The organism is Dongia sp. (assembly GCF_041918875.1).
Taxonomy (GTDB): Bacteria; Pseudomonadota; Alphaproteobacteria; order Dongiales; family Dongiaceae; genus Dongia.
Window position 1 is genome coordinate 109522 of record NZ_JAYRUV010000010.1, and the last position, 57208, is coordinate 166729.

A 57208-nucleotide genomic window follows, 5' to 3' on the forward strand; every position below is an offset into this window, starting at 1 on the left:
CGGTCCGGGGTGCAAGCTCCAGCCACCAATATCCGCCGCCCGATCCGAGCAAACGATAGTCGGTGACGGCCCTTTGGGCACCCTTCTCGTCCTCGCCCACCACCACCATGCGCCAGCCGCCGGCGCGGGTGGTGAGCTTCTTCAAGCTGGCCGAGACGGTGCCCTGCTTTTCCGGGGGCGGCGCCGTGGTGACGGCCCAGTAGGTCTTGCCGATCCTGCCTTCCTGAAAGAGCTTGCCCAGGCGCGAGAGGCCCTTGTGCTGGCGTCCCAGGGCGAGGCATCCGGAAGTATCGCGGTCGAGGCGATGGGCAAGCGCCGGCGCCTTGGGCAGGCCGAAGCGCAAATGCTCGAAATCGCGTTCGAGATTGGGCCCACCTCCCCGCGAATTGGTACTGGGTCCCGCATGGACGGGCAGGCCCGCCGGCTTGTCGATCACCAGCATCAGGGCATCGCGGTAAAGCAGGCGGGCCTGGATTTCCTGCGGTGTCATGCCGGTTTGGCGTCAGCCGCCGCATCCGGCAGGGCGGGTTCCACCAGCGCGCTCAACGCCCATGCGCGGAAGGCGGCGATGCGGGCGAGGTCGATTTCGTCGGGACGGCAGACCAGCGTATAGGTGCGCCCCGTCATAATGCTGATGTCGAAAGGGGCCACGAGCTGGCCGTTCGCCACTTCCTCGGCGCAGAGGCGCGGGTCGACTTCGGTGACGCCGCCGCTGGAAATGGCCGCCTGCACCGCCTGGTCGGCGGTTTCGACGACGATGCCGCGTTCGACCGGGACACCGGCAAAACCCACCTGGCGCGCCAGCATGCGCCAATCGTGCCAGGAATCGTTGCCCTGGCGGATGTGGAGCAAGGGCGCCTTGGCGATCATCGTCTTCACATCGGGCCAGGCGGCCTTCTTGGCCAGGTCGGGCGCGCAGAGGGGGCTCGATCGTTCGCGCATCAGCACGTCGGCGATGAGCCCGTCGGCCTCGATCTCGCCGAAGAGGATGGCAAGGTCATGGCCGGAATTGCGGAAATCCGGATTGACCGGCGGCGTCTCGATGCGGATTTCAAGATCCGGATTGGCGCGCTGAAATTCCGGCAGGCGCGGCAGCAGAATGCGCCTTGCGAAAGTGGGCGGCACGGCGAGGCTCAAGGGCGGCTTCTTCGACTGGCGGCGGAAGGAGCCGATGATGGCGTCCATGCGGTCGAAAGAGTCGGTGAGGACGGGGAGGAGGCGTTTGCCTTCCTCGGTCAGTTCCAGCTGCGCTTTCCTGAGAATGAGAGGCACGCCAAGGATATCTTCGAGATTCTTCACCTGGCGGCTGACGGCGCTCTGGGTTACCAGCAATTCGTCGGCGGCCTTGGTAAAGCTTAAGAAACGCGCCACGGCCTCGAAGGCACGCAAGGCATTCAGGGGCGGCAATTGGCGTCTGTTCTTGTTTCGGTTCGTACTCATCGGCTTCGTCCGCTTGATCCCAGGCTGCGTTGCGGCGCGCAATCTAACAGCGTCGCAGAAAAAACGCGCTAGGGATGTGCTGGGGATCCAATTGACCGAATGGACGGAGTTCCGCTGGCGAGAACCAGGGAGTCCAATTGCGCGTCATGAGCGCATGCGCTCGCGTCATACGATGAAAACAAGTCAACAAATTTCACTTTTGTGCAACGCTGCGATTGACCTTGGCAGCCGAATGCCTAATCTTGGCGCCGCGCGGAATCCTGGCCAGCATAAAGGCCGAGCCCACGAAAATGCCCCGATGAGAAGGGCGCTTGGGGTGTGAGGCGGATGGCGCGACATCAACACGGGGGCCATCTATCGTGTCAGCTGCTGTAGCTGTCGAAGCTAAAAACGTAGTCAAGATTTTCGGGACCGGCGGCGCGGAAGTTCGAGCGCTCGACAATGTCTCGGTCACCATCCGCCAAAACGAGTTCTTCACACTTCTGGGGCCATCGGGCTGCGGCAAAACGACTTTGCTGCGCATGATCGCCGGCTTCGAGATGCCGAGCGACGGCTCCATCCTGCTGGAAGGCGAGGAGGTGGCGCATCTGCCGCCCTATAAGCGGCATGTGAACACGGTGTTCCAGTCCTATGCCCTGTTCCCGCACATGACGGTGGCGCAGAACATCGCCTTCGGCCTGGAAATGCTGGGCAAGCCCAAGGCGGAAGTGCAGGCGACGGTCGGCGCCATGCTGAGGCTTGTGCGCATGGAGGAACTGAAGGACCGGCGCACCAGCCAGATTTCCGGCGGTCAGCAGCAGCGCGTCGCCCTGGCGCGGGCCCTGGCGCCCAGACCTAAGGTGCTGCTGCTCGACGAACCCCTGTCGGCGCTCGATCTCAAGCTCCGCAAGGAGATGCAGATCGAATTGAAGCGCATGCAGACGGAAACCGGCATCACCTTCATCTTCGTGACGCACGACCAGGAAGAAGCCCTCACCATGTCGGACCGCATCGCGGTCATGTCGAAGGGCAAGATTCTGCAGATCGGGTCGCCCACTGAAATCTACGAACATCCGACCGTGCGCTTCGTTGCCGATTTCATCGGCGAGACCAACTTCATCGAAGCCGAGGTGACGCAGCGTATCGGCGGCGACGGCCAGATCAAGCTGCCCTCCGGGGTCGTGATCAGCCATCCGGTCGCGGAGAATGTCGGTGTCGGCGCCACCGTGACGCTGGCGATCCGCCCCGAGCGCATCGACCTGGTACGCCCGGGCACGGAGGCGCATCTGAGCGGCAGCATCGCCAACATCGTCTATTTCGGTACCGATACGACCTACCATATGCAGATCGACGGCTCCAACCAGCAGGTCACGGCGCGGGTGCAGAACCGCCGCGGGCACCAGGACATGCTGCAGGTCGGCGATCCGGTGGGCCTGCGCATCGCCCCCGAAGCCATGCAGATCCTGAAGGACTGAGCCATCATGGCCAATGGGAAAGCCGCTCAGAATCCGGCCGTGCTCGCCGCCGCGGCGGCGGACCGGCGCGAGACGCGGGGCCGCTGGCTGCTCTCGGCGCCGGCCTTGCTCATCCTGCTCTTCGCCGCGATCGGCCCGCTCGTCATCGTCGTGGTCTATTCCTTCCTGACCAAGGGCGGCTATGGCGGCGTCGAATGGAAATTCTCGACCGATGCCTGGCTCAGCGTCGTTTTCCAGAAGGACATCTTCACCGACGAAGTGACGCTGGCCGATGCGCATCTCTCCATCCTGTGGCGCTCGGTTCGGCTCTCCTTCCTCAGCACCATCCTGGCGCTGGTCTTCGGATTCCCCACCGCCTATTTCATCGCCACGCGGCCGGAACGCACGCGCGATCTGTGGCTGTTCCTCATCACCATCCCGTTCTGGACCAATCTTCTCATCCGCACCTTCGCGGTTATGGAAGTGATCCGCAACGAAGGCATCGTCAATTCGATCCTGCTGGGCCTGGGGATCATCGACGCGCCGATCCAGATCCTGTTCACCGACGGCGCGGTCATGATGGGGCTGCTCTACGTCTATCTGCCCCTCATGGTGCTGCCGCTTTACGCCAGCATGGAGCGTATCGATTTCCGCCTGGTCGAAGCCGGTTACGATCTTTACGCCACGCGCTGGCGCGTGCTGCGCCATGTCATCTTCCCGCTGGTCAAGCCCGGCGTCATCGCCGGATCGATCCTGGTCTTCATTCCGTCGCTGGGCGCCTATGTGACGCCGCGCGTGCTGGGCGGCGGACGCAACCTGATGCTGGGCAACCTCATCGACATGCAGTTCGGACAGGCGCGCAACTGGCCGCTGGGGGCCGCCCTTTCCATCACCCTGATGGCCATCGTCATGATCGCTCTGCTGTTCTACGTGAAGAATGCCTCGAAGACGGAGGCGCGTCATGGCTGAGACAAAAAAGACGCCGGGAAAGCTCAAGCGCGGCCGCGGCTTCGACGTCAAGCAGCAGACGGGCTTCACCACCATCGCCATGCTCTGCTTCCTGATGCTCTATGCGCCGATCCTGACTTTGGTCGTCTATTCCTTCAATGCGGGCACGTCGGTCGCCATCTGGGAAGGTTTCTCGTGGCGCTGGTATGAATCGGCCTGGGCCAACGGACAGGTGAAGGACGCCTCCGTCCGCTCGCTCACCATCGCCGCCTTCGCCGCCATCGTCTCGACGCTGGCCGCCACGCTGGCGGCGCTGGCGACGACGCGGACCAAGCCCTTTCCGGGCCTCACCTTCATCTATGCCTTCATCAACCAGCCGCTGATGGTGCCGGAAATCGTGACCGGCGTCGCCTTGCTGATCTTCTTCGCGGCGATCAAGAATGCGACCGGCTATACCGGCCTTGGCTATCTGCTGATCGCCCACACGGCGTTCTGCATTCCGTTCGCCTATCTGCCGATCCGGGCCCGGCTCGAAAACATGGATCTGTCGCTGGAGCGCGCCGCCGCCGATCTCTATGCGACGCCCTTCCAGACGTTCCGCCGCGTCACCCTGCCGCTGCTGTGGCCGGGGATCCTCGCCGGCGGCATGCTGGCCTTCGTCATTTCGCTTGACGATGTCGTGATCACGGAACTGGTGAAATCAGGCGGACAAGACACCCTGCCCACCTATATGCTGGGCCAGTTGCGGCGTATCGTAACACCGGAAATGAATGCCATCTCGTCGATGTTCCTGGCGATATCGGTCCTGATGGTGACGATCTTCTTCCTGCTCAACAGGAAGAAAGCATGACCGATCGGCGGGTCGCCCCGGCCCGATTGCCGGGAAGGGACGCCCGGCGGAATAAAACGTTCGGTTGGGACTGAAAAATGCCCTCGGGTTAAGGGGCGGTGCAGCAGCAAGTTGGAGGTTCAAGTGACATATCTACCGGCATTCAAGAGTACGGCAATCGCCCTGACGCTCATGCTGGCGCTCAGCGCCTGCGGCGAGAAGAAGGAAGAAGCGGCATCGGAAGGTGCGGCGTCCACGGCAACCAGCGAGGCCGCCTCGACCGCCACCAGTGAGGCCGCCACCAGCGAGGCGGCCACCAGTGAGGCGGCTCCGGCGACCTCGGAAGCGGCGGCGGTTCCGGCCGGCGGCGAACTCAACATCTACAATTGGGGCAACTACACGAACCCCAAGCTGATCGAGAAGTTCGAGAAGGAATTCAACGTCAAGGTGACCGTCACCGACTATGATTCGAACGATGTCGCGCTGGCCAAGGTGAAGGCCGGCGGCCATGGTTTCGACATCGTCGTGCCGAGCCACAATTTCGTGCCGATCTTCATCCAGGAAGGCCTCCTGGAGGAGACCAAGCCGAACAGCATGCCGAACTTCAAGAACATGGATCCGAAATGGGTCGATGTCGATTTCGACAAGGGCCGCAACTACACGGTTCCCTGGCAGTGGGGCACCACCGGCATCACGGTCAACACCAAGGCCTATCAGGGTGACGTGAACACCTGGGCGATCCTGTTCGACACCCCGGCCGAGCTCAAGGGCAAGACCAACGTCGTGCCGGAAATGAGCGACGTCATCGCCGCCGCCCTTTCCTACAAGGGCTTCGACCCGATCTGCAACGGCAACAAGGACCAGCTCAAGGAAGTCCGCGACCTGCTGATGAAGGCCAAGCCCGACTGGATCTCGATGGATTACGGCAATGTCGAGAAGTACGCCAAGGAAGATCTGATGGCGGGCCTCAACTGGAACGGCGCCTCGATGCGCGCGCGTCTCCAGAACGACAAGATCGTCTATGGCTATCCGAAGGAAGGCATCGCCGTCTGGATGGATAACGTCTCGGTCATCAAGGGCGCCAAGAACGTCGAGAACGCGAAGAAGTTCCAGAACTTCATCATGGATCCCGAGAACGCCGCCTTGATCTCGGACTTCGCCAAATACGCCAACGGCATCAGCGGTTCCGAGAAGTTCCTCGACCCGGCCTTTGCCACGGCGCCGGAGATCGTCCTGCCGGAAGGCCAGAAGACCTTCATCATGCCGGCCTGCCCGCCGGAGGTGACGGAGCTTCACACCGCCATCTGGACCGAACTGACGAAGTAAGCTGGCCACACTGGCTGCGGATGGTGCCGACTTTCCGGTTCGGAAAGTCGGTGCCGGACGCAGCCAGTTTTTTGTTTTTTGTCCGTCACCCCCGGGCCCAGCGTTGATTGCAATGGCCGGGGATCTAGTGCGACCGGGCGCGGTAATCTTCAGTCGCTAACTGATTCCCGGCCATTGCAATCAACGCTGGGCCCGGGGATGACGACAATGAGATACGGCGACGGAATCATGATAACCGGATTGTCGCAAAGCCCCTCCATCCCCCGCGAAGGTTGGGACCGGGCGCCCTATAACCGCTGGTCGTTCCAGCATGTGCGCGAAATCCTGCCGACCGCCGAGGTATGGCGCGGGGCGGGGCCGGCCAGCGAATTGCCGCGCAAGCCGAGACGCCTCGACGAGATACGCTTTCAGGGCGAAAACGGCGAGCGCAGCGTCGGCCAGTTCCTCGACGAAACCTATACCGACGGGTTCATCGTGCTGCATCGGGGCGCCGTCGCGTTCGAGCGCTATATGAACGGCATGAACGAGCGCACGCTGCATCTTTCGCAGTCGGTCGGCAAGTCGCTCATCGGCATCCTGGTCGGCATCTATCAGGCGCGGGGCTGGATCGATGTCGATTCTCCGATCACGCGCTATCTGCCTGAACTCGCGGCCACGGCCTATGCCGGTGCCAAGGTGCAGCATGTGCTGGACATGACCAGCGGCGTCGCTTTCGACGAAACCTATACCGATCCCTTTTCCGACATCGCCAAGATCGATGTCGCATGCCAGTGGCGGCCGCGGCCCGATGACGGGCGCGACTGGCCGGCGACGGTCTGGGATGTGGTGCTGGGCCTCAAGGCGCGCGAGGCCGAACATGGCGCGCGCTTTTCCTATCGCTCGATCGAGACGGATGTGCTGGCCTTCGCGCTGGAGCGAATCTCCGGGCGGCGCCTGCCCGAAATCGTCAGCCGCGATCTGTGGCAACCCCTGGGTGCCGAAGAAAGCGCCAATTACACGGTCGATGCGGCCGGCTATGCGCTGGCCGATGGCGGCTTCAATGCAACCTTGCGCGACTATGCGCGCTTTGGCGAGATGCTGACCCAGGACGGGCTCTTCGATGGGCGGCAGATCGTGCCATCGGCCTGGGTGCGCCGCTGCCGCCGGGGCGACCATGACAAGTTCGCCGGCGATTACCGCATCGCGACGCCGCTTGGCGCCTATGCCCAGCAATTCTGGCTGGAGGATCACCGCACGCCGGTACTGCTCTGCCGCGGGGTCTTCGGGCAGCTTATCTATTCCGACCCGGCTTACGGATTCACCGCGGTGAAGCTCTCCTCCTGGCCGGACTTCCGCAACAACAAGCTGCTGCGCGAGACATTGGCGGCGCTCAATTCCATCAAAAAAGCGCTAAATGCCTGAACATCCGCGCAAACGGAAAAGTAACCAATCGAACGCTAATCTGGGGGTTATCATGAAGAACGACGATCTCATCTATATGAGCGCCAGCGAAGCGGCCGCGCTGTTCCGCAAGCGCAAGCTGTCGCCGGTCGAGTTGATGGCGGCCGTGATCGAGCGGGCCGAGTCCGTCGAGAAGAAGATCAACGCCTTCACCTTCAAGCATTACGACGAGGCGATGGACCTGGCCAAACAGGCCGAAGCCAGGTTCATGAAGAAGGGCGCCAAGGTAGGCGCGCTCGAGGGCCTGCCCATCGCCATCAAGGACGAGAGCTGGATCGCCGGCAAGCCCACCTCCTACGGCTCGCTCACCGCGCAGAATTTCGTGCCCGACAAGACTTCGGCCAACAATGAGCGCATCCTCAATGCCGGCGGCATCGTGCATGCGCGCACCGCCACGCCGGAATTCTCCTGCGCCGCCGTCACGCATTCCAGGCTCTGGGGGGTGACGCGCAATCCTTGGAATCGGCGCTTCACCACCGGCGGCTCGTCGGGCGGGTCGGGCGCATCGCTTGCAGCTGGCACGGCGCCCCTTGCCATGGGTTCGGATATCGGCGGCTCGATCCGCATTCCGGCCGCTGCCTGCGGTGTCGTGGGCTACAAGCCGCCCTATGGCCGCAACCCGGACGATCCGCCCTTCAACCTCGATCCCTATTGCCATACCGGCCCGATGGCCAGGACCGTGGCCGATGCCATCCTGCTGCAGAACGTCATCTCCGGCCCCAGTCCCCACGACATCGCCTCGCTCAGGCCCAAGCTGCGCCTGCCCACCGACTACAAGCCGATCAAGGGCTGGAAGATCGCCTATTCGATGGACCTCAATGTCTACGAGGTCGACAAGGAAGTGGTGGCGAACACCAAGCGGGCCTTGCGCGTGTTCAAGAGCCTCGGCGCCACGGTGGAGGAGGTCGATCTCGGCTGGACTCGCAATGCCATCGATACCGGCATGTGGCATCTCGAGCATCTCTTCGGCACGCAGCTCAACCAGACGGCCAGGAAATACGGCCATCTGATGACGACTTACGCCCGCAACTTCGCCCGGCTGGGTGCCAAATCGACCGCCGACAAATTCTTCAAGTCGATGGAAGGGGCGGTCAGGATGTATGAGACGTTCGGGCCGATGATGGAGAAACACGATCTCTTCATCTGCCCGACAACGGCGCTGCCGGCGGTGAAGGCCGATTTCAACGAGAACAAGGACGAGGTCCGCATCAACGGCAAGATCTCGCCGCTGCCCAAGGTTCTCGCCTGGTGCATGACGACGCCGTTCAACACGCTGTCGCGCTGTCCGGTGCTGGCGGTGCCGACGGGGCATGCGTCGAACGGCGTTCCCACCTCGATCCAGCTCATCGGCCGGACCTATGCGGATGCCGATGTGTTCCGCGCCGGCATGGCGTACGAGACGGCGTTGGGCGGCTGGTACAATACGCGCAAGACCCGTCCGGATCTCTGATCATGCGCACGGTCTATAGCGAGGATCACCGGTTGCACGACGGCAAGCACGAACTGCTCGAAGGGCAGTTCATGAAGGTCCATGAAAGCCCGAGCCGCGCCGATATCGTGATCGGGCGGGTGCGCTCGGCCGGGCTTGGCGAGATCATCGCGCCGCAGGAATTCGGCCTCGAACCCATTCTCAAGGTGCATGACGAGGGGCTGGTCCGCTTCCTGGAGAATGCCTGGGACGATTGGGCGGCGACGGGGCGCACCTTCGACGCATTGCCGCATGTCTGGCCGGTTCCCGGCCTTTCACGTGGAGCCCTGGGCCGGCGTCTCTCGGACTGCATCGACGGCAAGCTCGGCTATTACGCGATCGATGCGGGAACGCCGATCATGTCGGGCACATGGGCCGCCGTGCGCGCCTCGGCCAACGTGGCCTTGACCGCGCAGAAGCTGGTGGCGACCGGCGAGAAGTCGGCCTTCGCCCTCTGCCGGCCGCCGGGGCACCATGCCGGCAGCGATTTCTATGGCGGCTACTGCTTCCTCAACAATGCCGGCATTGCAGCCCAAGCCTTCCGCGACCAGGGCGCCAGGCGCATCGCCATCCTCGATGTCGACTATCATCACGGCAACGGCACGCAACAGATGTTCTATGAACGCGGCGACGTGCTCACCATTTCGCTCCATGCCGACCCGGAGCAGGAGTTTCCCTATTTCATCGGCTATGCCGACGAGATCGGGGCGGGGGCCGGCGAGGGCTATCACATGAACCTGCCGCTGCCCTGGGGGACCGATTGGCAGGGTTATTCGGCGGCGCTGGATCGTGCCATGAAGCGGATCGAACAATATGGCGCCGAGGCCCTGATCGTCTCGCTGGGCCTCGACACGTTCGAACACGATCCGATCTCGCGCTTCAAGCTGGCCGAGGCGGATTACCAGCGCCTGGGCCAGCGCATCGCCTGGGCGGACCTGCCCACCCTGTTCGTGATGGAAGGCGGCTATGCGGTGGAGGCGCTCGGCGTCAACACGGTCAACGTCCTGATGGGGTTCGAGCAACGCTGATGGCCGCACGCTGGATCGGATTTCTCATGCGCCCCGCGATCCTGCTGGTAATCGTCGGGCTGATCCTGCCCAACGTCGCCTTCGCGGCCTTGTCGCTGTTCGGCATTTCGGTGCCGCCCAGGACCCTGCCGATCATCCTCTATCTGCTGGCCGCCACCAGCATCCGCTTCCTGCCCGGTCCGCTTGTGGTGCTGGCCTTCGTGGGCGCGCTGGTCTTCGACATCATGTTCTGCGCGACACAGCTTTTCGGTCTCACCCTGACCGAGGCGATGTTCGCGCTGCGCTTCATCAACGAGCTCGATATCCTCAGTTCGAAACTCTATGTCGTGCTGATCGTCCTTTTGGTGGCGGTCTTTGGCGGCACGTTCTACCTGCTGGTGCGGCAGGCCCCGCGCATGCGCCGCGCGCGCGCCTTGCCGATGCTGCTGCTGGGTGTCGTCGCCCTGCCGGCCGACATCTGGCTCAACACGCCGCGCGATTCGGTCATGTGGGTGAAGGTCGGGACCGAACGGCCGTTCGAATCCGCCATGGAGAAATCGGGCTATCTGCAGCTGGTGAAGCAGCCCAACGGCCGGCACATGCTGGTGGTCATCGTCGAGGCGATGGGGCATTTCGCCGATCCGGCCATGCAGGGCCTGCTGGATGAGGCCATCCGTTCAGCCGATATCGGGAAACGCTATGCCGTGACCAGCGGGACCAACAGTTTCATCGGCGGCACGACCTCGGCCGAGATGCGCGAATTCTGCGCGACGCGCGACAGTTATATGGATTATCTGGGGGCCGGCCGGCCGGACTGCCTGCCATTCGCCATGACGGAAAAAGGATATCTCACCAGCGGGTATCACGGATTTTCGCGCGACATGTTCGAGCGCGACAAATGGTGGCCGCATATCGGCTTCACCGAGCCGCATTTCGGCGAGGACCTGATGCAGCCGGGCGAGAAACGCTGCGGCGACGTCTTTGTCGGCGTATGCGACCCGAAGCTGGTCGTTGACATCGCCGCCCGGCTGAAGGCCGCGACGCAGCCGCAATTCACCTATCTGCTGACATTCAACACGCATGTCCCGATGATCGGCGGTGAAGGGTATGGGCATCTCGATTGCCGGCAGCGCGATCCGCGCCTGCCCGAGCGCGAGGTCTGCTTCATGACCGATGCCTGGATCGAGCTGCTGCGGACGATCGCCGCCGCCTATGCCGACCCCGGCGCCCCCGCAACGGAAATCCTCATCGTCGGCGACCACGCCCCGCCGCTCTGGTATCGGAAGGCGCGCGATCTCTTCACGCCGGGCGAAGTGACCTGGTTCCGCCTAAGTCCCAAGGGCTGAGTCCCAAGGCGCGAGGCGGCGTCTCTCAGTTCGTCTTCAGATAGGCCTGGCCGCCGAGGCGCTCCAGGTAGATGCGGGCGATGTTATATTCCAGGAACTGGCTCATGCCGGTGTCGACGACATGCTGGAAATAGTCGCGCGCCTTCTTCTTGTCGCCTTTGCTCATCGCCGTGGCACCGAGATAAAAGTGCCAGTCGAAATCCTGGTATTTGCGCAGGATTTCGGTGCCGGTGAGTGCCACCTTCTTCAACTCCGCCTCGCTGCTTTCGCCAAGAAGGTAGAGGGCGAGCGGCGCCGGCCATTCGGTGGTCGGCCAGCGTTTCAGCAGCGCGCGCAGCGCTTCCCTCCCTTCCTCCGGCCTGCCGGCTTCGCAGAGCGCGATATAGAGAAGAAGCGGGTCGAACGGCTCGGTCGGGTCGAGCTTGCCCGCCTCGGCATAATCGGCGATGGCGCCCTCAAGATCGCCCATGATGTGGCGGATCGTGCCGCGCAGGGCGATGCGGCCGCCGGACGGCTTGTTGTCGAGCGCGATGGCAAGGTTGGAATCGGCGAGCGCTGCTTCCGCTTCGCCAAGATCGAGACGCAGGATGGCCCGGGCGCTGACGGCCGAGGGCATGTCGGGTTCGATCTCGAGCGCCGTGGCGATATCGTCGAAGGCATCGTCGCTGCGGCCGGCACGCATATAATAATTGGCGCGCTCGACCAGCAGATAGGCGGCGTCGGGGCGCGCCTTGATGGCGGCGTCGTAATCCTCGCCGGCTCCCTCCATGTCGCCAAGCTCGACGCGGGCATTGGCGCGGGTGAGGCGCGCCGAAACATTGCCGGGATCGAGTTTCAGGGCGGCATCGTAGTCGCCCAGCGCACTGCGATAATCGTAATTGCCATAGAGCAGCGAACCGCGCGCGATGCGCAGGCGCGCGCTGTCAGGGAAGCGGCGGATGAGCAGATCGAGATCCGCCTGGGATGCCTTGGCATCGCCCTGCAGCTTGTCGTTGCGGTAACCGCGCAGAAGCGCCCTGGCATAGAGGGCCGGCGCGAAATTGGGATCGGCGCGCAACGCCGCTGAATAATCGACCAGGGCCGCAGCCTGATCCTCGGCCACCTCCAGCCACAGCCCGCGTCGCGTCAGCAGCAAGGGGGAACCCGGCCGCTCCTCCAATGCCTTGGTCAGGTCGGCGATGGCGGGCTTGGGGGTTTCGATATCGTAGCCGCGATCGATCTCCCGATACTGCGCCAGATAGCGATCGATCACCGGATCCTTGGGCAGATAGGGGGCGATCCGCGGCAGGAAGGCCGAAACCGGCACGGCGGTCGGCAGCAGGTCGAGATAATCCGGGGCCCCCGCATCGACGATCTGGGGCTTAAATTCCTCCCAATGCTCGTTCTTGCCGATGACCGTGATGGCCAGCACGCGCGGCCAGTCCTCGCCGGGCTCGGGCTTCGCGGCCAGGATCGGACCGCCGGAATTCCCGGGCAGGGTGGTGCAATCGTGCTGCCAGCCGGTGCTGTCCACCTGGCCCAGCAAGGTGCATTTGGGATCGACCGTCAGCCTGTCATTGTCATGATCGGCGGGCAGGCCCACGGACACCGCCGGGCGGCCCCCGCCATTCTGCACCCATTGACTGGTGGTGACGGGAAGCAGCTTCAGATAGCCGAAACCTTCATCGCCCAGGCAATTGTCAAGCTTCAGCAGCGCCCAATCGTCCCAGCCGGCCTTGAGCCAGGCGGCGCGCCGGTCGGCGGTCGAACCGCTGTCGAAATCGTGGCTTTCGCCCCAGACCACCGGGCGGGCCGGGCTGAGGGCCGCGAAGGAGCGCGCTTCCTTGTATTCGGGGCCCATTTCGCCGCTGCCGGCGAAGAACAGCATCACCTGATCGGCGCTGATGCCCTCGGGTTCCGCGACGACATGGGCGGCGGTCAGCACATGGCAGGGAGAGACGAGAAAGCCGGTGCCGATGGCCGCGCCATTATTGCCCAGATGCAGGACCATGCCGACGGCGCCCATCGGCGATCCGGGTTCGCGCGGGACGGCGATCCGGTCGTCTGCGACCTTGGCCAGGGCCGCCTGTGCGAGAAAGAGGAAACAGGCGAGGGCGGCAAGGAAGCGACCGGGGTGTCGACGGGAGTACATCTAGGGTTCCGATACAGGTCAGTCCAGTTCGGTGAGCATGCTAAGCGTTCGTGGCGAAAATTGGGCCGAAAACTTCGCTTCGTCCCAGTCCCGGCGGGCGGTCCGTCATGCCCGCTTTTCCGCCATGAAATAGCGTCCCGGCTTCACATGTTCGGGCAAGGCCAGGGATTTGAGCGCCGGATGGCCCATCGGCTGATCGCCGACCAGGACGGCGCCGGGCGCCATCAACGCCACGATATCGGGCGCCATGCGCGCGGCGAGGGCCTGGCTGGCGGCGGCATCGCCGCTACCCAGATCGACATGGATGAGGACCGCATCGGCACCGAGCCGGGCCCTGGCCTCTTTCAGCGTCACGGCGAAGTCGCCGAGGAACAGGCGCTCGGGCGCGGGGATGCAATCCGGATGAGCCGCCACCTGCCGGTCGAAGACATAGATGTCGCGCCCCGGGCAGATTTCGCGCAGATGGTCGAAGGTGCGCCCGTTGCCGAGACCAAGTTCCAGGATGCAGCCCCGGAGGCCGGCGGTGCGCGCGGCGGCATCGGCCAAACAGGCGCGCTGCGCTTCGAGGCGGCGGATGAAACTGTCGAGACGGCTCATGGTTTCCGTCGCCCGATCCAAGATAGCGTCATGCCCGGGGATGAGAAAGGACTGGGGATGAGGAAGGAATGGGCATCGGGACGCTATTCACTTCCTGGCCGCCACCGCTTCGCGCAATTGGACGTTCATATGCTCGATACGCTGCGCGAGGACGCGCATCACCTCGATGCCGATCGAGGGGAAGTCGGTCACCATGCGGAAGAAGAGTTCCTTGGTGATTTTGAGAACGGTCACCTGTTCGGTGGCGCGGATGGTCGCGGTGCGGGGGACATCCATCAGGATGCCGATTTCGCCGATGAAGGCGCCGGGCCCGGCGTCGGCGACCTTGAGCGGGCCGCCCGCCGTTTCGACCAGGATGTCGGCGCCGCCGCTCAGGATGATGTAGGCGGCATCGGCCGAATCGCCCTGGTGAAACAGAATGTCGCCCGGCTGGTATAGCGCCCGCTCGCTGGCGAACGCCATCAGCTTGAGCTTGGCCGGCTCGACCTTGGCAAAGAGCGGAATGCGCTTCAGTGCCTCGACATCTTCCTGAATACTCATCGCTTCCATCCCGATAGAACTGCCTGGAAAGCGGCACTTCCTTCAGGAAGCCTAGCTTTCCCGGGCCTTGCCCAGCAACAAATTTACTTTCCGGCCCCGGTTCGGAGCCTCCGCCATCACCCTTCCGGCGCCGCCAGCAGCGCCTGGAACTTCGAATTCGGCCGGTCGAGCTCGGTGGGTTTCCCCGATTCGACGATGCGGCCGCCGGCCATCACGACGACACGGTCGAAATTGCGTCCCAGGGCAGCCGTATGGGTGACGAAGATCAGGGCCGCGTCCTTTAGATCCTGGCGGAGGCCCGCGAGAAGGCGCCGCTGGCTGGCCTCGTCGAACGCGGAGATCGTATTGTTGAGGATGACGAGCTGCGGGCGCTTCGCCAAGGCGCGGACGAGGCCAGCCTTCTGGCGCTGCGCGAAGGACAGTTTCTTGCCCGCCGCCCCGACATTGAAGGTGAGGCCGACGGCAATCACCTGCGGCCGCAGGGCCAGGCCGTCGATCACTTCCGACAGGACGGCGCCGATCTTCTGGGCGGCCTGGGCCTGGCCATAGACCAGTCGGCCGAACAGGATGTTGTCCTGCACGGTCGCGGCGGTGTTGTAGCGCGCGGGGTCGTAGAACTCGATCGAGGCGGAGAGAGATTTCGGCAAGGTTTCGCGGAAAAGCGAGCGTGCCTTCAGGAGCTTGCCTTCGAGCGTATCGTCGATGAGCCCCAAGCGATGCCGCGCCTCGATATAGGGGAAGGTGAGGGCGATCAGGCGGCGCTTATCCTCGGCATTGGCGGCATCGAGCCCGGTGCGCTGCAGCCTCGTGATGAGCTGCTGGAACAGCGGCAGATCTTCGGCCGAGATGAAGCTGAACTGTTCGAAGAAGGGATGGCCCGCCGGCAGGTCGGCGAACAGTTCGACCATGGTCGTGGCGATCTGCTGGCCAAGCGCGATGAGATCGCCGGTAATTCCGGCCGCGGACAGCCCGGCGGAAAGATGCGCGTTGGTGGCCAGGGCTTCCGGCGCGAATGCGGCATCGAGCGCCGTGCCGAACAGCACATTTTCGGCGACCGTCATGTTGCGATTGTAGCGCGCGGGGTCGAAAGGCTCGACCAGGGAAGCCAGCTGCGGTTCGGCCAGGCGTTCGCGCACGGCGGCGCGGGCCTTCAGGAATTCCTCGGCGAGGCCGTTGTGATTTTTCGGATCGATGCGGCCCCGGAGGCCGAACTGGTAGACATCATCCTCGAATTCGACCGCGACCAGGAGCTCGCGCAGGCGCACTTCCAGTGCCGGCCGGTCGGTAACGCCGGCGCCCTCGTAATCGATCCAATCGGCATTGACGTCGTAGGTCGGGTTGCCGGCGCGCCTGGTTTCGTAAAGGCGCCGCTCATGGGCGGCGAGATGGGCGGCGTCATAGGTGGCTTCGCGCATGGGCCGGTGCTTGAGGCCGTAGAGCAGATTCTCCTCGAGCGAGACGGGCAGCAGATAGGTCTCGTCGCCGAGATAGGCAAAACGCCGGCCGGTGATGGTCTCTGGCAGCTCGGCCAGATCGCGCAGGCCATAGCGGATCTTGCCGGAGGTCGGCCGCACCAGCCTTGCCATCAGGCCGGCCAGGGCTTCCTTGCCGCTGTTATTGGCGCCGACGAAGGCGACATGTTCCCCTGGGGCGAGATCGAGCGACACGTCCTCTACCAGCGGCGCGCCGCTTTCGTCGATATAGGTGACGCGCTCGATGGAAAGGGGCGCCGGGTCGATACCGTTTTCGCCATCGAGCTGCTGCAGGCGCGGATCCAGCATGCCGGGCGGGGTGAACTGCTCGATCACCTGATCGTACTTGATCTGCACGTCCTGGCGCTGCTGGTCCCAATCGATCAGTTCCTTGATCGGCGAGGGCAGATCCTTGTAGGCGTTGATGGCGGCAAACAGCGTGCCGACATCGAACTGGCCCTTGAGCGCGAAATAGCCGCCGATGACGAAATAGAGAAACGGCGTCGTCTGGGCCAGCATGTTGTTGATGTATTTGACGAGGAACTTGCGCTTATAGAGTTCGAAGCGGATCTGGAAGATCTTGCCGAGCCGATTGGCGATGTCGGCGCGCTCGAAATTGGATGTGTCGTTGGCGTGAATCTCGATAGCGCCATCCACGCTCTCGGCAATGCGCCCGGCGAGCTGGCGCGCGGTGATCTGGCGCTGCTTGCCCAGCTGCAGGATCTTGACTCGCAGTCTTGGTATCAGAATGAACTGCACCAGCAGCATCGAGATGGTGATGAGGCCCATATAGAAATTCTGGATGAAGACGAAGAAGAGGGCCGTCAGCGCCATGCCGCCAAGATAGGCCGGCGTGATGAAGGCATCGCCGATGAAACCGCCTAGGGGCTCCACCTCGTCCTTGATCATGGTGGCGATTTCCGCCTGCTTCACTTTGCGGAAATGCAGCAGCGGGAACTGGAGGACGCGGTCAAAGAGCTCGAAGCGCAGGCGGCGCAGCATGCGTTCGCCCAGGCGCCCCTTCTCGGTATTGACCAGCTGCTTCATCCAGCCGTTGAGGACGACGAAAAAAAGATAGGAGAAGCAGAGCGCGAACAGATATTCGACCTGGGGCAGGGGAATGCCGTCGAACAGGGTCACCGGACCGCCCAGGAAATCCGGGATGGGCAGTTCGACCTTCAGGAAGCTGGCCGTCTCGCTCGTCTTGAAGGCGTTCCCTTGAATCGCGTCATTGATGATTCGCTTGGGAAGGTCTAGGGAGACGAAGTAGACGAGCAGGCTGATGACGACGATGACCAGGATGACCCGCTGGTCACGTTTGGAATGGCGCCAGATATATTTAAAGAGATTTGGCTCCATAACGCCGGCTTTTCCCCGAAATGTGACCCAACGAACCCCGACCTGAATCGCAATGGAAACGAATTATCCCGACATGTCAATGCCTTGGGCATTGTGGACATTAGCGCGCAGTCACCAAACTTTGCCTTTCGAGCGGCATTTCTCCTGTGCCATACTTCGCCGGCAAGTGCATTGCGTGCCATGGGTTGAGGCGCGCGGCGTTCGGGGGGATCGGGGCGCGTGCAAATGGAAGACGCCATGACAAGGGGCGCCCGCGTCCTAATTTACTCGCATGACACGTTCGGCCTCGGCCATTTGCGCCGCTGCCAGACCATTGCCCATTGGCTGGTCGAGCAGAACAAGGACATGTCGGTCATCATCCTGACCGGCTCGCCCATCATCGGCAGCTTCAACTTCCGCGCCCGTGTCGATTTCGTGCGCATTCCCGGCGTCATCAAGCTGCGTTCGGGCGATTATACCTCGCTTTCGCTCCTCATCGACACCGAAGAGACGCTGGCGCTCAGGGCCTCGATCATCAAGCATACGGCCGAAATATTCGATCCGGACATCTTCATCGTCGACAAGGAACCGCTGGGCCTGCGCGGCGAGGTGACCGAGACGCTGGAAATGCTGAAAGAGCGCGGAACCCATCTGGTCCTGGGTCTTCGCGACATCATGGACGAGCCGGCGGCCCTGGTGCCGGAATGGCGCCGCAAGAATGTGCTGCCGGCGCTCCGCGACCTTTACGACGCCATCTGGATCTACGGCCTGCCGCAGATCTGCGAGCCGTTGGAAGGGATCGACCTTCCCAAATCCGTGCAGCGCAAGATGATCTATACCGGCTATTTGCACCGCTCGCTGCCGCAGGGCCCGGGCCTGCCGGTGCCGCTGCAGAAGATCGAATCGCCCTATCTGCTGGTCACCACCGGCGGCGGCGGCGATGGCGAGGATGTGGTCGACTGGGTCTTGCGCGCCTACGAGAACGACAAACGCCTGCCCTATCCGGCGCTCCTGGTGCTGGGGCCCTTCATGCATTCCGACCGGCAGGCGGAATTCCTGCTGCGCGCGGCCAAGCTCGACATGGTCGAGGCGATCACCTTCGATGCGCAGATGGAGCATGTCATGGCGCGCGCCATCGGCGTCGTCGCCATGGGCGGCTACAATACCTTCTGCGAGATCGTCTCCTTCGACAAGCGCGCCCTCATCGTGCCGCGGACGCGCCCGCGCATGGAACAGTTCATCCGCGCCGCCAAGGCCGAGGAACTGGGCCTTGCCGCCATGCTGGAAGATGACGGTGTCCGCGACTGGAAGAAGATGGCGACGGCACTCCGGCAATTGCCGCAGCAATCGCTTCCCTCGGAAATCGTCGTGCCTGGCCTCCTCGACGGGCTCAACAATGTCAACCGCCTCGCCCAGCATGCCCTCGAACGCGGCCGCCGCCCTGCCTCGCTGCGCCTAGCGCAACGCAAGCGCTGATGCCGGCACACTTTCAATTGTCATGGTCCGCGAAGGCGGACCATCCACGAGTTTGCATTTTCATGATGAAGGCAAGTCGTGGATCCCCCGCCTTCGCGGGGGATGACAATGAGAAATACATGACGGGATGAAGTGACCGGCCGCATCATCTTCCTGCTGAAGGGCTATCCGCGCCTTTCCGAGACCTTCATCGCCCAGGAGATTCTGGGCCTGGAGAGCCGTGGGCTGCCGCTGGAGATATGGAGCCTGCGCTTTCCCACAGACAAGTACCGCCACCCCGTCCATGACGAGATCAAGGCGAAGGTCACCTACCTGCCGGAATATCTCTACCAGGAACCCGGGCGGGTCATGCGGGGGCTGCTCAGGGCCCTGAAATCACCCGGCTTCGGACGCGCCTTCCGGCAGTGGCTGAAGGACTTCATGCGCGATCCCACGCCCAATCGCGGCCGGCGCTTCGGCCAGGCCTGCGTGCTGGTGGCCGAGATGCCGGCCGATGTGGTGCGGCTGCATGCGCATTTCCTGCACACGCCGGCCTCGGTCGCCTATTACGCCCATCTCATCGCTGGCACGCCGTGGTCTTGCTCGGCCCATGCCAAGGATATCTGGACCTCAGCCGACTGGGACAAGCGCGAGAAGCTTGCGAGCCTCGACTGGCTGGTGACCTGCACCGCCAGCGGCCACGCGCATCTTCAATCCTTGAGCGACCGGCCCCAGAAGGTAGCCCTGGTCTATCACGGCCTCGATTTCCGCCGCTTTCCGGAACCGCCGACACATACCCCCGGCAATCCGGTCCAGATTCTCTCGGTCGGGCGCCTCGTGGAGAAGAAGGGGTATCCGACGCTGCTCCAGGCGCTGGCGCTGCTGCCCAAGGATTGCGACTGGCGCCTGACGCATATCGGTGGCGGGCCGCTGGATGGAGAGCTGAAGGCGCTGGCCGAACGGCTCGCAATCGGCGATCGCGTCCTATGGCTGGGCGCCCTGCCGCAGGAGCGGGTGCTCGCGGCCTATCGCGCCGCCGACATCTTCGTGCTGGCAGCCCAGATCGCCGCCGATGGCGACCGCGACGGCCTCCCCAATGTGCTGATGGAAGCGCAAAGCCAGCGTTTGGCCTGCATCGCCACGAACATCTCCGGCATTCCCGAACTCATCAAGGACGGCGAGACCGGCCTGCTGGTGCCGCCGGAAGATGCGGCGGCCCTTGCCGGCGCCATGCGGTCTCTCATCGACGACCCTAGGCGGCGACAGAAACTAGCCAATGCCGGATTCTATCGTTTGCGTACGCTTTTTACGATGGAAACAGGTATCAACGATCTGGCAAGCCGATTCAAATATTAGTGAAATCATTTAGTTAATACAAAAGCCTCTTCTTTCTGCTGCCATTGCGGGATAAGAGAATGAGGAACATATTGACAACTTACGTATTTTGTGGTAAATAAGAATTGCGACAAACTGAGAAGATGCCAAATGGCGAAGGGTGATTCCCAAAAAACACTAGGATTAAAGAATTCACTAGGACCTGAGTTGTTCAGTCACCCGCGTGACGTAGTACGGGTAAAAGAGCTGCTTTACTTGAGCGGTAACTATCCTAGGCAGCCAAGCAACCCACATCCGGATGCCGAGCTCTATCACGGCATCAAAAGCTTCCAAGAAAAGAATGGGCTTAAGCCCGATGCGACGATCGTTCCAGGCGGGCCAACAGACGTCATGATGGCTGCAAGGAGTCCGACCTTCAGATGCATAGTTTGCGGCGGACCACATGGTGGTCTGTATGGAGCCTATTGTTCGGATTGCGGTATCAAAGCAGGTGTGCCTCCGCTCTATTGAGGACCGGGCGACTGTTTGCGTTGATGCCGCATCATCTGCCGTGCAAGAGCTATGGTAAATGTCAGGCAATCGTAGTCGCTATAGCCGAGTAGACGTCCGAGGCTCAAATCGGGATGGGTCGATGGAGAGTCGACAGATATGGATCGCCAATCAAGTAGCCTGCGTAGGTCGGACAAATCGACGTAATGCCCAGATCGGACAAAAAGAGAATAGCGATGATCGAATGAAAAGACCGTGCCGAGTTGCTTGGGAACGATAATTGTCCGTTGCGCGCACGACCCGGAAATGGTCAGGTCGATCATCGCGATTTCTTCCAAGGAGGGGGAAATGTCGTCGGCATCCCCGAACAGAGCGACTGATTTCCAGCCCAACTGGAAGAGCTGCGCCTCTCGGCTTTCGTGCGGCCCAAGGCTTGGGCTCCTCGGATCGAGGAAAACGGACGACAAGAGTTGAGATCGACTGAATCTCGGCAAGGGAAGGGCCGGATCACGCAATGGCATTGAGTAGGAATACGGCAGATCGTTCGAGCGCACTCAAAGCTCCGTTTCTTCGGTCCATTCGTCGGCGCGGTGAAGAGCCGTCTGCGGAAACCTATCCCTTTACGCTGCCCATCTTCAGAAATCCAGAATTCGAACTGATCTTCACCAACGCCGTGACCATTCTGGTTGGCGAGAATGCCACTGGTAAATCGACGTTGCTTGAAGCCCTTGCCGAACTTGCCGGGTTTCATGCAGGGGGCGGTAGTCGCGACTACGCCTATCGGGCGCCCGACGCGGAGCCATCGGGCTTTGCACGGCATCTGCGGGCTTCATGGTTGCCGAAGGTATCGCAGGGCTTCTTCTTCCGGGCCGACAACTACATAAATCTCGCTAGCTATGTTGAAGAACTGGCGGCGGAATGGCCGGCTATGCGGGTGCTCTATGGCGAGCGCCACCTGCATCGACAAAGCCACGGCGAGTCATTTCTTGCTTTATTTGAGCACCGCTTGAGGGGGAGTCGCCAAGCCCTCTATCTTCTTGACGAACCCGAAAGTGCTCTGTCGCCTTCGCGACAGATAAATCTGATGAGATTGATCAACGAGTGGGCCGGATCGGGACGGGTTCAAATTATCCTCGCCACGCATTCGCCGCTGCTGATGGCGTTGCCCGGCTCCACGCTGCTGCATTTGACGGCTTCCGGTATTGCCGAGATCAATTACCGAGCCACGCCACATTTCAGATCCCTCGCCGAATTTTTCTCTGATCCAGACGGATTTGTTGCTGACGCTCTCACCAAGCAACTGGATCGTTAGGCGATGGCACTGCCGACATCACTTTTTCCTGGACCCTTGCCGCGTCCCCCGGCACCATCCGGCGCATGAAAATCGCGTTTTATGCGCCGTTGAAGGCGCCGGATCATCCCGATCCCTCCGGTGACCGGACTGTGGGGCGGCTATTGCTGGCCGCTTTCCGCCGGGCCGGGATCACGCCGGTCCTGGCCAGCCGGTTTCGGGCGCGGCTTTCGGGCGATACCGAAGCCGAGCAACGGCGGCTTGCTGCCAGGGGCCACGGCATCGCCGACAAGCTCATTGCCAAGTACCGGAAACTCCCCAAGGCGGAACGGCCGCGGGTCTGGTTCACCTATCATCTCTATTACAAGGCGGTCGATTGGATCGGGCCGCGCGTGGCCAAGGCACTCGACATTCCCTATATCGCGGCGGAAGCGAGCCATGCGCCCAAACGTGCCACCGGCCCCTTCGCCTTTTCCCACGCGATGGCCGAGGAAGCGATCAAGCAGGCGGCGGCCGTCTTCTGCCTCAACCCTTCGGACAAGGAATGCCTGGGCGGCATCGTCGCCGGCAAGCGGCTCATCGACCTGCCGCCTTTTCTGGACCTCAAGGCGTTCCTCGGCACCGATCCGCATGGGCCCGACCGGGCGCTGGGGCGCTTCAAGCTGTCGCAGCATTACAATCTCGACCCCGACATGCCCTGGCTGCTCACCGTGGCGATGATGAGGAAGGGCGACAAGCTGGCCTCCTATCATGCGCTCGCAGAAGCGCTGCGGCATGTGACGCGGGCCTATCAGCTGATCATCGTCGGCGACGGGCCGGTGCGGGCTGAAATCGAGCATGCTTTCGCCATGGTGAAGAAGCGCACGGCCTGGCTGGGGCAGAAGCCCGCCCATGAGCTGCCGGAAATCTACGCCAGCGCCGATCTCTTCGTCTGGCCGGCGATCAACGAGGCGTTCGGCATGGCGCTCCTGGAGGCACAGGCCTGCGGCACGCCGGTCATCGCCGGGGCTTCGGGCGGGGTGCCGGCGATGGTGGCCGATGGCGAGACCGGCTGGCTGTCTGCGCCGGGCGATACCACGGCCTTTGCCGCCGACGTCGATTTCGCGCTGGAACGGGACCTGGCGCCGGTACGCATGGCCGCCGCCGCCCATGCGCGCAAGTTCCACGATATCGAGGCCGCCGCCGCGACCTTGAAAACGGTCATCGAGAAGGTGGTGGCGTGACCGTGCGCTGCGCCATCCTCCGCCATGCCCCAACGCAGTGGAATGCCGAGAAACGCCTGCAGGGCCGCACCGATATCGGCCTCGGGGCGCAAGGGCGGATCGTCGCGGCCAGTTGGCAGGTGCCGGCGGAATGGCATGGCTGGCGGGTGCTGACCAGTCCGCTTGTCCGCGCGCGCGAGACGGCGGCCATTCTTTTTCCGAACGTCACGGCCGAGATCGAACCGGCCTTGCGCGAGATGAGTTTCGGCGATTGGGAAGGACAGAATCTCGCCGCCTTGCGCGAAATGCCAGGGTCGGACGCGGAAAGCCGCGAGGCGATGGGCCTCGATTTCCGCGCCCCCAACGGCGAAAGCCCGCGCGAGGTGCAGCAGCGCCTGATGCCGTTGCTGGCGCGCCTGGCGGATGAGAAGCGGAACGCGGTGCTGGTCAGCCACAAGGCGGTGCAGCGCGCGCTCTATGCGTTGGCCACCGGCTGGCAGATGCTGGAGAAACCGCCGGCGAAGCTGAAGGACGGCCGCGCGCATCTGTTCGGCCTGGATGCCGGCGGCAATCCCACGGTGGTGGCACTCAATATCGATCTGGCGGGCGTTCATGTCTGAGGCGCCGCGCATTGCCCTTTATGTGCAGCACCTGCTGGGCATCGGCCATCTGCGCCGGGCGGCGGCGCTGGCGCGCGCCTATGCGGAAGCGGGCGCCGAGGTGCTGGTCCTCAGCGGCGGCATCCCCGTGGCCGACATCGAATTCGGGCCGGTCGCGGTGCGGCAATTGCCGCCCTGTCTTGCCGCCGATGCGACCTTCTCGGCCCTTCTCGACGATTCCGGCCATATCATCGACAGCGATTGGAAGGACCGCCGGCGCGCCCTGCTGCTGAAGGAGGCGGCGGCCTTCAAGCCGGATGCGCTGGTGATCGAGATGTATCCCTTCGGACGACGCCAGTTCCGCTTCGAATTGCTGCCGCTGCTTTACTGGGCACAGAATGCCAAGCTGCTGGTCGCAAGCTCGGTCCGCGATATCCTGGTCGATAAGGGGCGCGACGACCGGGTGATGGAAGCGGCCGATCTGGTGCGGCGCTATTTCGACCTGGTGCTGGTCCATGGCGATCCGCGCCTGGTGCCGTTCGAGCGCACCTTTCCGCGCGCCGCGGCGATTGCCGACCGGCTGCATTACACGGGCTATGTGATCGAGAAACCGAAGGCGGTGCCTTCCGCCGATCGCAGCGGCGGCGAGGTGCTGGTCTCGGCCGGCGGCGGGGCCGTGGGATGGCCGCTGTTCGCCGCGGCCCTGGCGGCGCGGCGGCTCTCCGGCCTCAAGGACCGGGTCTGGCGGTTCGTTGCCGGGCGCAATCTGCCCGAGGCCGATTTCGCGGTCCTGCGGAAGGCGGCGGCGATCGATCCCAGCATCGTCGTCGACCGGTTCCGGGCCGATTTCACGGAGTTGCTGGCCAATTGCCATGTCTCGCTCAGCCAGGGCGGCTACAACACGGTCATGGAATTGCTGGCGCTGAAGGTTCCCGCCGTCATCGTGCCCTTTGCCGAGGGACAGGAGAGCGAGCAGCGATTGCGGGCCGAATTGCTGGCCGAGCGCGGGGCGCTCGACATGCTGGACTCGACCAACCTGGACCCCGCCCTGCTCGCGGCCACGCTGACGCGGCGCGCGCAGAAGGGCGCCCTGCCGATCGATCTCGATCTCGACGGCGCAAGGCATTCGGCCCAGATCACCTTGTCGGCCCTGGCCAAGAAGCAGGCGGCGGCCGGCCATGGCTGAGCTGCCGCGGGCCGGCTGGGACGATCTGGCGCGCGAATGCGATCTGTGGCGCAAGTCGCGGGCGCGCCCGACCTTGTGGTGGCGGGACGACGACGCCGTCGCGGTGACGCCGGCCCTGGCGGAATTGCGCCGCCTCGCCGGGGTGCCGCTGGCCCTGGCCGTGATCCCGATGGCGCCGGCTGCACCGCTGGCCGACGATCTTGGGGCCTATATCGGCGATTGGCGGCTTGCCAGCGTGCTGCAGCATGGCGTGGGCCATCTTAACCATGCGGCATCTGGCGACAAGAAATCCGAGTTTCCGGCGACGCGCGACCTTGCCGAGATGGAGCTTGCCCTCCAAATGGGGCGGGGCGTCCTGCGGTCGGCCTTCGGGCCAAGATTCCTGCCGGTCCTGACCCCCCCTTGGAACCGCATTGCCGACGCGGCGCTGCCGCTGCTGCCGCGGCTTGGGCTTCGGGGCCTGACCCGCTTCGACGAACTGCCCTATGGCCGGCGCGGAACCGCAATTCCCGGCATCGTTGAAATCAATACCCAGATCGACGTCATTGATTGGCGCGGCAGCCGGGGCTTCGTGGGCGAAGGGGTGGCCCTGGGCCGGCTGGCGGCGCATCTCGCGGCGCGGCGAAACGGGACGTGCGCTGTGGAAATCCCCACCGGCATCCTCACCCACCATCTCGTTCACGATACCGCCACTTGGCGATTCCTTGAGAACCTGCAAGATTGGCTCGCCCGGCGAGGGGAGCTGGACCTTTTCCTCGATCCTCCATCGTTGTGGCTCCCGTAAGAACGGGTCAGTCGGGGTTAGGGGTTTCGCGTTCCATGCTTGAGTTCCGGTATCCGCTGTCGGCGGTCGTTAAGGATTATCTTCTTGGCATTCTGGGCCTGGCCGCCGCCGTCCTGGTTCTGTCCAAGACCGAATCGGGCAGCGGCATTTTCTGGTTCTTCATCGCCCTTGCCGCCTTCTTCGCGGTCGTCACCGCCAATGCCGCCAATCGGCATGTGACGCGCATCACAGTCAGTGAAGAAGGCATCCGTTCAGGGCCCTGGGCGGGCCGTTTCATCCCCTGGAAGGACCTCAAAGGGTTGAGTTTGCGCTTTTACGCGGTACGATCCGTCTTCGGGCGCAATAAGGGGGGCTGGATGACGCTCAAGCTGAAATCTGAGAACGGGGGCAGCATCAGCGTCGATTCAGACCTGCCGCATTTCCAGAGCCTGGTGACCAAGGCCGCCCATGCCGCCAAGGAAAACGGCGTCCTGGTCGACGCCTATACGGCGCATAACCTGCTGTCGCTGGGCATCGAGGTGCCGGCATGACCGACCTGCTGACAGTACGCAACCTTGCCGTCGAGTTTGCCCTGGAGGGCGGCTCGGTCCAGGCGGTGCGCGGTGCCAGCTTCCGCGTGCCGGCCGGCAAGACGGTGGCGCTGGTGGGCGAATCCGGTTCCGGCAAATCGGTCTGCGCGCAGGCGATCATGGGCCTGCTCCCCAAAGTGGCGCGCATCCGCACGGGTGAGATCCTGTTCGACCGGCGCGCCGGCAGCGGCAACGATTGGGGCCAGAAGGGCGGTATCGTCGACATCGCCAAGCTGGACCGCGACGGTCCGGAAATGCGTTCCATCCGCGGCGGGTCGATATCCATCATCTTCCAGGAGCCGATGACCTCGCTCTCGCCGGTCCACACCGTGGGCCATCAGATCTGCGAGGCGCTGCACCTTCATTCCAAGCTTGGCGACGCGGAAGGGCGCGAGCGCGTCGTCGCCATGTTGCGCGCGGTCGGTTTCCCGGATCCGGAGCGGGCACTCAAGATATATCCGTTCGAGCTTTCCGGGGGCCTTCGCCAGCGCGCGATGATCGCCATGGCGCTGGTGTGCAAGCCGGCACTTCTCATCGCCGACGAACCGACCACGGCGCTCGACGTCACCATCCAGGCGCAGATCCTCAAACTGATGGCCGACCTGCAGTCGGAACTCGGCATGGCCATGCTGATGATCACCCACGATCTGGGGGTCGTCGCCAATATCGCCGACGAAGTCGTCGTGATGTACCAGGGCGAAGTGATGGAATCCGGCCCGGTCGCGGATATTTTCAGCACGCCGGAACACCCCTATCTCAAGGCCCTGCTGAACGCGGTGCCGCGCTTCGGCATGCGCGACGACGAACGATTGGTCCCGATCCGCGAGATCAGGAGCGAGGCCGGCCCGCTCTTTGCCGAAAAGCAGCCCTGGCCGCAGGGTGCCGACGAGGCCGGGCCGCTCCTCAGCGTGAGCGGCGTTTCGAAGGGCTTCACCATCCGCAAGAGCGGCCTGTGGTCGATGCAGGCGCAGAAATCGGTCATGGCTGTCTCGGATGTCAGCTTCGAGGTGCGGCGCGGCGAGTGCCTGGGGCTGGTCGGCGAATCCGGCTGCGGCAAGACCACCTTGTCCAAGATCATCATGAAGGCCATTTCGGCCGATACCGGCGAGATCCGCTATAACGACCGCGGCCGCTCGATCGATGTGCGGCATATGGGCGGCAACGATCTTGCCGAGTACCGCAAGCGCGTGCAGTTCGTCTTCCAGGATCCGATCGGTTCCTTGAATCCGCGCATGACCGTATTCGACATCATCAGCGAGCCTCTGGTGATCCACAATGTCGGCACGGCGGAGACGCGCAAGGAAATGGTGAAGGAACTGATGGCGCTGGTGGGGCTCGATATCCGCCACCTCAGACGCTATCCGCACAGCTTTTCGGGCGGCCAGCGCCAGCGTATCGGCATCGCGCGCGCCTTGGCGCTGAGGCCCGACCTCATCATCTGCGACGAGCCGGTCTCGGCGCTCGACGTTTCGATCCAGGCGCAGATTCTCAACCTGCTGAAGGATTTGAAGGCGAAGCTGGGCCTCACCTACATCTTCATTTCGCACAATCTGGCCGTGGTCGACTATGTCGCCGACCGCATCATGGTGATGTGCGCTGGCCGTGTCGTGGAACTGGCGCCGACGCATGAGCTGTTCCGCAATCCGGTGCATCCCTATACCAGGGCGCTGCTGGCGGCCGTGCCCAATCCGTCCCTCGAATGTCCGCTCGATTTCAAGAAAGTCATGGAAGAGAAGACGTCGCTGCCCGCTGCTTGGCCGGCGCCCTTCACCATCGATGCCGACAATCAGCCGACCCTGGTCGATATCGGCAACGGGCATTGGGTGCGCGCCGCCCTTTCGATCCGGAGCATCGCCGCATGACGAACCGCCTGCTGACGGCATTCCTGACCGCCGCATCCCTGCTGGTTGCGCCGGCCGTTCAGGCGGCGGAGGTCGGCACCTTCATCAGCCCCGCCTACTTCGCCGAGGACGAGGCCAAGGGCGAGCTGCCGCCGGTGGCCGAGCGGCTGCCGGAAAACCCGGCGATTGCCGGCATGGACGAGATCGGCCGCCAAGGCGGCGAGATGCGCATGCTGATGGGCAGTCCGAAGGACAGCCGCATCCTGGTCGCCTATTCCTATGCGCGGCTGGTCGGCTATGACCGCAACTACAAGATCGTGCCCGACCTCCTGGAGAGTTACGAGGTTGAGGAGGGCCGAATCTTCACTTTCCGCCTGCGCAAGGGCCATAAATGGTCCAACGGCAAACCGTTCACCACCGAGGATTTCCGCTTCTGGTGGGAGGATTGCGCCAACAATACCGAATTGATGCCGGCCGGGCCGCCGCGCGCGCTGCTGGTCGAGGGCGAGGCGCCGAAGGTCGAGGTGATCGACGAGACGACCATCCGCTACAGCTGGTCGAAGCCCAATACCGACTTTCTGCCGGCGCTGGCGGCGGCAAGCCCGCTCTATATCTACATGCCGTCGAAATACCTGAAGAAGTTCCACGCGAAGTACGCCGACGCGGCGGAGCTCGAGGCGGCGGTGAAGGATAGTGGCCAGCCGAGCTGGGGCGCGCTCCTCAACCGGCGCGGCAACCAGTATCGCAACGACAATCCGAAACTGCCCAGCCTCGATCCCTGGGTCCTGCGCATCAAGCCGCCGGCGGATCGCCTGGTCTTCGTGCGCAACCCCTATTACCACCGCGTCGATCGGAAGGGGCAGCAGCTTCCCTATCTCGATCAGGTGGTATTCGACATCGCCGAAGGCAAGCTTATTCCGGCCAAGGCCGGCGCCGGCGAGGCCGATCTGCAGGCGCGCTACATCCGCTTCGACAATTACACTTTCCTCAAGCAGGCGGAGAAGGCCGGGCGTTTCTCACTGCGCCTGTGGAACGACAGTCGCGGTTCCAATTTCGCGCTCTACCCCAACCTCAACTGCAACGACGAGGGCTGGCGCGCGGTCAACCGCGATGTCCGCTTCCGCCGCGCGCTTTCGCTGGGCATCGACCGGCACGAGATCAACCAGGCGATCTATTACGGACTCGGCAAGGAAGGCGCCAACACGATCCAGTCCTTGAGCCCGCTCTTCAAGCCGCATTACCGGACGGCCTGGTCGAGCTACGATACATCGACCGCCAATCGCCTGCTCGACGAAGCGGGCCTCACCCAGCGCGACGATGAAGGTTTCCGCCTGCTGCCCGACGGAAGGCGCATGACCATCATCATCGACACGGCCGGCGAGTCGACCGAGGAATCCGACATTCTGGAGCTGATCAAGGACAATTGGCGCGAGATCGGCATAGACATGTTCGTGAAGCCGTCGCAGCGCGAAGTGTTCCGCGAACGCATCTTTGCCGGCGACAGCGTCATGTCGGTCTTCTTCGGTGTCGATAACGGCCTGCCGACCCCCGAAATGAGCCCGCAGGAGTTCGCACCCTCGACGCAGCAGCAGCTGATGTGGCCGAAATGGGGGCAATATATCGAAACCGGCGGCATGAACGGGTCGCCCATCGACTTGGCCGAGGCGCAGAAACTGGCCGACCTCCTCAAGGCGTGGCGTGAATCGACCGACGAGACGGCACGGGGCGCGATCTGGGGCGAAATTCTGCAGCTCTGGTCCGAGCAGGTCTATTCGATCGGCACGGTCGCCAACATCCCCCAGCCCGTCGTCGTTGCCACGGGTTTCCACAATGTACCCCAGAACGGCATCTGGTCGTGGGAACCGGGCGGCCATTTCGGCCTCTATAAGCCCGACACGTTCTGGCAGGAAAACCCCAAGGATCTCAGCCCGGTCGAGAGCCGGCTGCAATAGGACCCAGCACAATGCTTCGCTATCTCATTCAGCGCGTGCTGGTCATGGTCCCGACCCTGCTGGTCATCAGCATGCTGGTGTTCGCCATCATCCAGGCGCCGCCCGGCGACTTCCTCGAAACCATGATGGCCGAGCTGCAGGCGCGCGGCGAGAACATGGACCAGGACAAGATGGACTTCCTCCGGAAGACCTACGGCCTCGACGAGCCGATCCATGTGCAGTACCTGCATTGGATGTTCGGGCGCTGGGACGGGTTGGAGCATCAGAGCGGCGGCCTCGTTTTCGGCGATCTCGGCTATTCGTTCGAGCATAACCTGCCGGTCTCCGAAGTGGTGGGCGACCGGCTGATGCTGACCGTCATCGTGTCGCTGGCATCGATCCTGTTCGTGTGGATCGTGTCCTTTCCGATCGCGGTCTATTCGGCGACGCATCAATATTCGGTGTTCGACTATATTTTCACTTTCCTCGGCTATATCGGGCTTGCGACGCCCAGCTTTCTCATCGCCCTGGTGCTGCTCTATTTCGCCAACATCTGGTTCGGCACGTCGATCGGCGGCATGATGGATGCGGAATATGTCGGCCAGCCCTGGTCGCTGGCCAAGATCATGAGCGTCGTCGAACATATGTGGGTGCCGGTGCTGGTCATCGGCCTGCCGGGGACCGCCGGCATGATCCGGCGCCTGCGCGCCAATCTGCTGGACGAACTCAACAAGCAGTATGTGACGACGGGACGCGCCAAGGGCCTGGCGCCGATGACCTTGCTGCTGCGCTATCCGCTGCGCATCTCGCTCAATCCCTTCATCGCCGATATCGGTTCGCTGCTGCCCGAACTCATTTCCGGCTCGGTCATCGTATCGGTCGTGATGTCGCTTCCCATTACCGGGCCGATGCTGCTCTCGGCGCTGCGGTCGCAGGACATGTATCTGGCCGGATCGTTCCTCATGTTCATGGCATTCCTCACCGTGATCGGCATCTTCATCTCCGACGTGCTGCTGGCGCTGCTCGATCCCAGAATCCGCCTCGGCGCAGGAGTTGAGAGATGACCGCTCCCGGCAATGGCGGCGGCCTGACGCATTTCGTCAGCCAGGCGCCCTTCGACCCTTACGCCATCGACAGCGTCAACCCGGCGCTGGAGAAGATTTACATGGCGTCGCAATGGCGCATGATGTGGCTGCGCTTCCGGCGCCACAAGGTGGCGGTCGTTGCCGGCCTGGTGCTGGCGGTCATGTACCTGGCCATCCTGTTCGTCGAGTTCCTGGCGCCCTACGGGCAGCATGCGCGCAATGTCGACTATATCTATGCCCCGCCGCAGGAGGTGCACTGGACGCATCAGGGCGAATTCGTCGGCCCCTTCGTCTATGCGCTCGACTACAAGCTCGACATGGAGAATCTGCAGCGCATCTACACGGAGAATGTGATCGATCCGCGGCCGATCCGCTTCTTCTGCGCGGGCGACACGTACAAATTCTGGGGCCTTGTCGAGGGCGATACGCATCTCTTCTGTCCGCCCGACAATGATACGCCGCTCTTTCTGCTGGGTTCCGACCGGCTGGGCCGCGACATGCTCTCGCGCATTCTCTACGGCATGCGCATCTCGCTCACCATCGGCCTCTTCGGTGTGGCGGTCAGCTTCATCCTGGGGATGACCTTCGGCGGGCTTGCCGGCTATTACGGCGGCTGGGTCGACGATCTGCTGCAGCGCTCGATCGAGATCATCCGTTCCATCCCGCATCTGCCGCTGTGGCTGGCGCTGGCGGCGATCCTGCCGGTCACCTGGTCGCCGATGCTGGTCTATTTCGGCATCACCATCATCCTGGGGCTCATCGACTGGACGGGCCTAGCGCGCGCCGTGCGCTCGCGACTCCTCTCCCTGCGTGAGGAGGATTTCTGCGTCGCCGCGCAATTGATGGGCGCTTCGCCGGGCCGCATCATCTTCCGCCATCTGATGCCGAGCTTCATGAGCCATCTCATCGCTTCGGCGACGCTTGCCATTCCCGGCATGATCCTGGGCGAAACGGCGCTCTCCTTCCTCGGGCTCGGCATCCGGCCGCCGATCACTTCCTGGGGCGTGCTGCTCAACGAGGCGCAGAACATCAACGTGGTGGCGCTCTATCCGTGGCTGATGCTGCCGATCCTGCCGGTCATCGTCGTGGTGCTGGCGTTCAACTTCCTCGGCGACGGCCTGCGCGACGCGGCGGACCCCTATCGCTGATGCGCGAATCGGGGAGCGGCAATAGGACGCTTGGCCCAGCGCTCGGAATATGCGAGCCTTGTCCCCATACGTAAACTAATGGGGGCTTGATTTGTTGAAGCATATCTGCGGAGCCGCCTTGGCCATCTCCGCCACTCTATTGTCCGGCTGCCAGCAGGAAGGCCGCACAATTCTTCAGCCGGACGAGAAATTCGTCATTTCCTCGGATACCTGGGACTATTACCAGACCTATCTGCAGACGATCAGCGGCGGCAAGCGCGGGGCCTTCGTCGTGTCGGAAGACGGCTATTACGCCACCTATACCTACTGCCGGACGGTGCAGGGCTGCTACTTCCACATCAACTATTCCGGCGAGGCGCTGAAGGATTGCGTGTCCGACGGCCACAAATGCGTCGTTTTCGCCAAGGATGACGAGATCGTCGTTCCCTACGAAGTCGCGAACTGAAGCCGCCCGCAGCGTCAATCGGTGATGTGGATATGGCCTGGCTGGCCGGCCACGCGCGCCAGCCAGGCATTGATGGCCGGATAGCGGCCAAGATCGAAGCCGCCCTCATGCGCCACATGCGTATAGGCATAGAGCGCGATGTCGGCGATCGTATAGCGGCCGGCGACGAAATAGGCGCTGGCCTTGAGATGGTCTTCCATCACGTCGAGCGCGCGATATCCGGCGGCGATCCTGGCCGGCAAGGCGGGTTCGTTCTGCGGTGTCTTGCCCAGATGCGCGACCCAGTGGCGGACCACGGCGATGCTGGGTTCGTGACTGTATTGCTCAAAGAACATCCATTGCAGGACGCGGGCCCGCTCCAGCCTGTCTTCCGGCCAATAGGGCGTGCCTTGGGCGAAGTAATAAAGAATGGCGTCCGATTCCGAGAGCGCCGTGCCGTCTTCCAGCACGATGGCGGGGACTTTGCCGTTGCGGTTCACCTCGAGGAAGCCGGGCGCGCGGGTGGAGCCGTCATCGACGTTCATTTCGATACGCTTCACGGGCAGCCCCAGATGGCCGAGGATAAGGCGCACCTTGTAGGCGTTGCCCGAAACCGCACTGTCGTAGAGCGTCAGCATGTGGCCCCCCCTCCATATCCCATAAGGCTGCATCGTTCATGCGGCTTCAGGCCGATTCCCGCAACCGATGAAATATTGCATCAGCCGTGAGCGGCGCTCACAGTTGGATTCAGATGGGCAGCGAAAGCAGTGGCCCCAGCCGCTGGCCGCCCAGAAGGTGCAGATGGTAGTGCGGCACTTCCTGATGGCTGTCGGCACCGCTATTGGCGATGGCCCGGTAGCCGGTGACGCCAATGCCGACCATCGCGGTGATCTTCGGGATGGCGCGGTGGAAGGCCGCGATCTCGGCGTCCGAGGCACGGGCCGAGAAATCCTCCAGCGAGACGTAGGCGCCTTTGGGAATCACCAGCACATGCACCTTGGCATGGGGGCGGATGTCGCGAAAGGCCAGGACATGCTCGTCCTCATAGACCTTGTCGCAAGGGATCTCGCCCCGGAGGATGCGCGCGAAGATGTTATTGCTGTCATAGGCCATGATGTTCGTCCCGCTTGCGGTGATGCCGCCTGGAAACTGGCCGATTCCGCTGGGCGGCGTCAAGGCCGGGGGCCATCCTGGAATTCTAACCCATTGTAGATTCGTGATTTTTGCGGGTTCATCAAGCTGTAACAATAGTGTCGTACTCCAGCCCGCGATGACAAGGGAAAGAGCATCCAACATGCTTCGCGCGCGCGGTGTCCCGGGAATGGCCGGGTTCGGAATTTCCGCCCTTCTGGGGCTGGTCATGGGGTCCGGAATGGCCCTGCCGCAGGCGGCGCAAGCCCGCGAGCAGCTCCATATCGTCGGCTCCTCCACGGTCTATCCCTTTTCCACGGCGGTGGCCGAGCATTTCGCGGGCGATGGCTTCAAGGCGCCGGTGGTCGAATCGACCGGGACCGGTGGCGGGCTGAAACTGTTTTGCGCCGGTGTCGGCGAGGGCTATCCCGACATCGCCAATGCCTCGCGTCCGATCAAGGAAAGCGAAGTCGAGGCCTGCAAGGCGAGTGGCGTCACCGAGATCGTCGAGGTCGAAATCGGCTATGACGGCATCGTGCTGGCCTCCGGCAAGGGTGGCGCGCCGCGGGCGCTCGGCGTGCGCGATCTTTACCTGGCCCTTGCCAAGGAAGTGCCGGTCAATGGCGTGCTGCTGGCCAATCCCTACCGGACCTGGTCGCAGGTGAACCCGGGGCTGCCCGATCAGAAGATCGAGGTGCTGGGGCCGCCGCCCACCTCCGGCACGCGCGATGCGTTCCTGGAGCTGGTGATGGAAAAGGCCTGCCACGCCTTTCCGGAAATCGCGGCCATCGCCGATGAAAAGATCAAGAAAGCCAAGTGCCAGACGCTGCGCGAGGACGGCGCCTATATCGATGCCGGCGAGAACGACAATCTTATCGTCCAGAAGCTCGCCGCCAATCCGGATGCCTTCGGCGTTCTGGGCTATTCCTTCCTCGCCGACAATCAGGACCTGCTGCAGGGCAGTTCCATGGACGGCGTGCCACCCACGGAAGAGAACATCGTCAACGGTTCCTACGAAGTGGCGCGCAAGCTCTATCTCTATGTGAAGAAGCAGCACCGCGCCATCGTGCCGGGCCTTGCCGAATATGTCGCCGAATTCATGAGCGAGAAGGCGTCGGGGCCGCAGGGGTATCTTACCGACAAGGGCATGGTGCCGATGCCGACGGAAGAGCATGCCGCCGTCTCCAGCGCGGTTCTCGCCGCCCTGCCGATCGCCAGCTCGCTCGGTGCCGGCATCGATCTTGGCGCCACCTCGGCGGTCCTGCCCTGGATCTCCGGCGGCGTGCTGCTGCTGCTGAGTTCGGTCGGTTTCCAGCTGGGGCGCCGCCGTGCCTTCTCGGCCGTCAGCGGCGCCACGCGGCAGCTGCATTCGCTGCCGGGCTATCACGGTATCTTCGTCGGTCTCGGCGCATTCCTGCCGGGTGCCCTGGCGCTCCTCCTCGGCGCCGTCGTTGCGCATTATCTGCCGGGCGATGCCAAGGCCGGCCATGACGTGATCTGGGCCGCGATCGCGGCGGCGACCCTGGGTGCCGCGGCCATCGGCCTTGCCTGGGCGCAGCGCCATGTCAGCGCCAGTTTCCGTGCCCGCAACGCGGTCGAGCGGGCCATCATGATCCTGCTGATCCTCTGTTCGCTCCTCTCGATCCTCACCACCGTCGGCATCGTGCTGTCGCTGGTCTTCGAGGCGATGCGCTTCTTCGCCAAGGTCTCGGTGTTCGAGTTCCTCTTCGGCCTGCAATGGTCCCCGCAGATGGCGATCCGCGCCGACCAGGTGGGCCAGTCCGGCGCCTTCGGTGCCGTCCCCGTCTTTGCCGGCACGCTGCTCATCACCGTCATCGCCATGCTGGTGGCGGTGCCGATCGGCCTGATGTCGGCGATCTACCTCTCCGACTATGCCAGCCGGCGGACGCGCTCCTGGGCCAAGCCGCTGATCGAGATCCTGGCCGGCATCCCGACCGTGGTCTACGGCTTCTTCGCGGCCCTCACCGTGGCACCGCTCATTCGCGGCTTCGGCGCCGGCATCGGCCTTGACGTCGCCTCCGAATCGGCGCTGGCGGCCGGCCTTGTGATGGGGGTCATGATCATTCCCTTCATCTCCTCGCTGTCGGACGATGTGATGAACGCGGTGCCGCAATCGATGCGCGACGGCGCCTTCGCGCTCGGCGCCACCAAGTCGGAAACCATCCGCCAGGTCGTGGTGCCGGCGGCCCTGCCCGGCATCATGGGCGGCATCCTGCTGGCCGTCAGCCGCGCCATCGGCGAAACCATGATCGTGGTGATGGCGGCGGGCCTCACCGCCAACCTGACGGCCAATCCGCTGGAGGCCGTCACCACCGTGACGGTGCAGATCGTCACCCTGCTGGTGGGCGATCAGGAATTCGACAGCCCAAAGACGCTCGCCGCCTTCGCCTTGGGTCTTGCCCTCTTCATCGTGACGCTGATCCTCAACATCGTCGCCCTTCGCATCGTCAAGAAATATCGAGAGCAATATGAGTGACGCCAACGCAACGGCCATTCGGCGCCCCGATCTCAGCGAGAAGAGAATCCGCCGCCGCTACGCCGCGGAACGCCGCTTCCGCTTCTACGGCATGCTGGCGGTGGGACTTGCCATCGCGATGCTCGCCGTTCTTCTGATCTCGATCTGCGGGCGTGGCTACAGCGCCTTCTACCGCACCGAGATTGCGCTGGACGTGGTGCTGGATCCGGCCGTTATCACGCCGGAAGGCAGGAACGACGCCGATACGCTGGCCGCCGCCGATTATCAGGGGCTGGTCAAGGAATCGCTGAAGACCGCATTTCCGGACGTGACCAGCCGGGGCGAACGCAAAAACCTCTACGCGCTGGTCAGCAACGGTGCCGGCGATACGATCCGCCAGGCCGTCTTGGCGGATCCCGCCATTGTCGGCGGCACGCAGCGTTTCTGGGTCGCCGCCGCCGACGATATCGACATGCTCAACAAGGGCTTCATCAAGCGCGATGTAGCCGAGGCGGAGCGCGTGGTTCCCGACAAGCAGATCGCCTGGTTCGATGCGCTGGCGGGCAAGGGTCAGGTGCACAGCACCCTGAACACCACCTTCCTCTCCGCCGGCGACTCGCGCGAGCCGGAGCAGGCCGGCATCCTCGGCGCCCTGATGGGCACGATCTTCACCATGCTGGTGACCGTGCTCCTCGCCCTGCCGCTGGGTGTCATGAGCGCCATCTATCTCGAGGAATTCGCCCCGAAGAACCGCCTGACCGAGATCATCGAGGTCAACATCAACAACCTCGCCGCCGTGCCCTCGATCGTGTTCGGCTTGCTGGGCCTTGCCGTGCTGCTGGGCGTTTTCGGCCTGCCGCGTTCGGCCCCGCTGGTCGGCGGCATGGTGCTGGCGCTGATGACGCTGCCCACCATCATCATCGCCACGCGCGCCGCCTTGAAGGCCGTTCCGCCCTCGATCCGGGAGGCTGCCTACGGCATCGGCGCTTCGTCCCTGCAGGTGGTGACGCATCATGTCCTGCCGCTGGCCACCCCCGGCATCATGACCGGCGCCATCATCGGCCTGGCGCGGGCCTTGGGTGAATCGGCGCCGCTGCTGATGATCGGCATGGTCGCCTTCATCGTCGACGTGCCGCATGGGCCGAACGATCCGGCGACGGTGCTGCCGGTGCAGATCTATCTCTGGGCCGACAGCCCCGAGCGCGCCTTTGTCGAGAAGACCAGCGCCGGCATCATGGTGCTGCTGGCCTTCCTCATCTCCATGAACGCCATCGCCATCTTTGTTCGCCGCCGGTTCGAGCGGCGCTGGTAGGAGCCAATGAACGCAATCTCCCCCTCTCTCGCGAAAATGCATGGCCGCAAGGTGACGGTGCATTACGGTCAGAAGCAGGCCCTGTTCGACGTCGATCTCGATGTGCCGGAACGCATGGTAACGGCTCTTATCGGCCCGTCGGGTTGCGGCAAGTCGACCTTCCTGCGCTGCCTCAACCGCATGAACGATGTGATCGACGGCTGCCGTGTCGGCGGCGAAATCACCCTCGACGGCCAGGACATTTACGATTCGAAGCTCGACGTGGTCATGCTGCGGGCGCGGATCGGCATGGTGTTCCAGAAGCCGAACCCGTTCCCCAAGTCGATCTACGACAATGTGGCCTATGGCCCGCGCATCCACGGCATGGCGGGGACCAAGGGCGAGCTTGACGAAATCGTCCGCTCCAGCCTTGAAAAAGCGGGCCTGTGGAACGAAGTGAAGGAACGGCTGGACCAGCCGGGCACCGGCCTTTCCGGCGGCCAGCAGCAGCGTCTGTGCATCGCCCGCGCCATCGCGGTCAGCCCGGAGGTTATCCTGATGGACGAGCCCTGCTCGGCGCTCGACCCGATCGCCACGGCGAAAATCGAGGAATTGATTGACGAATTGCGCGAGAACTTCACCATCGTCATCGTCACCCATTCCATGCAGCAGGCCGCCCGCGTCAGCCAGAAGACCGCTTTTTTCCATCTCGGCCAATTGATCGAATGGGGCGATACTGAGCAGATCTTCACCAGCCCGAAGGACGAGCGGACCCAGGGCTATATTACCGGCCGGTTCGGCTGAGGAGTGACAGACCTATGCCACAGAAAGCCACCGACCATATCGTCAAAAGCTTCGACGAGGAATTGCGGCGCCTGCGCGAACAGATCCTTGCCATGGGCGGGCGCGCCGAGGCTCAGCTGGGCGATGCCATCCAGGCACTGGCCAGGCGCGATTCCGACAAGGCGATGCGCGTCATCGAAAGCGACAAGGGCATCGACGCCCTGGAGATGACCGTGGCGCAAGACTCGCTCAAGATTCTGGCCCTGCGCCAACCGATGGCAAAGGATCTCCGGGAAGTCATCGCCGCCATCAAGATTTCGGCCGATATCGAACGTATCGGCGACTATGCCAAGAACATCGCCAAGCGGGCCCTGCAGCTCAATCAGCAGGCACCCTTGAAGCCCACGAGCTCGATCCCGCGCATGGGCGATCTGGCCATCAAATTGATCAATGCCGTGCTCTCGGCCTATGCCAATGACGATGCGGAAGGATTGCTTGCCGCCTGGCGCTCGGATGAGAGCATCGACGAAATGTACAACTCGCTCTTCCGCGAGCTGCTCACCTATATGATGGAAGATCCGCGCAATATCGGCGCTTCGACGCATCTTCTGTTCATCGCCAAGAACATCGAGCGCATCGGCGATCACGCCACCAACATCGCCGAGACCGTGCATTTCCTGGTGCACGGCAAGCCGATCGACGAGACCCGACCCAAGGGAGACACGACCAATGTTGCGATCAATGGCTGAACGACCGCGTCGGGCCGACATGCCGCGCGGCGACACGGCAACCGATGGCCGCGCCAAGCCCGTCGTGCTGGTGGTCGAGGACGAGCCGGCGCTTCTGACGCTCCTTAAATACAATCTCGAAGCCGAAGGCTACCGCGTCGTCGAGGCCATGAACGGCGAGGAAGCGTTGGTGAAGGCGCGGGAAGAGACACCCGACCTCATCCTCCTCGACTGGATGCTGCCGCTGGTTTCCGGCATCGAAGTGTGCCGGCAGATCCGCCGCACGCCGGATCTGAAATCCGCCGCCATCATCATGCTGACCGCCAAGGGCGAGGAAGCCGACAAGATCCGCGGACTCGAGACCGGCGCCGACGATTACGTGACCAAGCCGTTCAGCCCCAGCGAACTGATGGCCCGCGCCAAGGCGGCCCTGCGCCGCGCCCGGCCGCAATCGGGCGAGGAAAACCTCACCTATGCCGACCTCGAAATGGATCTGGCGACCCATCGTGTGCGGCGCGACAACAAGGATCTGCATCTCGGTCCGACCGAGTTCCGCCTGCTGAAGTTCCTCATGGAAAACCAGGGCCGCGTCTTCTCGCGCGAGCAGCTCCTCGACCATGTCTGGGGCCGCGACATCTATGTGGAACCGCGCACGGTCGACGTGCATATCCGGCGCCTGCGGAAAGCGATCAATGTCGACGGCCTGCCCGATCTCATCCGCACCGTGCGCTCCGCCGGCTACGCACTCGATATCGAGGATTGATCGAGCTTCGGGCCCCACCCAACCCTCCCCCCTGAAGGTGGGAGGGCTTTCTAACTGAGTTCGCCCTCAACTCCTCCCACCTTCAGGGGGGAGTTCGGGAGGGGGGCGCCAAGTGACGGGCGCGTGGCCGCCCTCTCACCCGCCCTTGGTCGTCGCCACATAGACGCCGTCCCAATCTTCGGGCGGGGGCGCCGCCATGTATTCGGCGATGCGCGCCTCATACATATCGTAAAATTTGGCGAGCGATCCCGGCGCCGCCTCGCGGGCGAGGGCCAGCGAAGCCCTGGCCGCCGACCAGGCCTGGCCGCGATAGGCGGCCATCATGGCATCGTGCACGCCTTTCAACGCCTGGAAGCTGTTGCTCTTGGCGACGCTTTCGTCGCCGAGACCCGTATAGATGCGCACCGGCACATTCTTGCCCTTGACGCGCACCTGATCCAGTTCCAGGAGCGCGAAATCAGGGACCGCCAGCGCGGTTTCCTCGCCGATGACCAGATCGACGAAATAAGCCGGCGACAGGCTCTCGAGGCGCGAGGCGGTGTTGACCGTATCGCCCAGGGCCGAATAGCCGAAGCGCTGCTTGGAACCCATATTGCCGACGCAGGCGACGCCGGTATTGAGGCCCATCCCGATCTTGATTTCGATCCGCTTCGTGCCGGCCGCCGCTGCCTCCGCAGCCAAGGTCTCATTTAGACGCACCAGTTCCGTCCGCATTCCGTAGGAAGCCACTATCGCCTTGCGCTCATGCTGTGGAATGTCGAGCGGCGCATTCCAGAAAGCCATGATGCAGTCACCGATATATTTGTCGATTGTGCCGCCATTGGCCTGGATGATGTCGGTCATCGGCGTCAGAAACTGATTGATGACGTGGGTAAGCTGCTGCGGGTCGAGCCCTTCCGACATTTTGGTGAAGCCGCGAATGTCGCAGAACATTACGGTCAATGGCCGATTCTCGCCGCCGAGCTTCAGTTGGTCGCGATTCCTGGACACTTGGTCGACCAGCACTGGCGAGAGATAGAGCGAGAAAGCGCCGCGTACCTGAGCTTTTTCCTGCTCGGTGCGGAAATAGCCGATAAGGGTCGCCGTGACGAAGATAAGAAAAGCTGCGCCGGCCGGGAACAGCGGGTCGAGCAGGAAGCCTTTCTGCAGGAAGAGATAGTAGGACATGCCGAAAGAGCCGACTATGCCGAGCATAGCGATGGCAAAACCAACCACTGCCTTACGAAGCTGGGCCAGAACAGTAAGGATCAAGCCCAGCGCGGCCAATGCGACAAACTCCAGACCGTCGGCCCAATCCGGGCGGTGCAGATAGCTGCCGCTGAAAATCTGCTCAGCGATCTGCGTGTGAATCTCGACGCCTGTCATCGACCCCGTGATGGGTGTCGGCTTATAGTCCTTGAGGCCCTCGACGGAACTGCCGATGAATATAATTCTACCGGCAACGATACTTGCGTCGAAGTTCGACTCCATCAGGTCGGCAAGAGAAAAGTAGCGCTCCTGCTGATGCCCGCTATCATAAAGAAGGACCGCGCCACCCCCTGTGGTCGGGACGATGGCCTGGCCGATTTTGACGAGCGAGATGCCGGTATGCTGACCGAAAGAGATGACGCCGCTGGCGCCTGAGGATTTCACGGCATAGGTCGACTGCCCCTGCGCAAGGCGCAACGCTTCGGCAGCCATCGCGGGATAGAAGGGCGTAGGGTCGGAAGGGTCGGGAAGTCTCAGGAACAGCGGAACCTGCCGGATCGTGCCGTCGGGGTCTGGATCGGTGTTCACCGACCCGATCGCCGCCGCTGCTTCCTCCAGGACCGGTAGCGAAGCGACCCAATACCGCCATTCCGAAATGAATCGACCTGGATCGTCGCCGGCAAAGGCATAGCCTGCTTTGCGCATCGGCAGGACTTGCGGCCGTTGTGGATCAAATCTGAGAGCGGCGAACGGAACGATTGTGGGAACTCGTCCGATTGAGTCCGCAAGATCCTGATCCGGATCCGGCAGCTTGAGCAGCATCTGCTTGGCTGAATCGAAGCTGGAATCGCTGGGGAGACTGCGCGCCACCGCGGCGGGTGCCGTACGGTCCGGCTCGGCATACATGATGTCGAGCGCCACGACAGCGGCGCCCAGTTCGCGCAGGCGATCGACGATGCGCGCCATCTGGGATCGCGACCAAGGCCACTGGCCGAACTTATTTAGGCTCTTTTCATCAACATCGCCGATGCGGATCGGCACGCTTGGGTCGTAGGGTCTGGGAGCCAGCTGCTGGTATCTGTCGAAAACGAAGCTCCGCAACTGCTCGACCTGCGTCGGGTCGTGCCAGCGCAACGTCAATGTCGCCAGCAGCAATGCCAGCGGAATGACGATGCCCTCAATGCGGCCGAATTTGGCGCGGGCGAGCCGGCTGAGGAAGTTCCCGATCCTGGCAAAGAAATTCATGCGCCGCTTTTCCCCCGAATTGGCGGGGCGAACTCTAGCATTGTGGCGCGGAAGCGGGGAAGGGCGGCCTATTTCAAGGCCTTGGCGATGAGCAAGGCGGCGGCGACGCCGCTGTTATAGGCGCCATGCGCGGTCGAAAATCCGTCGGGCGACGTGGCCTCGCCGGCGAAGAAGATCCGGTCATCGACGGGCCGGGCCAGTTCCGCCCGCGCCTCGCCGCCGCCGGAGCAAAGGACCGAATAGGCGCCGAGCGTCCAGGGATCGCCCACCCAATTGGTGGCGCGCGCCGTGGCTATTTCCTTGAGGATGTCGGCGCCGCAGATCCTGGCCAGCAGCGCCTTGCCTTCCGCGATGGCGGCGTCGGCCCCTTGCGCGAAGAGGTCGCGGGCGAAGGGGCCGCTGGCGAACATGGTGGCCATCGGCCGGTCGAAGGGATTGCACAGGAAGCCGGCGGTGGGCGCCCCATCCCAATTGAGCATGGCGAAATGCGGACCCTGGCCGGCGAATACATCGCGCTTCAGCCAGAAGCCGACCTTTTCGGCATGGCCCATGCGGATGCGGCCCAGCGCATCCTGCTTCCAGTCGGGCAGCAGCGGGAAGAACTTGATGCGCTCTGCCTGCAGCACGGCGACGGAGACGGTGACCAGCACGGCGCGGCAGAAGATCATGCCCTTGGCGGTGCCGACCATCAGCTCCTTCTCGTGCCAATCGATCGATTTCACCGGGCAATCGAGATTGACCTCGATATCGGCGCCGTCCGCCGCAATCAGCGCGCCATAGCCGTCCTCGACCGGCCAGTCTTCCTCGGTGAAGCGGAAGCGGGCGGTGTCGTAGGTCGAAACCTCCTCGGGCGGCCAGGCCATATAGCCACTATAGGCGCGGCGGAAGAGCGGCCCCCAGGGATCGGCGGGGTCGATGAAATCGGCGGCCGGAACGTCCTTTCCGGCCGTGCCGGCCGCGGCGATGCGCTCATAGGTGGCGGAAAGACTGTCGCCGAATTCGCCGACCAGCCTCTCATTGAGCCACCAGGTCCCGTCATGGATGCGGTAGGAGAACTGGCCGCGCCGATAGCGGAAGCCCAACCGGTCGGCGATGGCGGTATAGGGGTTGATGCTGGCCGCATGCAGCCATTGGCACCCCAGATCGAATGGGGCGGGAAAACTGGCCGTATCGGTAAACCCGCGTCCGCCGATGCGGTGCGAAGCCTCGACCAGTTCGATATTGAGGCCGGCGGCGATGGCGGCCCTGGCGGCGGCAAGGCCGGCCGCGCCGGCCCCGATGATGACGAGATCGCAGGTCGATTGCATGGGCGGAAGATTAACGAAGGCCGTTGCGCAAGGCCAGAGCGAGCAAGCGCCACCCCTCACCCTACGACGTTGGTCCAGACCACCACGGTCTCGGCCTTGGTCTTGTTGGCGAAGCGGTGCGGGGTCTGGCTCTTGAAGCGGAAGGAATCGCCGGTCTTCAGGTGGAAGGTGCGGTCCTCGATCTCCAGCACCAATTCGCCGGCCATGACATAGCCGCCTTCCTCGCCCTTATGCGTATAGAGCTCGGGGCCGGACGAACCGCCTGGCGCGATGGTGACGAGGTAGATTTCGAGCGAGCCCGAAGCCGACGGGGTAAGCAGTTCCTTCTGCACGCCGGTGGTGTTGAGGCTGAGAACCCGGCGGCCCTTGGCGCGCACGATGCGGCCCAGTTCCTCGACCGGCGGATAGTCGCCCTCGTGGAAGAGCTGCGACATCGGCACGTTGAAGACCTCGGAAAGGCGCCGCAGCGAGCGCATGGTGGGCGAGGTGATGCCGCGCTCGATCTGGCTCAAGGCCCCCACCGAGAGGCCGCAGCGTTCGGCCAGCTGCTCCAGCGACAGGTCGTGCATCTTCCTGAGGCCCCTGAGATGCTGGCCCAGCCACAGATCGGCGATCTTGGCGGCGGGAACGGCATCTTTCTTGGCAGCACCCTTCTTCGCCGGGCGGGAGCCGGCCTTGCGTGCGGTGCTGCGGTGGACCTGGTTGGATCTGGGCATGCCTGCAATTAATCCGGCTGGAAGCGTGGCTGGTTCTCTGAAGTAGTCCGGACTTCAGAACATTTCAGTGAAAATAGTCAACCTATTTTTCATTTTTCTGTTGACGGCCTTGGGGACGAGCCGTGATGCTAGTCGCTCGCGCGGAGATGAGGTGCTGGGAGCGCCGCCCGCGTCAGACAGGGAGGTCAAGAATGATCCGGAGAACATTGGGTTTCGCCATCTGCGCCATCATGACGACGATGAGCGGCGCCGCCTTCGCCGAGGGCAAGATCGTCATCTCCAACTGGGATGGCTACATGCCCAAGGAATTGCTGGAGAACTTCACCAAGGAGACCGGCATCCAGGCGGAAATGACCGTCCATGCCACGAATGAGGAAATCATGGGCAAGGTCGTCGCTTCCGGCGGCAAGGGCTATGACGTGCTGTTCGTCTCCGGCCAGTTCGGCGAAGCGCTGCATAAGCTGGGCCTCGCCGCCGATCTCGACCATGGCAAGATCCCCAATCTCGCCAATCTCTATCCGGAAGCGATGAAGCTCAGCCATGACGAAGGGCTGAAATACTCGGTTCCCTACGCCTGGGGCACGACGGGCCTGTGCTATCGCAGCGATGTCGTCACGACGGCGCCATCGAGCTGGAACGACCTGCTGAAGCCCAGCGACGCGCTGAAGGGCAAGACGACGATGCTGGCGACCGATCGCTGGCTGATGATGCCGGCCCTGCTTTCGCTCGGCTACTCGATCAACACGGTCAAGGAAGACGAGATCGCCAAGGCCAAGGAACTGCTGATCGAGACCAAGAAGACGCTGCTCACCTATGACGACACCACCTTCTACCAGAAGCTGGTTTCCGGCGAAGCCTCGCTGGTCGAAGCCTGGGACGGCTGGTGCAATTACGGCATCGGCGAGAATGCGGCGATCAAATATGTGATCCCCAGCGAAGGCAGCGACATGTGGGTCGATACCATGGTGGTGACCTCGGCCTCCGAGAACAAGGAAGCGGCCGAAGCCTTCATCAACTACGTGCTGAAGCCCGATGTGCACCGCTGGGTGGCGGAGAACATCCTCTACAAGGTGCCCAACAAGGCGGCGATGGATGCGCTCGACCCCAAGCTCGTCGAACAGTTCCCCAATCTCGGCATCTCGCCGGCCGACCTGCTGAAATATGAGCAACTGCGCGATCTCGGCGAAGGTCAGAAGCTCTGGTCCAAGACGGTGACCGAGATTACCAGCGCCAACTGAGTTTTGATTTTGCATGGCGGGGCTCATGCCGGGCCCCGCCATTTTTCTGTTTCAGGACCGTCATGCCAGGGCCATCATGGTTGTTTCCCGCCGCATCGTGCTGACAGGTCCGGGCATTGCCTGGATCGTGGGTTTGCTGGTTGTCCCATGCGCGCTGCTGCTGGCCAACTCGTTCTTCGAGCGCGGCGTCTATGGGGGCATCGACTATGTCTTCACCCTTGAAAACTACACGCGTGCCATCGACCCGCTCTATGCCGAAATCTTCTGGGCCTCGGCACGCGTGGCTCTCGTCACGACACTTGTCTCCCTGGCGCTGGGCTATCCGGCCGCCTATTGCATCGCGCTCATGCCCAAACGGCGGCAGCTTGCCTATCTCATCCTGGTGATGCTGCCGCTGTGGAGCAATTACCTCATCCGCACTTATGCCTGGATGGTGCTCCTCAACGGCGAGGGTCTCATCAACCGCAGCCTGATCGGCCTCGGTGTCATGGATGCGCCGCTGCCTTTGCTCTATAACGATTTCGCCATCATCGTCGGCCTCACCTATGCCTATGTGCCGTTCATGATCCTGGCTTTGTTCAGCTCGATCTCGAAGCTGGCGCCGGAATTGCGCGAAGCCTCGACCGATCTTGGCGCCAGCCCCTTGATGACCTTCTGGCGCGTAACCCTGCCGCTGACCCTGCCCGGCATCGCCGCCGGCAGCGTCTTCGTCTTCGTCCTCTCGGTCGGCAATTTCGTCACACCCGATCTGCTGGGCGGCGGCAAGCGCACGATGCTCGGCAACCTCATCTACGACCAGTTCCTGACCGCGCGCGACTGGCCTTTCGGTTCGGCCATCGCCGCCATCGTCATCGGCATCATGATGCTGCTCCTCACCGTCCAGGCCGTTCTGGTCAACCGGCGCGACCGCGAGGGATCCACGGCATGAACGCGCATCCGTTGAAGAGCTGGCTCGGCGCGCATCTGGGTCTCGTCTACGTCTTTCTCTACGGTCCCATCCTGGTACTGGTGGCCTTGTCCTTCAACAAGGCCGGCATGCCCACGGTCTGGAGCGGCTTCTCGCTGGAGTGGTACGGAAAACTGTTCGAGAACCAGAAGATCATCGCCTCGGTCGGCAACTCGCTCTTCATCGCGGCGGTGGCGACCGTCATCTCGACCGTCATCGGCACGCTTCTGGCGATGGGGCTGGAGGAGCGGCGCCCGCGCATCGCCACCGAAGCGCTCATCGCCGCACCCATGATCATCCCGGACATCGTGATGGCGATTAGCTTGCTCAGCTTCTATTCGCTCATCAAGCTGACCTTGGGCGCGCATTCGGTGATCCTCAGCCATACCGCCTTCATGATCTCCTTCGTCTGCGCCGTCGTCCGGACCCGCTTCAAGCATTTCGACCGCTCCATCATCGAAGCCTCGATCGACCTCGGCGCCAGCGAGATCACGACCTTCCGCCGCGTCACCCTGCCGGTGATCGCTCCCGGCGTGATCGCCGCCGCCTTGCTGGGCTTCACGCTTTCCTTCGACGAATTCATCATCTCCTATTTCACCAGCGGGCCCAGCTCCGCTTCCATCACCTTTCCCATGCAGATTTACGCCATGATCCGCTTCGGCGTGACGCCGGACGTCAATGCGGTGGCCACCATCGTGATGCTCGTCTCCTTCTTTCTCATTTTCCTCTCGCAACGCATCAACCGCGAGGTGGAAGCATGAGCGCATTGCTTGAAGTCATCGGCGTTACCAAGGCTTTCGGCCCGGTCCTGGCCGTCGACAATCTGTCGCTGTCGGTCGGCGGCAACGAGTTCTTCGCGCTGCTGGGACCGTCCGGCTGCGGCAAGACCACGCTATTGCGCATGATCGCCGGCTTCGAGCAGCCGGACCAGGGTCGCATCCTGTTGGACGGTGTCGATATCACCGGCCTCAAGGCGAACAAGCGCCCGATCAACCTGATGTTTCAATCCTATGCGCTGTTCCCGCATATGAGTGTCGCCGCCAATGTCGCCTACGGGCTGGAGATGGAAGGCGTGCGCGGGGCGGAGCTCGCGCGCCGCGTCGACGAGGTGCTGGCGCTGGTGCAATTGTCGGCGCTCGCCAAACGCAAGCCGGCGCAGCTTTCCGGCGGACAGAAGCAGCGCGTGGCGCTGGCGCGCGCTCTGGTGAAGCGGCCCAAGCTGCTGCTGCTCGACGAGCCGCTGGGCGCGCTCGACAAGAAACTGCGCGAGCAGATGCAGATCGAATTGAAGCGCCTGCAGCAGGAAACCGGCATCGCCTTCCTGGTCGTGACTCATGATCAGGAAGAAGCGCTCACCATGGCCGATCGGATAGCTTTGCTGCGCCAGGGCCGTATCGCCCAGCTGGGCGAGCCGCGCGTGCTTTACGAACGCCCCAACAGCCGCTTTGTGGCCGACTTCATCGGCCAGATGAACTTCCTCGATGGCCAGCGCGTCGCGCGGGGCTTCGAGGTGCCGGGGCTCGGTATCTTCCCCGCGGCCAATATCGCCGATATTGGCTTGGGCGGTGCCGGCGCGCTGGCCGTGCGGCCGGAACGGATCGAAGTCACCGACACCGCGGTGAACGGTGCCCTGCCGGCCGAGGTCGATGGTTCAGCCTATCTCGGTCAGGATCTGATCCTGCATCTGCGCCTTCATGGCCAGGCGAAGCCCCTGGTGGCGCGCCTGCCGGCCGCCAATCCGTTGACGGCAAAAGTGATGCGCGGCCAGCGTGTCTGGTGCGGCTGGTCGGATGCCCATAGCTTGATATTGTCGGAATAGAAGACGTTTCCAGGGAGAGTTGCATGAGCAAAGGTAAAACCATCGTCCTCTTTCCGGAGGCCGCTTTCGGGCCGGCGCTGAACTGCGTCGGCATCGCGCAGCGCCTCAAGGCCATGGGCCACAACCCGGTCTTCGTCTGCGACAAGGGCTTCAAGGGCGTCTTCGAGAAATACGGGTTCGAGGAGAACCTGGTCGATATGTCCGGCGGCATGTCGGACGAGGAGATCGCCAAGTTCTGGGCCAACTTCATCGCCGAGAAGCAGCCGCATTTCCGCCTCGCGCCGATCGACCAGCTGCCGACCTATGTCATCCCCGTCTGGGAGGCGATCGTCGATTCCGCCATCATCGCCGAGGCGGGCCTGAACGCGCATCTCAAGCGCATCAAGCCGGACCTGGTGGCGGTCGACAATGTCATCCTGTTCCCGGCGATCAAGAAGGCCGGCTGCCCCTGGGTGCGCATCATCTCCTGCTCGGAAAACGAAATTCCAGATCCCGATATCCCGCCGCATCTCTCGGGCTGCCATGAGAATGACAAGGTGGGTTTCAAGGCCTTCGACGACCGCTTCCTCGACCTGGTGAAGCCCACCCATGCGCGCTTCAACGAGTTCATGGTGAAGGAGGGGGAGAAGCCCTATCCGCTGGGCCAGTTCTTCGAAGCCTCGCCCACCATGAACCTGCTGCTCTACCCCAAGCCCCTGGCTTTCAAGCGCCGCATGCCCCTGGACCCGAAACAGTTCCAGTATCTCGAAGGCTGCGTGCGCGACGAAGGCACCTATACGGTGCCGCAATTCAGTGTGCACAACGACAAGCCGCTGATCTATGTGTCCTATGGTTCGCTCGGTGCGGCGGACGTCGATCTCTACAAGAACCTCATCGCGGCCTTCGCCAAGCTGCCCTACCGCTTCCTGATGAATGTCGGCGACTATATCGGCGAATATCGGGACGTGCCGGGCAACGTGCATCTGGAAAGCTGGTATCCGCAGCCGGCCGTCATTCCGCATGTCGATCTCTTCATCCATCATGGCGGCAATAACAGCTTCAACGAGGCGCTCTATTTCGGGAAGCCCGCCATCATCATGCCGTTCTGCTGGGACGGGCTCGACAATGCCGCGCGCATCCACGACACGGGCTATGGCGAGCAGCTGCCGCGCTATACCTGGACTGAAGGCGAGCTTGCCGCCACCATCGCGCGCCTCCTTGCCGACAAGGCCATGAAGCAGCGCTTGAACGCGGTGGCCAAGCATATGCAAGGCGCCAAGGGCACCGAAAAGGCCGCCAATATCCTCGCTGAAATCGCGATGACGGGGACTTATCGGCCGTGAGCAGCAAGTCGAAGCTCGATTCGTCGGCGCCGCATATCTACGACGCCACCCATTTCGACGATCTCGCCGATTGGGGCGAACAGCCGGACTGCCTGGAAGGCCCGTCGAAATCCTCCGGCCGGCTGCTCTTCAAGCGGCCCGATCCCAGCGTCGGCGGTAATTCGCCGGAAACCGGCCTCTGGGTGGTGACGCCCGGCAAATGGCCGCTTTCCATCCCGCGTGACGAGTTCTGCCACTTCATTGCCGGCCGCGCCACCTATGTGAAGGATGATGGCGAGGTGATCGAGGTGCGTCCCGGGACCTGCGTTCATTTCACCGCCGGCTGGACCGGCATCTGCACGGTCCACGAGACCCTGCGCAATGTCTACATGCTGCGATAGGAGCACCTGATTTTGACCACACCCGTCATCTACAACCCGAAATCCGTGACCGAGGTGAAGGATTGGGGCCCGATCCCGACCATGATCGAGGGCCAGTCCATGACCTCTGGCGTGCTGCTGCACAAGGGCCCGAATGGCGAGAACGAAACCGGCATCTGGATCTGCACGCCCGGTTTCTGGAATTGCCATGTCACGCGCGACGAATTCTGCCACTTCATGCTGGGGCGCTGCACCTACACGCATGAAAGCGGCGAAGTGATCGAAATCTATCCCGACACGATCGCCTTCTTCCCCAAGGATTGGAAAGGCACCTGCCGCGTCCACGAAACCGTGCGCAAGGTCTATATGATTCGATAAAAACGCCCAATTTTGTCATCCCCCGCGAAGGCGGGGGATCCACGAGTTCCTTTCATCCGCCGCCAACAAACTCGTGGATGGCCCGCCTTCACGGGGCATGACAATTTAGTCAGAGAACGAACATGCCCGCATTCAACCCAACCCTCGGCCAAATCTTCCTCGGCAACGACTATGTCGCCGCTGCCGGCGCGGCGTTGACCGAGGTGAAGAACCCTGCCGATCTCTCCACCGTCGGCCAGATGGCGCAATGCGGGCAGGCGACGCTCGATGCCGTGCTGACCCAAGCCAAGGCCGCGCAAGCCGATTGGGCTGGGCTCGACGGCAAGAGCCGCGCGGCGGCTCTCCACCGCCTCGCCGACGCGATGGAACAGGCGACGGCGGGTCCCGCCGCCGAACTGATGACGCGCGAGATGGGCAAGCCCTTCACCGAATCCGTGGGCGAACTCCTCAACGTCGCCCCGATCTTCCGCTATTTCGCGGAAATGGCGCGCGAGGATGGCGGTTTCGTGGCGGCGCCGACCTCGCCGGGGTCGCTGCAATATGCGCGCTGGTATCCTTACGGAATCACCGCGCATATCGTGCCCTACAACTTCCCGATCATCCTGATGGCCTTCACCGTGGCGGCATCGCTGGCGGCCGGCAATGCGGTGGTGATCAAGCCGGCGCCGGCCACCTCGCTCTCGACCCTGGCCTTCATGGAACATTTCAAGGCGCTGCCCGAGGGCCTCGTCGCCTGTGTCACCGGCGGCGTCGACACCGCCAAGGCGCTCATCAATGACGCGCGCATCGCCGCCATCGCCTTCACCGGCTCGGTCGAGGCGGGGCGCGACGTGGCCGCCGCCTGCGGCAAGCTGCTGAAGCCCTGCGTCATCGAAGCCGGCGGGTCCGATCCGATGATCGTCATGGACAGCACTGATCCGGAGGTGGCCGCCGCCGCCGCCGTCACCGGCGCCTTCCATCTCTCCGGCCAGATCTGCACCTCGACCGAGCGCATCTTCGTGCATGAGAAAGTGCACGATGCCTTCGTCTCGGCCATGGTGGCACGCGCCAAGGCCTTGCGCATCGGCCCGGGCCTCGGCAATGTCGAAATCGGCCCGCTGGTCTCGGAAACGGCACGCGCCAAGGTGATGCGCCTGGTCGATCAGGCGGTGGCGCAGGGCGCCAGGATCGCCTGCGGCGGCCGCGTGCCGCCGGGCTTCAATACCGGCTGGTTCTACGAACCCACCATCCTCACCGATGTGACGCCCGGGATGGATTTGATGCAGGCCGAGATGTTCGGACCCGTGGCACCCATCGTCCGCGTGCGCGATTTCGACGAGGCGATCGCGCTCGCCAATGCCTCGCGCTTTGGCCTGGGCGCCGCCATCTTCACGGCCAGGCTCGACGAGGCGATGGCGGCCATCGACCGGCTCGAGGCCGGCATGGTCTGGGTCAACAATGTGCTGGGCGACAATGACGCGCTGCCCTTCGGCGGCTGGAAGCTTTCCGGCCTCGGGCGTTCCTTGAGCCGGCTCGGCCTCAATGCCTTCCGGCAGTCCAAGATGGTCATGCTGGATCCCAAGGCGCAATTGCAATCCTGGTGGTATCCTTATTCAAAGGATTTCTACGCCGAACGCGGCGGCCGCTGGGCAGATGGGAAAACATCATGAAGCATCTCTATCATCCAAGCGCTCTCGATCCCGCCAACCCGGTCAAGAGCTGGTGGCGTGACTCGAAGACCGATTTCCCGGCTTTCCCCCAGCTGGAGGGCGATATCGAGACGGAAGTCGCCATCATCGGCGGCGGCTATACCGGCCTCTCCGCCGCCTATCACCTGCAGCGCGACCATGGCGCCAGCGCCGTGGTGCTGGAACGCTCCTATGTCGGCTGGGGCGCCTCGGGCCGCAATGGCGGCTTCTGCTGCATGGGCTCGTCGAAGATGCCCTGGAGCAAGATGATCGATAAATTCGGCCTGGAGGAGACGCGGACATTCTGGCGTTCCCAGAAAGCATCGGTCGAGCTGGTGGCCGATATCGTCGCGCGCGAAAATCTCGATATCGACAAGACCGGCACCGGCGAGATTTCGTTGGCGCACAAATCGGGCCTGGTCGAGGCCCTCAAGGAAGATGCCGATTTCATGGCCAAGACCTTCGGCGCCAACGAAATCTTCGTGAGCAAGGAGGAACTGGTCGAACGCGGTTTCAGCTCGCCGGAGCTTCATGCCGGCGTCGCCAATCCGGTGGGTTTCGGCCTCAATCCCTGGAAATATGTGAACGGCCTGGCAGCCGCGGCGGCGAAGGCGGGCGCGAAGATCTACGCCAACAGCGAAGTGATCAACTGGACGCGCGAGGGCGGAAAGCATGTCCTCGTCACACCGCGTGGCCGCGTCCGCGCCGACAAGGTGCTGATCGCGACGGCGGCCTACACGTCCGAGGATCTGCACCAGGATTTCGGCGGGCGCATCCTGCCGGCGCTCTCGTCGATCGTGGTGACACGGCCGATGAGCCAGAACGAATTGGGTGCCCAGGGCTGGACCAATACCACGCCTGTCTACGACATCCGCTATCTGCTGCATTATTTCCGCCTGCTGCCCGACGGCCGCTTCATGTTCGGCGGGCGCGGCGGCCTCTCGGCCGAACCGGGTGCCCTCGACCGGCAGCTGGCCAATATCGAAGCCTGTTTCCGCGCCTATTACCCGGCCTGGCGCCATGTCGAGATCACGCATCGCTGGGCGGGTCTCCTGTGTCTGGCTTTCGATCTGGTCCCGCATGTCGGCGCCTGGGAGGAACAGCCGGGCACCTATTTCGCGCTGTGCTATCACGGCAACGGTGTCGCCATGGGCACCTGGTCGGGCCGTGCCGCGGCGCGCGCCATGATGGGTGGGCCGGAGGAGCGGCCGGGCTTCATCCGCCGTCCGCCGCCCAGATTCCCGCTGCCCTTCCTGCGCCCGTTCTATTTGCGCGGCGCCTATATCGGCTATGGCATCAAGGACGCGATGAAGTAGGGCTGAACCGCCCGCCTTGCCGCTGCGACGAAGGCGTGAGAGTCTTTGTCCCGCTTTCGGGGATACCAATCCAGGCAAGGTGCTTCATGCGCAAAATGCTTCTGGCGGCGGCCCTTCTGCTGCCGCAACTCGCTCATGCCGATCCGCTGGTTGAGGAGACCGGCCCCTCCACCATCGCCATCGCGCCGGCGGACGGGAATTACCGCGTCGTCAATGACAGCCGCCGCTACCAGACCAATATCCTGCCCTCCGTCGCCGCCAGGAACGCGCTGCTCTATCAGCTCCTGGAAATCGAACAGCATCAGGTTTCGCTCGAGGGGCCGCAGACCGAGCAGAATTTCGAAGAGGCGACGGCCAGTGTCACCGTCTATCCCTTGAGCGATGCGGGCAAGGGCGCGGCCGCCTTCGCGGTCGAGGGCAAGGCCGATGCCGTCCACGCCCAGAACTCGTTCCTGACGCTCACGCGCCATGGCTGCTGCGTCGAAATGCCGACCCATGCGGTCTATTCGCTGGAAACGGGCAGGTATCTCTTCAACGCCACCGGCGAAGGGCAGTCCGGCCAATGGGCGACGATGGGCGCCAGGGGCGGCTTCGCTTTCGAGCGCATCTTCGCCTATCACGCCAAGGTCACGGCAGCGGATGGCGACCTCTTCGGCGATACGCCCAATGGCGCCGTCATCATCGCCTATGCCAAGGAAAACGAGCCGTTGCAGCGCCTCATGCTGATCGCGCCCGAGGATGTGATGGGCCGCGACGCGCCGCTGGAATGGATGCCCAAGCTCGATCTGGTGAACAAGGACAATCCCAAGGGCACCGACCGCATCTTCATCGACCTTTTTGGGAAGCCAGAACAAATCTTCACCGACACCACGCTGCGCCTCACGCTGGACGAAGGGACGATGATCGAAATCCCGCTGGTGGCCGACCGGCTCGACATCGAGTCAGCCAGGCTGCCCGAGGGCTACAGCCTCAAGGAAATGAAGCTCTAGCGCGTTTCGCGTTCTTCTCTACGTCATCCCCGGGCTTGACCCGGGGATCAGGTTCGACTGGGTGCCGACTTTCAGTGGTGGGCTGATGCCCGGGTCAAGCCCGGGCATGACGGTGCGGTATCGCCAATCCTACCGGTCATTCGCCGGGCGCGGCATCAGGCAGGTGGCGCGCACCGCCTTATAGCCGCTGCGGATCTGGCGCAGCGGCTTGAAATACCATCCGCGCACGCCGATCAGCACCGGCTTCACGAACACGTCTTCACGCTTGGCGGCAACATTCATCGAGTCGCTCTCGGTCTTTGGATGTGCGTCATTGGCGGCGATCATTGCCGGATCTTTCTGGCAACAAAATGACGATGCCGTGACGCTTTCGGGAGGAGCCTGCTGGGAAAGGGGTCGCCGGCGGGCAGTGGGGGGCGGTGAGCCCGCCGGCGGGGTGCAGGGGGTGGGACATTTCGGTCCAATCCAGTGACACCCAAGTCATATTCAATCGCAAACTCAGGGAAACTCCCGGCGGGATCCGTAGGGAGCGGATGACGCCGCCGACGCTTTATATATTGGGATGTCGCGCGCGGATTTGCAGTGATCCGGGTCACATGGCCGCGTCCAGCCCCGAAAAGGGCTCAAAATGCTGATTCGGCGACGGAATTCGCGCCAACGAAGGCCGAGGGAGCGGAGGGAACCGAAAAAAAGATCCCGATTATTGGGCCTTCACCACCTCGCCATTGCCGGTAAAGGCGGCACTGGCCAGGGCAATGAAGGGCTCCATGATCTCGTCGGGTATCTTGAGGCTCTGCGGATCTTCCCCCGGATAGGCCTTGGCGCGCATGCGGGTGCGGGTGCGGCCCGGATCGATCAGGTTGGCGCGAACCCTGGTCTGCTGGATTTCTTGGGCATAAATCCCCACCATCATCTCCAGCGCCGCCTTGGAAATCGCATAGGTGCCCCAATAGGCCCGGGGACCGCGCGCGGCACCGGAGGTGAGGAAGATGGCGCGGCCCGCCTCGGACTGGCGCAGCAAGGGGTCCATGACCCTGAGCAGCCGCCAATTGGCCGTGAGGTTGAGGTCGATGACCTCCTGGAACTCCTTGGGCGAAATATGCCCGAGCGGCGACAATGTCCCCAGCACGCCGGCATTGCCGACCAGCACGTCGAGACACCCATAGCGCTCGTAAAGTGCCGCGCCCAGCCGGTCGATATTGTCGAATTCCTTGAGGTCGAAGGGAACGAGCAGGCTCGCTTTGCCGCTGATGGCGCGGATCTGGTCGTCGAGTTCCTCAAGCCCACCCACGGTGCGGGCGGTGAGGATCAGCTCGGCGCCTTCCCTGGCATAGGCGCGGGCGATGGCCGCACCTATGCCGCGCGAGGCACCGGTGACGAGGGCGATGCGCCCGGACAGCCTGCCGGGCTTCGAGCTGTCGACCACGATCAGGCGCTCTTTTCCGCCAGCAGCGACAGCTGCGCGATGGTCTCGTTGCTCTGGTCGGTGAGCTCGGTCGGGTAATCGCCGGTGAAGCAGGCGTCGCAATATTGCGGCGATTTGGCATCGCGGCCCTGATGACCCATGGCGCGATAAAGTCCATCGAGCGAAATGAAGGCAAGGCTGTCGGCGCCGATGAAATCGGCCATTTCCTGCACGTTCATGCGTGCCGCCAGCAGCTTGCTGCGCTCGGGCGTGTCGATGCCGTAGAAGCAGGAATAGGAGGTGGGCGGGCTCGATATACGCATATGGACTTGCGTGGCGCCCGCCTGGCGCATCATCTCGACGATCTTCTTCGATGTGGTGCCGCGCACGATGGAATCGTCGACCAGGATGATGCGCTTCCCCTGCACCTTGGCGCGGTTGGCATTGTGCTTCAGCTTCACGCCAAGATGCCGGATCTGGTCCGTGGGTTCGATGAAGGTGCGGCCGACATAATGATTGCGGATGATGCCGTATTCGAACGGGATGCCGGATCCTTCGGCATAGCCCAAGGCCGCCGGCACGCCGGAATCGGGGACCGGGATGACGACATCGGCTTCGACGCCGGCTTCCTTGGCCAGTTCCGCGCCGATGCGCTTCCTGGCGTCATAGACGCTGACCCCTTCCATCACCGAATCGGGACGGGCGAAATAGATGTATTCGAACACGCAGAAGCGATGCTTGGTCGGCGAAAAGGGGCGCATCGACGTGACGCCGTTCCTGTCGAGGATGACCATCTCGCCTGCATCGATGTCGCGGATATAGTCGGCGCCGACGATGTCGAGCGCGCATGTTTCCGATGCCACGATATGCCCGTCGCCGAGCTTGCCCAGCACCATCGGCCGCACGCCTAAGGGATCGCGCACGCCGATCACCATGTCCTTGGCGATGGCGACGATGGAATAGGCGCCCTCGACCTGATGGAGGGCATTGATCAGCCGGTCGACCACATTGCCCCGGAGATGCGTCGCCATCAGATGCGGAATGACTTCGGTGTCGCTTGATGCCTGGAAGATCGATCCACGCTTCACCAGTTCGCGCCGGATGGCGCTCGCATTGGTGAGATTGCCGTTATGGGCGATGGCAATTCCGCCGAAGGCAAGCTCGGCGAAGAAAGGCTGCACGTTCCTGAGCGCCGTTTCGCCGGTCGTCGAATAGCGCACATGGCCGATGGCGGCGCGGCCCTTCAGGGGGCCGACCACGCTTTCGGCCGAAAAATTGTCGGCGACATGGCCCATGGCACGGTGCGAATGGAAGTCGTCGCCATCGTGCGAGACGATGCCGGCCGCTTCCTGGCCGCGATGCTGCAGGGCGTGAAGGCCGAGGACAGTGCGTGTGGCGGCTTCTTCGACACCAAATATGCCGATAATGCCGCACTCCTCCTTCAAATGGTCGTCATCGAAGGGGTGGGTCGTGAGCATCGGCATTTA

Annotated in this window: 51 protein-coding genes and 1 pseudogene (1 of these 52 cut by a window edge); 37 read left to right on the forward strand and 15 right to left on the reverse strand. The window is 63.2% G+C overall.

Annotated elements, in window-relative coordinates; genetic code table 11:
• Window positions 1-490 carry the 5' portion of an RluA family pseudouridine synthase gene (locus ACE3TY_RS12425; protein ID WP_374653355.1) on the reverse strand. 227 nt of this gene lie to the left of the window's left edge, so 490 of the gene's 717 nt are visible here — the first part of the coding sequence; the start codon lies at window positions 488-490; its stop codon lies beyond the left edge, outside the window.
• Window positions 487-1440 (reverse strand): LysR substrate-binding domain-containing protein, encoded by a 954-nt coding sequence (locus tag ACE3TY_RS12430; RefSeq protein ID WP_374653356.1) that lies wholly within the window; start codon window positions 1438-1440, stop codon window positions 487-489. Before ACE3TY_RS12430 ends, ACE3TY_RS12425 begins: the two co-directional genes overlap by 4 nt.
• Before the next feature lie 359 nt (window positions 1441-1799).
• Between ACE3TY_RS12430 and ACE3TY_RS12435 the strand changes: the two genes are divergently transcribed.
• The 8 genes from ACE3TY_RS12435 (at window position 1800) to ACE3TY_RS12470 (ending at window position 11237) form a co-directional block, all read left to right on the forward strand.
• Window positions 1800-2894 (forward strand): ABC transporter ATP-binding protein, encoded by a 1095-nt coding sequence (locus ACE3TY_RS12435; RefSeq protein WP_374653357.1) that lies wholly within the window; start codon window positions 1800-1802, stop codon window positions 2892-2894.
• Between the two features lie 6 nt (window positions 2895-2900).
• Entirely contained in the window at window positions 2901-3842 is a 942-nt protein-coding gene (locus ACE3TY_RS12440) for an ABC transporter permease (protein ID WP_374653358.1), read from the forward strand.
• A complete protein-coding gene (locus tag ACE3TY_RS12445) occupies window positions 3835-4671 on the forward strand; it encodes an ABC transporter permease (protein WP_374653359.1) in 837 nt (278 codons plus the stop codon). The genes ACE3TY_RS12440 and ACE3TY_RS12445 overlap by 8 nt, the downstream gene beginning before the upstream one ends.
• Before the next feature lie 123 nt (window positions 4672-4794).
• On the forward strand, window positions 4795-5976 hold the full coding sequence (locus ACE3TY_RS12450; protein ID WP_374653360.1) for an extracellular solute-binding protein: 1182 nt from the start codon (window positions 4795-4797) through the stop codon (window positions 5974-5976).
• A 207-nt stretch (window positions 5977-6183) separates the two neighbouring features.
• A complete protein-coding gene (locus ACE3TY_RS12455; protein ID WP_374653361.1) occupies window positions 6184-7377 on the forward strand; it encodes a serine hydrolase domain-containing protein in 1194 nt (397 codons plus the stop codon).
• A 52-nt stretch (window positions 7378-7429) separates the two neighbouring features.
• Window positions 7430-8866, forward strand: coding sequence for an amidase (locus ACE3TY_RS12460; protein ID WP_374653362.1), 1437 nt, complete (start codon window positions 7430-7432; stop codon window positions 8864-8866).
• A gap of 2 nt (window positions 8867-8868) precedes the next feature.
• A complete protein-coding gene (locus tag ACE3TY_RS12465) occupies window positions 8869-9912 on the forward strand; it encodes a histone deacetylase family protein (RefSeq protein WP_374653363.1) in 1044 nt (347 codons plus the stop codon).
• Between the two features lie 26 nt (window positions 9913-9938).
• Window positions 9939-11237 (forward strand): hypothetical protein, encoded by a 1299-nt coding sequence (locus ACE3TY_RS12470; protein WP_374653364.1) that lies wholly within the window; start codon window positions 9939-9941, stop codon window positions 11235-11237.
• 25 nt (window positions 11238-11262) lie between these two features.
• Here ACE3TY_RS12470 and ACE3TY_RS12475 read toward each other — a convergent pair whose 3' ends face one another.
• The 4 genes from ACE3TY_RS12475 to ACE3TY_RS12490 all read right to left on the reverse strand — a co-directional run bounded on the left by ACE3TY_RS12475 (window position 11263) and on the right by ACE3TY_RS12490 (window position 17336).
• A complete protein-coding gene (locus ACE3TY_RS12475; RefSeq protein WP_374653365.1) occupies window positions 11263-13368 on the reverse strand; it encodes a tetratricopeptide repeat protein in 2106 nt (701 codons plus the stop codon).
• 105 nt (window positions 13369-13473) lie between these two features.
• Complete coding sequence (locus ACE3TY_RS12480) at window positions 13474-13965, reverse strand: class I SAM-dependent methyltransferase (RefSeq protein WP_374653366.1); 492 nt, start codon at window positions 13963-13965, stop codon at window positions 13474-13476.
• Window positions 13966-14052: 87 nt separating this feature from the next.
• The gene (locus ACE3TY_RS12485; RefSeq protein ID WP_374653367.1) at window positions 14053-14505 is read right to left on the reverse strand and encodes a cyclic nucleotide-binding domain-containing protein; all 453 of its coding nucleotides are present in this window, start codon (window positions 14503-14505) and stop codon (window positions 14053-14055) included.
• Between the two features lie 116 nt (window positions 14506-14621).
• Window positions 14622-17336, reverse strand: a complete 2715-nt coding sequence (locus tag ACE3TY_RS12490; RefSeq protein WP_374653368.1) for an ABC transporter transmembrane domain-containing protein — start codon at window positions 17334-17336, stop codon at window positions 14622-14624.
• Window positions 17337-17573: 237 nt separating this feature from the next.
• Here ACE3TY_RS12490 and ACE3TY_RS12495 point away from each other — a divergent pair, with 237 nt between their 5' ends.
• The gene (locus ACE3TY_RS12495) at window positions 17574-18791 is read left to right on the forward strand and encodes a glycosyltransferase family protein (protein ID WP_374653369.1); all 1218 of its coding nucleotides are present in this window, start codon (window positions 17574-17576) and stop codon (window positions 18789-18791) included.
• 132 nt (window positions 18792-18923) lie between these two features.
• Window positions 18924-20126, forward strand: coding sequence for a glycosyltransferase family 4 protein (locus ACE3TY_RS12500; RefSeq protein ID WP_374653370.1), 1203 nt, complete (start codon window positions 18924-18926; stop codon window positions 20124-20126).
• A gap of 482 nt (window positions 20127-20608) precedes the next feature.
• On the opposite strand, the gene ACE3TY_RS12505 is transcribed toward ACE3TY_RS12500, so the two are convergent.
• Window positions 20609-21061, reverse strand: coding sequence for a hypothetical protein (locus tag ACE3TY_RS12505; protein ID WP_374653371.1), 453 nt, complete (start codon window positions 21059-21061; stop codon window positions 20609-20611).
• 47 nt (window positions 21062-21108) lie between these two features.
• Between ACE3TY_RS12505 and ACE3TY_RS12510 the strand changes: the two genes are divergently transcribed.
• From ACE3TY_RS12510 to ACE3TY_RS12560, 11 genes are all read left to right on the forward strand, one after another.
• Window positions 21109-21906 carry an AAA family ATPase gene (locus tag ACE3TY_RS12510; protein WP_374653372.1) on the forward strand — a complete coding sequence of 266 codons (798 nt, stop codon included), beginning with the start codon at window positions 21109-21111 and terminating at the stop codon, window positions 21904-21906.
• Window positions 21907-21971: 65 nt separating this feature from the next.
• Window positions 21972-23108: a glycosyltransferase family 4 protein gene (locus tag ACE3TY_RS12515; protein WP_374653373.1), complete on the forward strand. Its 1137-nt coding sequence runs from the start codon at window positions 21972-21974 to the stop codon at window positions 23106-23108.
• On the forward strand, window positions 23105-23707 hold the full coding sequence (locus tag ACE3TY_RS12520) for a histidine phosphatase family protein (RefSeq protein WP_374653374.1): 603 nt from the start codon (window positions 23105-23107) through the stop codon (window positions 23705-23707). The genes ACE3TY_RS12515 and ACE3TY_RS12520 overlap by 4 nt, the downstream gene beginning before the upstream one ends.
• Window positions 23700-24872, forward strand: a complete 1173-nt coding sequence (locus ACE3TY_RS12525; RefSeq protein WP_374653375.1) for a glycosyltransferase family protein — start codon at window positions 23700-23702, stop codon at window positions 24870-24872. The genes ACE3TY_RS12520 and ACE3TY_RS12525 overlap by 8 nt, the downstream gene beginning before the upstream one ends.
• Window positions 24865-25656: a hypothetical protein gene (locus ACE3TY_RS12530; protein WP_374653376.1), complete on the forward strand. Its 792-nt coding sequence runs from the start codon at window positions 24865-24867 to the stop codon at window positions 25654-25656. Before ACE3TY_RS12525 ends, ACE3TY_RS12530 begins: the two co-directional genes overlap by 8 nt.
• A gap of 35 nt (window positions 25657-25691) precedes the next feature.
• Entirely contained in the window at window positions 25692-26186 is a 495-nt protein-coding gene (locus ACE3TY_RS12535) for a hypothetical protein (RefSeq protein ID WP_374653377.1), read from the forward strand.
• On the forward strand, window positions 26183-28087 hold the full coding sequence (locus tag ACE3TY_RS12540) for a dipeptide ABC transporter ATP-binding protein (RefSeq protein WP_374653378.1): 1905 nt from the start codon (window positions 26183-26185) through the stop codon (window positions 28085-28087). Before ACE3TY_RS12535 ends, ACE3TY_RS12540 begins: the two co-directional genes overlap by 4 nt.
• A complete protein-coding gene (locus ACE3TY_RS12545; RefSeq protein ID WP_374653379.1) occupies window positions 28084-30018 on the forward strand; it encodes an ABC transporter substrate-binding protein in 1935 nt (644 codons plus the stop codon). The genes ACE3TY_RS12540 and ACE3TY_RS12545 overlap by 4 nt, the downstream gene beginning before the upstream one ends.
• An 11-nt stretch (window positions 30019-30029) precedes the next feature.
• A complete protein-coding gene (locus ACE3TY_RS12550; RefSeq protein ID WP_374653380.1) occupies window positions 30030-31061 on the forward strand; it encodes an ABC transporter permease in 1032 nt (343 codons plus the stop codon).
• Window positions 31058-32230, forward strand: a complete 1173-nt coding sequence (locus ACE3TY_RS12555) for an ABC transporter permease (RefSeq protein WP_374653382.1) — start codon at window positions 31058-31060, stop codon at window positions 32228-32230. Before ACE3TY_RS12550 ends, ACE3TY_RS12555 begins: the two co-directional genes overlap by 4 nt.
• A 91-nt stretch (window positions 32231-32321) precedes the next feature.
• Window positions 32322-32675 carry a hypothetical protein gene (locus tag ACE3TY_RS12560; protein WP_374653384.1) on the forward strand — a complete coding sequence of 118 codons (354 nt, stop codon included), beginning with the start codon at window positions 32322-32324 and terminating at the stop codon, window positions 32673-32675.
• A 14-nt stretch (window positions 32676-32689) separates the two neighbouring features.
• On the opposite strand, the gene ACE3TY_RS12565 is transcribed toward ACE3TY_RS12560, so the two are convergent.
• Both ACE3TY_RS12565 and ACE3TY_RS12570 read right to left on the reverse strand, forming a co-directional pair.
• Window positions 32690-33292 carry a glutathione S-transferase family protein gene (locus ACE3TY_RS12565; RefSeq protein ID WP_374653386.1) on the reverse strand — a complete coding sequence of 201 codons (603 nt, stop codon included), beginning with the start codon at window positions 33290-33292 and terminating at the stop codon, window positions 32690-32692.
• Between the two features lie 109 nt (window positions 33293-33401).
• A complete protein-coding gene (locus tag ACE3TY_RS12570; protein ID WP_374653470.1) occupies window positions 33402-33767 on the reverse strand; it encodes a histidine triad nucleotide-binding protein in 366 nt (121 codons plus the stop codon).
• Window positions 33768-34026: 259 nt separating this feature from the next.
• Here ACE3TY_RS12570 and ACE3TY_RS12575 point away from each other — a divergent pair.
• From ACE3TY_RS12575 to phoB, 6 genes and pseudogenes are all read left to right on the forward strand, one after another.
• A pseudogene (locus tag ACE3TY_RS12575) lies at window positions 34027-34881 on the forward strand (substrate-binding domain-containing protein); the annotation flags it as partial.
• A 165-nt stretch (window positions 34882-35046) separates the two neighbouring features.
• Window positions 35047-36282, forward strand: a complete 1236-nt coding sequence (gene pstC, locus ACE3TY_RS12580; RefSeq protein ID WP_374653472.1) for a phosphate ABC transporter permease subunit PstC — start codon at window positions 35047-35049, stop codon at window positions 36280-36282.
• Window positions 36275-37573 carry a phosphate ABC transporter permease PstA gene (gene pstA / locus ACE3TY_RS12585; protein WP_374653388.1) on the forward strand — a complete coding sequence of 433 codons (1299 nt, stop codon included), beginning with the start codon at window positions 36275-36277 and terminating at the stop codon, window positions 37571-37573. The genes pstC and pstA overlap by 8 nt, the downstream gene beginning before the upstream one ends.
• A 6-nt stretch (window positions 37574-37579) precedes the next feature.
• Entirely contained in the window at window positions 37580-38356 is a 777-nt protein-coding gene (pstB, locus tag ACE3TY_RS12590; RefSeq protein WP_374653390.1) for a phosphate ABC transporter ATP-binding protein PstB, read from the forward strand.
• Window positions 38357-38370: 14 nt separating this feature from the next.
• Complete coding sequence (gene phoU / locus ACE3TY_RS12595; RefSeq protein ID WP_374653392.1) at window positions 38371-39084, forward strand: phosphate signaling complex protein PhoU; 714 nt, start codon at window positions 38371-38373, stop codon at window positions 39082-39084.
• A 19-nt stretch (window positions 39085-39103) separates the two neighbouring features.
• Window positions 39104-39826: a phosphate regulon transcriptional regulator PhoB gene (gene phoB, locus ACE3TY_RS12600; RefSeq protein ID WP_374653474.1), complete on the forward strand. Its 723-nt coding sequence runs from the start codon at window positions 39104-39106 to the stop codon at window positions 39824-39826.
• A 135-nt stretch (window positions 39827-39961) separates the two neighbouring features.
• On the opposite strand, the gene ACE3TY_RS12605 is transcribed toward phoB, so the two are convergent.
• From ACE3TY_RS12605 to ACE3TY_RS12615, 3 genes are all read right to left on the reverse strand, one after another.
• Window positions 39962-42259: a CHASE2 domain-containing protein gene (locus tag ACE3TY_RS12605; protein WP_374653394.1), complete on the reverse strand. Its 2298-nt coding sequence runs from the start codon at window positions 42257-42259 to the stop codon at window positions 39962-39964.
• 68 nt (window positions 42260-42327) lie between these two features.
• On the reverse strand, window positions 42328-43566 hold the full coding sequence (locus ACE3TY_RS12610) for a flavin monoamine oxidase family protein (RefSeq protein ID WP_374653396.1): 1239 nt from the start codon (window positions 43564-43566) through the stop codon (window positions 42328-42330).
• A 56-nt stretch (window positions 43567-43622) separates the two neighbouring features.
• Window positions 43623-44282, reverse strand: a complete 660-nt coding sequence (locus ACE3TY_RS12615) for a cupin domain-containing protein (RefSeq protein ID WP_374653398.1) — start codon at window positions 44280-44282, stop codon at window positions 43623-43625.
• A gap of 191 nt (window positions 44283-44473) precedes the next feature.
• On the opposite strand from ACE3TY_RS12615, the gene ACE3TY_RS12620 reads away from it, so the two are divergent.
• From ACE3TY_RS12620 to ACE3TY_RS12665, 10 genes are all read left to right on the forward strand, one after another.
• Window positions 44474-45520, forward strand: coding sequence for a spermidine/putrescine ABC transporter substrate-binding protein (locus ACE3TY_RS12620; protein WP_374653400.1), 1047 nt, complete (start codon window positions 44474-44476; stop codon window positions 45518-45520).
• 25 nt (window positions 45521-45545) lie between these two features.
• A complete protein-coding gene (locus ACE3TY_RS12625) occupies window positions 45546-46448 on the forward strand; it encodes an ABC transporter permease (protein ID WP_374653402.1) in 903 nt (300 codons plus the stop codon).
• Complete coding sequence (locus tag ACE3TY_RS12630) at window positions 46445-47227, forward strand: ABC transporter permease (RefSeq protein WP_374653404.1); 783 nt, start codon at window positions 46445-46447, stop codon at window positions 47225-47227. The genes ACE3TY_RS12625 and ACE3TY_RS12630 overlap by 4 nt, the downstream gene beginning before the upstream one ends.
• A complete protein-coding gene (locus tag ACE3TY_RS12635) occupies window positions 47224-48285 on the forward strand; it encodes an ABC transporter ATP-binding protein (protein ID WP_374653406.1) in 1062 nt (353 codons plus the stop codon). Before ACE3TY_RS12630 ends, ACE3TY_RS12635 begins: the two co-directional genes overlap by 4 nt.
• Before the next feature lie 23 nt (window positions 48286-48308).
• On the forward strand, window positions 48309-49607 hold the full coding sequence (locus ACE3TY_RS12640) for a glycosyltransferase (RefSeq protein WP_374653408.1): 1299 nt from the start codon (window positions 48309-48311) through the stop codon (window positions 49605-49607).
• Window positions 49604-49987 carry a cupin domain-containing protein gene (locus ACE3TY_RS12645; RefSeq protein WP_374653410.1) on the forward strand — a complete coding sequence of 128 codons (384 nt, stop codon included), beginning with the start codon at window positions 49604-49606 and terminating at the stop codon, window positions 49985-49987. The genes ACE3TY_RS12640 and ACE3TY_RS12645 overlap by 4 nt, the downstream gene beginning before the upstream one ends.
• A gap of 12 nt (window positions 49988-49999) precedes the next feature.
• Window positions 50000-50344, forward strand: coding sequence for a cupin domain-containing protein (locus tag ACE3TY_RS12650; protein ID WP_374653412.1), 345 nt, complete (start codon window positions 50000-50002; stop codon window positions 50342-50344).
• Window positions 50345-50466: 122 nt separating this feature from the next.
• A complete protein-coding gene (locus ACE3TY_RS12655; protein WP_374653414.1) occupies window positions 50467-51993 on the forward strand; it encodes an aldehyde dehydrogenase in 1527 nt (508 codons plus the stop codon).
• Window positions 51990-53327, forward strand: a complete 1338-nt coding sequence (locus ACE3TY_RS12660; RefSeq protein ID WP_374653416.1) for an NAD(P)/FAD-dependent oxidoreductase — start codon at window positions 51990-51992, stop codon at window positions 53325-53327. The genes ACE3TY_RS12655 and ACE3TY_RS12660 overlap by 4 nt, the downstream gene beginning before the upstream one ends.
• Window positions 53328-53413: 86 nt before the next feature.
• A complete protein-coding gene (locus tag ACE3TY_RS12665; protein ID WP_374653418.1) occupies window positions 53414-54316 on the forward strand; it encodes a hypothetical protein in 903 nt (300 codons plus the stop codon).
• Window positions 54317-54445: 129 nt separating this feature from the next.
• Here the strand turns inward: ACE3TY_RS12665 and ACE3TY_RS12670 are convergent, their stop codons facing one another.
• The 3 genes from ACE3TY_RS12670 to purF all read right to left on the reverse strand — a co-directional run bounded on the left by ACE3TY_RS12670 (window position 54446) and on the right by purF (window position 57199).
• Complete coding sequence (locus ACE3TY_RS12670; RefSeq protein ID WP_374653420.1) at window positions 54446-54643, reverse strand: hypothetical protein; 198 nt, start codon at window positions 54641-54643, stop codon at window positions 54446-54448.
• A 373-nt stretch (window positions 54644-55016) separates the two neighbouring features.
• Complete coding sequence (locus ACE3TY_RS12675; RefSeq protein WP_374653422.1) at window positions 55017-55742, reverse strand: SDR family NAD(P)-dependent oxidoreductase; 726 nt, start codon at window positions 55740-55742, stop codon at window positions 55017-55019.
• Window positions 55743-55744: 2 nt separating this feature from the next.
• On the reverse strand, window positions 55745-57199 hold the full coding sequence (gene purF, locus ACE3TY_RS12680) for an amidophosphoribosyltransferase (protein WP_374653476.1): 1455 nt from the start codon (window positions 57197-57199) through the stop codon (window positions 55745-55747).
• Window positions 57200-57208: the final 9 nt, after the last annotated feature.

What these genes read in the sequence shown, in the direction of transcription:
- ACE3TY_RS12430 (WP_374653356.1), bottom strand. Translation starts at nt 1,440, where the DNA reads ATGAGTACGAACCGAAACAAGAACAGACGCCAATTGCCGCCCCTGAAT.
- ACE3TY_RS12440 (WP_374653358.1), top strand. Translation starts at nt 2,901, where the DNA reads ATGGCCAATGGGAAAGCCGCTCAGAATCCGGCCGTGCTCGCCGCCGCG.
- ACE3TY_RS12445 (WP_374653359.1), top strand. Translation starts at nt 3,835, where the DNA reads ATGGCTGAGACAAAAAAGACGCCGGGAAAGCTCAAGCGCGGCCGCGGC.
- ACE3TY_RS12455 (WP_374653361.1), top strand. Translation starts at nt 6,184, where the DNA reads ATGAGATACGGCGACGGAATCATGATAACCGGATTGTCGCAAAGCCCC.
- ACE3TY_RS12460 (WP_374653362.1), top strand. Translation starts at nt 7,430, where the DNA reads ATGAAGAACGACGATCTCATCTATATGAGCGCCAGCGAAGCGGCCGCG.
- ACE3TY_RS12465 (WP_374653363.1), top strand. Translation starts at nt 8,869, where the DNA reads ATGCGCACGGTCTATAGCGAGGATCACCGGTTGCACGACGGCAAGCAC.
- ACE3TY_RS12470 (WP_374653364.1), top strand. Translation starts at nt 9,939, where the DNA reads ATGCGCCCCGCGATCCTGCTGGTAATCGTCGGGCTGATCCTGCCCAAC.
- ACE3TY_RS12475 (WP_374653365.1), bottom strand. Translation starts at nt 13,368, where the DNA reads ATGTACTCCCGTCGACACCCCGGTCGCTTCCTTGCCGCCCTCGCCTGT.
- ACE3TY_RS12480 (WP_374653366.1), bottom strand. Translation starts at nt 13,965, where the DNA reads ATGAGCCGTCTCGACAGTTTCATCCGCCGCCTCGAAGCGCAGCGCGCC.
- ACE3TY_RS12485 (WP_374653367.1), bottom strand. Translation starts at nt 14,505, where the DNA reads ATGAGTATTCAGGAAGATGTCGAGGCACTGAAGCGCATTCCGCTCTTT.
- ACE3TY_RS12490 (WP_374653368.1), bottom strand. Translation starts at nt 17,336, where the DNA reads ATGGAGCCAAATCTCTTTAAATATATCTGGCGCCATTCCAAACGTGAC.
- ACE3TY_RS12495 (WP_374653369.1), top strand. Translation starts at nt 17,574, where the DNA reads ATGACAAGGGGCGCCCGCGTCCTAATTTACTCGCATGACACGTTCGGC.
- ACE3TY_RS12510 (WP_374653372.1), top strand. Translation starts at nt 21,109, where the DNA reads ATGGCATTGAGTAGGAATACGGCAGATCGTTCGAGCGCACTCAAAGCT.
- ACE3TY_RS12515 (WP_374653373.1), top strand. Translation starts at nt 21,972, where the DNA reads ATGAAAATCGCGTTTTATGCGCCGTTGAAGGCGCCGGATCATCCCGAT.
- ACE3TY_RS12525 (WP_374653375.1), top strand. Translation starts at nt 23,700, where the DNA reads ATGTCTGAGGCGCCGCGCATTGCCCTTTATGTGCAGCACCTGCTGGGC.
- ACE3TY_RS12530 (WP_374653376.1), top strand. Translation starts at nt 24,865, where the DNA reads ATGGCTGAGCTGCCGCGGGCCGGCTGGGACGATCTGGCGCGCGAATGC.
- ACE3TY_RS12535 (WP_374653377.1), top strand. Translation starts at nt 25,692, where the DNA reads ATGCTTGAGTTCCGGTATCCGCTGTCGGCGGTCGTTAAGGATTATCTT.
- ACE3TY_RS12540 (WP_374653378.1), top strand. Translation starts at nt 26,183, where the DNA reads ATGACCGACCTGCTGACAGTACGCAACCTTGCCGTCGAGTTTGCCCTG.
- ACE3TY_RS12545 (WP_374653379.1), top strand. Translation starts at nt 28,084, where the DNA reads ATGACGAACCGCCTGCTGACGGCATTCCTGACCGCCGCATCCCTGCTG.
- ACE3TY_RS12550 (WP_374653380.1), top strand. Translation starts at nt 30,030, where the DNA reads ATGCTTCGCTATCTCATTCAGCGCGTGCTGGTCATGGTCCCGACCCTG.
- ACE3TY_RS12555 (WP_374653382.1), top strand. Translation starts at nt 31,058, where the DNA reads ATGACCGCTCCCGGCAATGGCGGCGGCCTGACGCATTTCGTCAGCCAG.
- ACE3TY_RS12565 (WP_374653386.1), bottom strand. Translation starts at nt 33,292, where the DNA reads ATGCTGACGCTCTACGACAGTGCGGTTTCGGGCAACGCCTACAAGGTG.
- ACE3TY_RS12570 (WP_374653470.1), bottom strand. Translation starts at nt 33,767, where the DNA reads ATGGCCTATGACAGCAATAACATCTTCGCGCGCATCCTCCGGGGCGAG.
- pstA (WP_374653388.1), top strand. Translation starts at nt 36,275, where the DNA reads ATGAGTGACGCCAACGCAACGGCCATTCGGCGCCCCGATCTCAGCGAG.
- pstB (WP_374653390.1), top strand. Translation starts at nt 37,580, where the DNA reads ATGAACGCAATCTCCCCCTCTCTCGCGAAAATGCATGGCCGCAAGGTG.
- phoU (WP_374653392.1), top strand. Translation starts at nt 38,371, where the DNA reads ATGCCACAGAAAGCCACCGACCATATCGTCAAAAGCTTCGACGAGGAA.
- phoB (WP_374653474.1), top strand. Translation starts at nt 39,104, where the DNA reads ATGCCGCGCGGCGACACGGCAACCGATGGCCGCGCCAAGCCCGTCGTG.
- ACE3TY_RS12605 (WP_374653394.1), bottom strand. Translation starts at nt 42,259, where the DNA reads ATGAATTTCTTTGCCAGGATCGGGAACTTCCTCAGCCGGCTCGCCCGC.
- ACE3TY_RS12610 (WP_374653396.1), bottom strand. Translation starts at nt 43,566, where the DNA reads ATGCAATCGACCTGCGATCTCGTCATCATCGGGGCCGGCGCGGCCGGC.
- ACE3TY_RS12615 (WP_374653398.1), bottom strand. Translation starts at nt 44,282, where the DNA reads ATGCCCAGATCCAACCAGGTCCACCGCAGCACCGCACGCAAGGCCGGC.
- ACE3TY_RS12620 (WP_374653400.1), top strand. Translation starts at nt 44,474, where the DNA reads ATGATCCGGAGAACATTGGGTTTCGCCATCTGCGCCATCATGACGACG.
- ACE3TY_RS12625 (WP_374653402.1), top strand. Translation starts at nt 45,546, where the DNA reads ATGCCGGGCCCCGCCATTTTTCTGTTTCAGGACCGTCATGCCAGGGCC.
- ACE3TY_RS12630 (WP_374653404.1), top strand. Translation starts at nt 46,445, where the DNA reads ATGAACGCGCATCCGTTGAAGAGCTGGCTCGGCGCGCATCTGGGTCTC.
- ACE3TY_RS12635 (WP_374653406.1), top strand. Translation starts at nt 47,224, where the DNA reads ATGAGCGCATTGCTTGAAGTCATCGGCGTTACCAAGGCTTTCGGCCCG.
- ACE3TY_RS12640 (WP_374653408.1), top strand. Translation starts at nt 48,309, where the DNA reads ATGAGCAAAGGTAAAACCATCGTCCTCTTTCCGGAGGCCGCTTTCGGG.
- ACE3TY_RS12655 (WP_374653414.1), top strand. Translation starts at nt 50,467, where the DNA reads ATGCCCGCATTCAACCCAACCCTCGGCCAAATCTTCCTCGGCAACGAC.
- ACE3TY_RS12660 (WP_374653416.1), top strand. Translation starts at nt 51,990, where the DNA reads ATGAAGCATCTCTATCATCCAAGCGCTCTCGATCCCGCCAACCCGGTC.
- ACE3TY_RS12665 (WP_374653418.1), top strand. Translation starts at nt 53,414, where the DNA reads ATGCGCAAAATGCTTCTGGCGGCGGCCCTTCTGCTGCCGCAACTCGCT.
- ACE3TY_RS12670 (WP_374653420.1), bottom strand. Translation starts at nt 54,643, where the DNA reads ATGATCGCCGCCAATGACGCACATCCAAAGACCGAGAGCGACTCGATG.
- purF (WP_374653476.1), bottom strand. Translation starts at nt 57,199, where the DNA reads ATGCTCACGACCCACCCCTTCGATGACGACCATTTGAAGGAGGAGTGC.